General features: G+C 37.5%; 61 protein-coding genes (2 of these 61 running past the window's edge). 37 read left to right on the top strand and 24 right to left on the bottom strand.

The features are described from left to right. The 5 genes from accB to I6U49_RS05400 form a co-directional block, all read left to right on the top strand. Positions 1-445: the 3' portion of an acetyl-CoA carboxylase biotin carboxyl carrier protein gene (gene accB, locus I6U49_RS05380; RefSeq protein WP_193712138.1), read on the top strand. Its footprint begins 65 nt before the window's first position; the window shows 445 of its 510 coding nt (coding positions 66-510); its start codon lies off the left edge, out of view; the stop codon is at positions 443-445. A 54-nt stretch (positions 446-499) separates the two neighbouring features. After that, positions 500-1,846 carry an acetyl-CoA carboxylase biotin carboxylase subunit gene (accC, locus tag I6U49_RS05385; RefSeq protein WP_198627881.1) on the top strand — a complete coding sequence of 449 codons (1,347 nt, stop codon included), beginning with the start codon at positions 500-502 and terminating at the stop codon, positions 1,844-1,846. A gap of 305 nt (positions 1,847-2,151) precedes the next feature. Further along, positions 2,152-3,267 carry an NAD(P)/FAD-dependent oxidoreductase gene (locus I6U49_RS05390; RefSeq protein WP_198627882.1) on the top strand — a complete coding sequence of 372 codons (1,116 nt, stop codon included), beginning with the start codon at positions 2,152-2,154 and terminating at the stop codon, positions 3,265-3,267. Further along, positions 3,264-3,935 (top strand): monofunctional biosynthetic peptidoglycan transglycosylase, encoded by a 672-nt coding sequence (gene mtgA, locus I6U49_RS05395; RefSeq protein WP_198627883.1) that lies wholly within the window; start codon positions 3,264-3,266, stop codon positions 3,933-3,935. Before I6U49_RS05390 ends, mtgA begins: the two co-directional genes overlap by 4 nt. Positions 3,936-4,097: 162 nt before the next feature. Continuing rightward, positions 4,098-4,550, top strand: a complete 453-nt coding sequence (locus I6U49_RS05400) for a GreA/GreB family elongation factor (RefSeq protein WP_232804639.1) — start codon at positions 4,098-4,100, stop codon at positions 4,548-4,550. A gap of 380 nt (positions 4,551-4,930) precedes the next feature. Here the strand turns inward: I6U49_RS05400 and I6U49_RS05405 are convergent, their stop codons facing one another. Together I6U49_RS05405 and I6U49_RS05410 are read right to left on the bottom strand one after the other, a co-directional pair. After that, positions 4,931-5,899, bottom strand: coding sequence for an ABC transporter ATP-binding protein (locus tag I6U49_RS05405; RefSeq protein WP_198627884.1), 969 nt, complete (start codon positions 5,897-5,899; stop codon positions 4,931-4,933). Between the two features lie 54 nt (positions 5,900-5,953). Then, positions 5,954-7,000, bottom strand: a complete 1,047-nt coding sequence (locus tag I6U49_RS05410; protein ID WP_198627885.1) for a ferredoxin--NADP reductase — start codon at positions 6,998-7,000, stop codon at positions 5,954-5,956. A 194-nt stretch (positions 7,001-7,194) separates the two neighbouring features. Here I6U49_RS05410 and I6U49_RS05415 point away from each other — a divergent pair, with 194 nt between their 5' ends. The 18 genes from I6U49_RS05415 (at position 7,195) to I6U49_RS05500 (ending at position 25,023) form a co-directional block, all read left to right on the top strand. Then, positions 7,195-8,676: a DUF5687 family protein gene (locus I6U49_RS05415; protein ID WP_198627886.1), complete on the top strand. Its 1,482-nt coding sequence runs from the start codon at positions 7,195-7,197 to the stop codon at positions 8,674-8,676. 10 nt (positions 8,677-8,686) lie between these two features. Beyond that, on the top strand, positions 8,687-9,415 hold the full coding sequence (locus I6U49_RS05420) for an ABC transporter ATP-binding protein (protein ID WP_198627887.1): 729 nt from the start codon (positions 8,687-8,689) through the stop codon (positions 9,413-9,415). Between the two features lie 87 nt (positions 9,416-9,502). After that, positions 9,503-12,016 carry a type IX secretion system periplasmic lipoprotein PorW/SprE gene (gene porW, locus I6U49_RS05425; RefSeq protein ID WP_232804640.1) on the top strand — a complete coding sequence of 838 codons (2,514 nt, stop codon included), beginning with the start codon at positions 9,503-9,505 and terminating at the stop codon, positions 12,014-12,016. Between the two features lie 20 nt (positions 12,017-12,036). Further along, the gene (locus I6U49_RS05430; RefSeq protein WP_193712125.1) at positions 12,037-12,267 is read left to right on the top strand and encodes an AtpZ/AtpI family protein; all 231 of its coding nucleotides are present in this window, start codon (positions 12,037-12,039) and stop codon (positions 12,265-12,267) included. Continuing rightward, positions 12,257-12,640 (top strand): hypothetical protein, encoded by a 384-nt coding sequence (locus I6U49_RS05435; RefSeq protein WP_193712124.1) that lies wholly within the window; start codon positions 12,257-12,259, stop codon positions 12,638-12,640. Before I6U49_RS05430 ends, I6U49_RS05435 begins: the two co-directional genes overlap by 11 nt. 134 nt (positions 12,641-12,774) lie before the next feature. Beyond that, positions 12,775-13,866 (top strand): F0F1 ATP synthase subunit A, encoded by a 1,092-nt coding sequence (gene atpB / locus I6U49_RS05440; RefSeq protein ID WP_193712123.1) that lies wholly within the window; start codon positions 12,775-12,777, stop codon positions 13,864-13,866. Between the two features lie 24 nt (positions 13,867-13,890). Continuing rightward, on the top strand, positions 13,891-14,115 hold the full coding sequence (atpE, locus tag I6U49_RS05445; RefSeq protein WP_193712122.1) for an ATP synthase F0 subunit C: 225 nt from the start codon (positions 13,891-13,893) through the stop codon (positions 14,113-14,115). A gap of 86 nt (positions 14,116-14,201) precedes the next feature. Further along, positions 14,202-14,696 carry a F0F1 ATP synthase subunit B gene (locus I6U49_RS05450; protein ID WP_193712121.1) on the top strand — a complete coding sequence of 165 codons (495 nt, stop codon included), beginning with the start codon at positions 14,202-14,204 and terminating at the stop codon, positions 14,694-14,696. A 5-nt stretch (positions 14,697-14,701) separates the two neighbouring features. Beyond that, positions 14,702-15,256, top strand: a complete 555-nt coding sequence (gene atpH, locus I6U49_RS05455) for an ATP synthase F1 subunit delta (RefSeq protein WP_198627889.1) — start codon at positions 14,702-14,704, stop codon at positions 15,254-15,256. A gap of 75 nt (positions 15,257-15,331) precedes the next feature. Then, on the top strand, positions 15,332-16,912 hold the full coding sequence (atpA, locus tag I6U49_RS05460) for a F0F1 ATP synthase subunit alpha (protein WP_198627890.1): 1,581 nt from the start codon (positions 15,332-15,334) through the stop codon (positions 16,910-16,912). Positions 16,913-17,031: 119 nt separating this feature from the next. After that, a complete protein-coding gene (atpG, locus tag I6U49_RS05465; protein ID WP_198627891.1) occupies positions 17,032-17,892 on the top strand; it encodes an ATP synthase F1 subunit gamma in 861 nt (286 codons plus the stop codon). Positions 17,893-18,005: 113 nt separating this feature from the next. Then, entirely contained in the window at positions 18,006-18,446 is a 441-nt protein-coding gene (locus I6U49_RS05470) for a hypothetical protein (RefSeq protein WP_198627892.1), read from the top strand. Positions 18,447-18,471: 25 nt separating this feature from the next. Beyond that, positions 18,472-19,923, top strand: a complete 1,452-nt coding sequence (locus I6U49_RS05475) for an oligosaccharide flippase family protein (RefSeq protein WP_198627893.1) — start codon at positions 18,472-18,474, stop codon at positions 19,921-19,923. 2 nt (positions 19,924-19,925) lie between these two features. Then, complete coding sequence (dut, locus tag I6U49_RS05480) at positions 19,926-20,360, top strand: dUTP diphosphatase (protein WP_193712115.1); 435 nt, start codon at positions 19,926-19,928, stop codon at positions 20,358-20,360. 123 nt (positions 20,361-20,483) lie between these two features. After that, positions 20,484-21,500 carry a sugar phosphate nucleotidyltransferase gene (locus I6U49_RS05485; protein WP_198627894.1) on the top strand — a complete coding sequence of 339 codons (1,017 nt, stop codon included), beginning with the start codon at positions 20,484-20,486 and terminating at the stop codon, positions 21,498-21,500. 167 nt (positions 21,501-21,667) lie between these two features. Beyond that, entirely contained in the window at positions 21,668-23,029 is a 1,362-nt protein-coding gene (locus tag I6U49_RS05490) for a tetratricopeptide repeat protein (RefSeq protein ID WP_198627895.1), read from the top strand. Beyond that, a complete protein-coding gene (locus I6U49_RS05495; protein ID WP_198627896.1) occupies positions 23,030-23,800 on the top strand; it encodes a DUF4292 domain-containing protein in 771 nt (256 codons plus the stop codon). Further along, a complete protein-coding gene (locus I6U49_RS05500; RefSeq protein WP_193712111.1) occupies positions 23,800-25,023 on the top strand; it encodes a murein hydrolase activator EnvC family protein in 1,224 nt (407 codons plus the stop codon). The genes I6U49_RS05495 and I6U49_RS05500 overlap by 1 nt, the downstream gene beginning before the upstream one ends. A gap of 124 nt (positions 25,024-25,147) precedes the next feature. On the opposite strand, the gene I6U49_RS05505 is transcribed toward I6U49_RS05500, so the two are convergent. Together I6U49_RS05505 and I6U49_RS05510 are read right to left on the bottom strand one after the other, a co-directional pair. Next, positions 25,148-25,660, bottom strand: a complete 513-nt coding sequence (locus I6U49_RS05505; RefSeq protein ID WP_198627897.1) for an acyl-CoA thioesterase — start codon at positions 25,658-25,660, stop codon at positions 25,148-25,150. A gap of 57 nt (positions 25,661-25,717) precedes the next feature. Next, positions 25,718-26,650: an HU domain-containing protein gene (locus I6U49_RS05510; protein ID WP_193712109.1), complete on the bottom strand. Its 933-nt coding sequence runs from the start codon at positions 26,648-26,650 to the stop codon at positions 25,718-25,720. Positions 26,651-26,748: 98 nt separating this feature from the next. Between I6U49_RS05510 and dprA the strand changes: the two genes are divergently transcribed. Then, a complete protein-coding gene (dprA, locus tag I6U49_RS05515) occupies positions 26,749-27,849 on the top strand; it encodes a DNA-processing protein DprA (RefSeq protein ID WP_198627898.1) in 1,101 nt (366 codons plus the stop codon). Here the strand turns inward: dprA and trpS are convergent. Then, positions 27,846-28,814 carry a tryptophan--tRNA ligase gene (gene trpS / locus I6U49_RS05520; protein ID WP_198627899.1) on the bottom strand — a complete coding sequence of 323 codons (969 nt, stop codon included), beginning with the start codon at positions 28,812-28,814 and terminating at the stop codon, positions 27,846-27,848. The genes dprA and trpS overlap by 4 nt on opposite strands. A gap of 152 nt (positions 28,815-28,966) precedes the next feature. On the opposite strand from trpS, the gene I6U49_RS05525 reads away from it, so the two are divergent. Next, a complete protein-coding gene (locus I6U49_RS05525) occupies positions 28,967-29,638 on the top strand; it encodes a lysophospholipid acyltransferase family protein (RefSeq protein ID WP_317191847.1) in 672 nt (223 codons plus the stop codon). 60 nt (positions 29,639-29,698) lie between these two features. Here the strand turns inward: I6U49_RS05525 and I6U49_RS05530 are convergent, their stop codons facing one another. The 4 genes from I6U49_RS05530 to recA form a co-directional block, all read right to left on the bottom strand. After that, positions 29,699-31,129, bottom strand: a complete 1,431-nt coding sequence (locus I6U49_RS05530; RefSeq protein ID WP_198627901.1) for a hypothetical protein — start codon at positions 31,127-31,129, stop codon at positions 29,699-29,701. Beyond that, positions 31,126-31,668, bottom strand: coding sequence for an RNA polymerase sigma factor (locus I6U49_RS05535; RefSeq protein WP_193712104.1), 543 nt, complete (start codon positions 31,666-31,668; stop codon positions 31,126-31,128). Before I6U49_RS05535 ends, I6U49_RS05530 begins: the two co-directional genes overlap by 4 nt. Positions 31,669-31,683: 15 nt before the next feature. Then, complete coding sequence (locus I6U49_RS05540) at positions 31,684-32,166, bottom strand: hypothetical protein (protein WP_198627902.1); 483 nt, start codon at positions 32,164-32,166, stop codon at positions 31,684-31,686. A gap of 131 nt (positions 32,167-32,297) precedes the next feature. Further along, positions 32,298-33,314, bottom strand: coding sequence for a recombinase RecA (gene recA / locus I6U49_RS05545; RefSeq protein WP_193712102.1), 1,017 nt, complete (start codon positions 33,312-33,314; stop codon positions 32,298-32,300). Between the two features lie 330 nt (positions 33,315-33,644). Here recA and trhO point away from each other — a divergent pair, with 330 nt between their 5' ends. The 6 genes from trhO to I6U49_RS05575 all read left to right on the top strand — a co-directional run bounded on the left by trhO (position 33,645) and on the right by I6U49_RS05575 (position 40,539). Beyond that, positions 33,645-34,676, top strand: coding sequence for an oxygen-dependent tRNA uridine(34) hydroxylase TrhO (gene trhO, locus I6U49_RS05550; protein ID WP_198627903.1), 1,032 nt, complete (start codon positions 33,645-33,647; stop codon positions 34,674-34,676). 208 nt (positions 34,677-34,884) lie between these two features. Further along, the gene (locus tag I6U49_RS05555; protein ID WP_193712100.1) at positions 34,885-36,045 is read left to right on the top strand and encodes a PSP1 domain-containing protein; all 1,161 of its coding nucleotides are present in this window, start codon (positions 34,885-34,887) and stop codon (positions 36,043-36,045) included. Further along, the gene (locus I6U49_RS05560; RefSeq protein WP_193712099.1) at positions 36,038-36,529 is read left to right on the top strand and encodes a gliding motility lipoprotein GldH; all 492 of its coding nucleotides are present in this window, start codon (positions 36,038-36,040) and stop codon (positions 36,527-36,529) included. Before I6U49_RS05555 ends, I6U49_RS05560 begins: the two co-directional genes overlap by 8 nt. Before the next feature lie 12 nt (positions 36,530-36,541). Then, positions 36,542-38,854 carry a penicillin-binding protein 1A gene (locus I6U49_RS05565; RefSeq protein ID WP_198627904.1) on the top strand — a complete coding sequence of 771 codons (2,313 nt, stop codon included), beginning with the start codon at positions 36,542-36,544 and terminating at the stop codon, positions 38,852-38,854. Between the two features lie 202 nt (positions 38,855-39,056). Continuing rightward, positions 39,057-39,758 carry a CoA transferase subunit A gene (locus I6U49_RS05570; RefSeq protein WP_198627905.1) on the top strand — a complete coding sequence of 234 codons (702 nt, stop codon included), beginning with the start codon at positions 39,057-39,059 and terminating at the stop codon, positions 39,756-39,758. A 127-nt stretch (positions 39,759-39,885) separates the two neighbouring features. Continuing rightward, a complete protein-coding gene (locus I6U49_RS05575) occupies positions 39,886-40,539 on the top strand; it encodes a CoA transferase subunit B (RefSeq protein ID WP_193712096.1) in 654 nt (217 codons plus the stop codon). 57 nt (positions 40,540-40,596) lie between these two features. Here I6U49_RS05575 and I6U49_RS05580 read toward each other — a convergent pair whose 3' ends face one another. The 15 genes from I6U49_RS05580 to hemA form a co-directional block, all read right to left on the bottom strand. Beyond that, positions 40,597-40,962, bottom strand: coding sequence for a DUF6616 family protein (locus I6U49_RS05580; protein WP_198627906.1), 366 nt, complete (start codon positions 40,960-40,962; stop codon positions 40,597-40,599). A gap of 108 nt (positions 40,963-41,070) precedes the next feature. Continuing rightward, positions 41,071-41,787, bottom strand: a complete 717-nt coding sequence (locus tag I6U49_RS05585) for a 3'-5' exonuclease (RefSeq protein WP_198627907.1) — start codon at positions 41,785-41,787, stop codon at positions 41,071-41,073. Continuing rightward, positions 41,771-42,925, bottom strand: a complete 1,155-nt coding sequence (locus I6U49_RS05590; RefSeq protein WP_198627908.1) for a serine hydrolase domain-containing protein — start codon at positions 42,923-42,925, stop codon at positions 41,771-41,773. The genes I6U49_RS05585 and I6U49_RS05590 overlap by 17 nt, the downstream gene beginning before the upstream one ends. Before the next feature lie 12 nt (positions 42,926-42,937). Beyond that, the gene (locus I6U49_RS05595; protein WP_198627909.1) at positions 42,938-43,414 is read right to left on the bottom strand and encodes a methylated-DNA--[protein]-cysteine S-methyltransferase; all 477 of its coding nucleotides are present in this window, start codon (positions 43,412-43,414) and stop codon (positions 42,938-42,940) included. Continuing rightward, complete coding sequence (locus tag I6U49_RS05600; protein WP_198627910.1) at positions 43,365-44,492, bottom strand: CNNM domain-containing protein; 1,128 nt, start codon at positions 44,490-44,492, stop codon at positions 43,365-43,367. The genes I6U49_RS05595 and I6U49_RS05600 overlap by 50 nt, the downstream gene beginning before the upstream one ends. 132 nt (positions 44,493-44,624) lie before the next feature. Continuing rightward, positions 44,625-45,104, bottom strand: a complete 480-nt coding sequence (locus tag I6U49_RS05605) for a hypothetical protein (RefSeq protein ID WP_198627911.1) — start codon at positions 45,102-45,104, stop codon at positions 44,625-44,627. A 95-nt stretch (positions 45,105-45,199) separates the two neighbouring features. Then, the gene (locus tag I6U49_RS05610; protein ID WP_193712089.1) at positions 45,200-45,553 is read right to left on the bottom strand and encodes a hypothetical protein; all 354 of its coding nucleotides are present in this window, start codon (positions 45,551-45,553) and stop codon (positions 45,200-45,202) included. A gap of 55 nt (positions 45,554-45,608) precedes the next feature. Continuing rightward, a complete protein-coding gene (gene hemB, locus I6U49_RS05615) occupies positions 45,609-46,598 on the bottom strand; it encodes a porphobilinogen synthase (protein ID WP_198627912.1) in 990 nt (329 codons plus the stop codon). A 46-nt stretch (positions 46,599-46,644) separates the two neighbouring features. Next, on the bottom strand, positions 46,645-46,995 hold the full coding sequence (locus I6U49_RS05620) for a four helix bundle protein (protein ID WP_198627913.1): 351 nt from the start codon (positions 46,993-46,995) through the stop codon (positions 46,645-46,647). 40 nt (positions 46,996-47,035) lie between these two features. Then, complete coding sequence (gene hemF, locus I6U49_RS05625; RefSeq protein WP_198627914.1) at positions 47,036-47,938, bottom strand: oxygen-dependent coproporphyrinogen oxidase; 903 nt, start codon at positions 47,936-47,938, stop codon at positions 47,036-47,038. A gap of 3 nt (positions 47,939-47,941) precedes the next feature. Beyond that, positions 47,942-48,400, bottom strand: coding sequence for a DUF6973 domain-containing protein (locus tag I6U49_RS05630; protein WP_198627915.1), 459 nt, complete (start codon positions 48,398-48,400; stop codon positions 47,942-47,944). 26 nt (positions 48,401-48,426) lie between these two features. Then, positions 48,427-49,455 (bottom strand): uroporphyrinogen decarboxylase, encoded by a 1,029-nt coding sequence (gene hemE, locus I6U49_RS05635; RefSeq protein ID WP_198627916.1) that lies wholly within the window; start codon positions 49,453-49,455, stop codon positions 48,427-48,429. Next, positions 49,452-50,099 (bottom strand): uroporphyrinogen-III synthase, encoded by a 648-nt coding sequence (locus I6U49_RS05640; protein ID WP_198627917.1) that lies wholly within the window; start codon positions 50,097-50,099, stop codon positions 49,452-49,454. The genes hemE and I6U49_RS05640 overlap by 4 nt, the downstream gene beginning before the upstream one ends. A 21-nt stretch (positions 50,100-50,120) precedes the next feature. Beyond that, complete coding sequence (gene hemC, locus I6U49_RS05645; protein ID WP_198627918.1) at positions 50,121-51,041, bottom strand: hydroxymethylbilane synthase; 921 nt, start codon at positions 51,039-51,041, stop codon at positions 50,121-50,123. Then, positions 51,038-52,294, bottom strand: a complete 1,257-nt coding sequence (hemA, locus tag I6U49_RS05650) for a glutamyl-tRNA reductase (RefSeq protein ID WP_198627919.1) — start codon at positions 52,292-52,294, stop codon at positions 51,038-51,040. The genes hemC and hemA overlap by 4 nt, the downstream gene beginning before the upstream one ends. A gap of 201 nt (positions 52,295-52,495) precedes the next feature. Here hemA and I6U49_RS05655 point away from each other — a divergent pair, with 201 nt between their 5' ends. The 6 genes from I6U49_RS05655 to I6U49_RS05680 form a co-directional block, all read left to right on the top strand. Then, positions 52,496-53,395, top strand: a complete 900-nt coding sequence (locus I6U49_RS05655) for an AraC family transcriptional regulator (RefSeq protein ID WP_198627920.1) — start codon at positions 52,496-52,498, stop codon at positions 53,393-53,395. Between the two features lie 2 nt (positions 53,396-53,397). After that, a complete protein-coding gene (locus tag I6U49_RS05660; protein WP_198627921.1) occupies positions 53,398-54,156 on the top strand; it encodes a ThuA domain-containing protein in 759 nt (252 codons plus the stop codon). Positions 54,157-54,245: 89 nt separating this feature from the next. Beyond that, a complete protein-coding gene (hemH, locus tag I6U49_RS05665; RefSeq protein WP_198627922.1) occupies positions 54,246-55,280 on the top strand; it encodes a ferrochelatase in 1,035 nt (344 codons plus the stop codon). Next, the gene (locus tag I6U49_RS05670; RefSeq protein ID WP_198627923.1) at positions 55,280-56,635 is read left to right on the top strand and encodes an MATE family efflux transporter; all 1,356 of its coding nucleotides are present in this window, start codon (positions 55,280-55,282) and stop codon (positions 56,633-56,635) included. The genes hemH and I6U49_RS05670 overlap by 1 nt, the downstream gene beginning before the upstream one ends. Positions 56,636-56,691: 56 nt before the next feature. Further along, entirely contained in the window at positions 56,692-56,967 is a 276-nt protein-coding gene (locus I6U49_RS05675; RefSeq protein ID WP_198627924.1) for a hypothetical protein, read from the top strand. After that, positions 56,957-57,006, top strand: the start of a protein-coding gene (locus I6U49_RS05680; protein ID WP_198627925.1) for a type II toxin-antitoxin system RelE/ParE family toxin. 238 nt of this gene lie beyond the right edge of the window; only the first 50 of its 288 coding nucleotides appear in the window; the start codon lies at positions 56,957-56,959; its stop codon lies beyond the right edge, outside the window. The genes I6U49_RS05675 and I6U49_RS05680 overlap by 11 nt, the downstream gene beginning before the upstream one ends.

Below are 57,006 nucleotides of genomic sequence, written 5' to 3' on the forward strand. Positions count from 1 at the left end.
ACTGGAGACGGGCGATGTGAAAATTACGATTAGAACAGGCTCAGACGAAAAAGAAACTATTGTTCAACAAGTGCCAATGGGTGGCCAAATGCCACAAATGCCTGCGCAAGTACAACCGCAGCAACCACATGCACCGGCACCATCTCAGGAAGAAAGTGCACCACAACAAAAAGAGAGTAAATCGGCTGCAGAAGACGATTCAAAATATATTACGGTAAAATCTCCAATTATTGGAACTTTCTATCGTAAACCTTCTCCAGATAAACCAACCTTTGTAGAAGTTGGAGATTCGGTTAAAGAAGGAGATGTGCTTTGTGTGATTGAAGCTATGAAACTTTTTAATGAGATAGAGAGCGAAGTTTCAGGAAAAATAGTAAAGGTACTGGTAGACGATGCTTCACCGGTAGAATTCGATCAGCCTTTATTCTTAGTAGATCCATCATAAATTACTGCCCATTTAGCTTAAGGCATTTTGTCCTGGGCCAAAAAAACAATAGGTATGTTTAAAAAAATATTGATTGCAAACAGGGGCGAGATCGCTTTACGCGTAATTCGTACCTGTAAAGAAATGGGAATTAGCACAGTGGCGGTTTATTCTACCGCAGATGCTGAAAGCCTTCACGTAAGGTTTGCCGATGAGGCCGTATGTATAGGACCTCCTCCCAGTAATTTATCTTATCTTAAAATCTCAAACATCATAGCTGCGGCAGAAATTACCAATGCCGATGCTATTCACCCCGGTTATGGTTTTCTTTCTGAAAACGCAAAATTTTCAAAAATTTGTGAAGAGCACGATATTAAATTTATAGGTGCTTCTGCCGAAATGATTGGAAAAATGGGGGATAAAGCAACGGCTAAAGCTACTATGAAAGCTGCCGGGGTTCCCTGTGTACCGGGATCGGAAGGGATTATTAAAGATTTTGAGGAATGTAAAAAAATAGCCAAGGAAATTGGTTATCCGGTTATGCTAAAAGCTACTGCAGGTGGTGGTGGTAAAGGTATGCGTGCCGTATGGAAGGAAGAAGACCTGCAAGCTGCATGGGATTCTGCAAGACAGGAATCGGCTGCAGCTTTTGATAATAATGATATGTATATGGAAAAGCTCATTGAAGAGCCTCGCCATATAGAAATTCAGGTAGTTGGAGACAGTAGGGGGAAAGCATGTCACCTTTCTGAAAGGGACTGCTCGGTACAACGCCGTCACCAGAAGTTAACCGAAGAAACACCTTCTCCTTTTATGACCGATAGCCTTCGGGAAAAAATGGGAGAGGCAGCCGTAAGAGCCGCAGAATACATTAAATACGAAGGTGCAGGTACTGTAGAGTTTTTGGTAGATAAACACCGTAATTTCTACTTTATGGAAATGAACACCCGTATACAGGTAGAGCACCCAATTACCGAACAGGTAATAGATTACGATCTTATTAGGGAACAAATCCTGGTTGCAGCGGGAGTTCCAATTTCGGGTAAAGATTATTTCCCAAAATTACACTCTATAGAATGCCGAATTAATGCCGAAGATCCTTATAACGGCTTTAGGCCTTCGCCGGGGAAGATCACAAATCTTCACGCACCCGGTGGCCATGGGGTAAGAATAGATACGCACGTTTATAGTGGGTATATTATTCCGCCAAACTACGATTCTATGATCGCGAAATTGATCACTACCGCCCAAACCAGGGAAGAGGCGATCAATAAAATGAAACGCGCATTAGATGAATTCGTGATAGAAGGTATTAAAACCACAATCCCGTTCCATAGACAACTTATGGACCATCCCGATTATATTGATGGGAATTACACCACTAAGTTTATGGAAGATTTTGAAATGAAATCACTCGAATAAGATTAAGTTTCAGCGTCATTCTGAACTTGTTTCAGAATCTAACATCTGGAATATTTAAGCATAAGACCTCACAGGTTTTCTAAACCTGTGAGGTCTTTTTTTATTAGCATCGCCAAAAGGGCATATTAGCCTGAGGTAGTTTACTTGAACAATTTTCCTTCGTCAGCCTGAATTTATTTCAGAATCTAATATCTTGACAATCTAAATGCGTTAAAAATCCAGAAAAAGATTAAACTATGTCGGCTGGAGTTTTTATGTAGCCTCATTATTTATTTCGTATTTTCATTAAAAATTAACCAAGCCTAATGAACCTTTCTTACTGGGAAACCAAAACCTGGTTTTCAAATATTGATTTTTGCATTGTCGGTAGCGGGATTACGGGCCTAAATTGTGCTCTAAACTTAAAAACGCGATTTCCAAAATCTAAAATCCTTGTTTTAGAACGCGGCATGTTACTAAACGGAGCAAGTACAAAAAATGCCGGTTTTGCCTGTTTTGGAAGTGTCTCTGAAATCCTGGAAGATCTAAATTCCCATTCTGAAGAGGAAGTGCTGCAGCTTATTCAAAAGCGGTTAAAGGGCTTGAATTTGCTTCGGAAGAATTTGGGAGATAAAAACATAGGCTATAAGGAATATGGGGGCTACGAACTTTTTACCAAAGAAGACCAGGCACTTTTTGAAGAATGTACGGCAAAGTTACCTGAGCTCAATAAAATGCTGGAACCGCTGTTTGGAGAGGCTATGTTTAGTATCCAAAAAAATAGCTTCGGATTTAGGGATATTCAGAAAAAAATTATTTTTAATCAGTTTGAAGGTCAGTTAAATACCGGGGGAATGATGGAAACCCTCCTGTATAAAGTTCAAAAGGCCGGTATAAAAATCCTGAATAATGTTAACGTTGAAGAATTCACGGAGGCCAAAAATTCGGTAAAGATTAAAACCGATAAATTAGAATTTTTAGCAAGGAAATTATTGATAGCTACTAATGGTTTTTCAGAGAAATTGGGGATTGCGCAGGTAAAACCGGCACGTGCCCAGGTGTTGATTACCAAACCGATTAAAAATCTGGAAATCAAAGGCACATTTCATTTAGATAAAGGCTATTATTATTTCAGGAATATTGACGATTGCATTCTTTTTGGCGGTGGTAGGAACCTGGACTTTAAGACGGAAGAAACCACCGAAATGGCGCAAACAAAACTTATTCAGCAGAAACTTGAGGAATTACTTAAAAATACTATTTTGCCCGAAACTTCTTTTGAAATTGAACATCGCTGGAGCGGAATTATGGGCATTGGAAAACAGAAAAATCCCATAGTAAAGCAGGTTTCAGAAAACGTTTATTGCGGAGTGCGATTAGGCGGGATGGGCGTTGCCATTGGTAGTTTAGTAGGAAAGGAACTTTCAGAATTGATAATATGATGAAGAAATTTTTCAAATTTATCCTAAAGCTGATAAGCGTTTTACTTCTGTTTTCCATTTTTATGGTCTTGCTATATAAATGGTTCCCGGTGCCCTTTACCCCTTTAATGGCTATTCGGTATTTTGAGAATCCCGAAGAAGAAATTCGGCATACCTGGGTGTCCCGGGAAGATATTTCCCAACACTTACAGTTAGCCGTAATTGCCGGTGAAGATCAAAACTTTGTAAAACATAATGGTTTCGATTTTGAAGCTATAGAAAAGGCCATAGAAGGTAACCAGAAAGGAAAGCGGGTGCGTGGCGCCAGCACAATTTCCCAGCAAACTGCAAAGAATGTGTTTTTATGGCCGGGAAGAAATTGGTTTAGAAAAGGCCTGGAGGTTTATTTTACGTTTTTAATCGAAAATTTTTGGAGCAAAGAACGAATTTTAGAGGTGTACCTGAATAGTATTGAGATGGGGAAAGGAGTTTACGGGGCTGAAGCTGCAGCGAAGCATTGGTTTAATAAATCGGCTGCGAACCTTTCTATTTACGAAGCCGCTGCAATTGCCGCTATTTTGCCTAATCCCAGGGAATATAAGGCAAACCCTGCGAGTAGTTATATAAATGAGAGGAAAAACTGGATTGTGCGGCAAATGCAGAATTATGGAAGATTTCATTTGGAGTAAATTATAAAATAATGTCATTTACCATCAATTTGAACTTGTTTCAGATTCTAATATGTTTGGATTATTAAACACCTAGATTCCCGAAAAGATTCGGAGCAGGCTCTGAAATAAATTCAGGATGACCACTGAAAAAACTATGTATAGCTTTTAGCTAAAAAACTCATGAATTTAATAAAAGAGAAATTATATAAAGCTTGCGAGGCTTATGTGGAAGAACGTATAAAGCGTATTGAAGTTGCTATGGACGGACTTGAAACCGACCTTGAGAACGAAACCAAAAGCAGTGCGGGCGATAAATATGAAACCGGGCGGGAAATGATAAACCTGGAATGGAATAAATTATCGGGACAATTACAGCAATTTAAAAATCTTAGAAATACGCTTAATCTTGCTAAAAGTAGAACTAACAATGGCTCCGCTCAATTGGGGGCTGCGGTAAAGACCAATATGGCCAATTATTTTATAGCGATCCCGGCAGATCGTATTATTGTAGAGGGCGAAGCGTATTTTGCTATAGGTGCTAATTCTCCCATCGCGCAATTATTGCTACATAAAAAAGTTGGAGAAGAAATTACTTTCAACGGAAAAACAGCTAAAATCCTTGAAGTGTTTTAAATTAAAAATGCTTAGCCACGATTACACGAATATTCTATAAAATACCTCCTCTACTTTTAAAGGGAGGGAATAAATAAAGGTGGGGTGACGACACAAAAAAACAATGTGTGATTGCTAAGAAGGTACGACTAAAGCAATCTGCACAAATAGAAACTCTCATTCAGTAGATTACCGCGCTCCTTCGGGCGCTCGTAATGATGATAGTAAAGAAGGAAAAAACAAGAAACAAGATCAAACCCCTCCGATCTGCGGACACCTCTCCTTGAAGAAATGGTGTTTATCCCTGATAATAGGCCTGGTTTTTTGGGCCATAATTTTCTATCTAACGGCTAATTACTACAGTCTATCGACTAGAATTATTCGGTTATTCGTGGCGAAACTTACTTCAATCTAGATTCGATTAATTTTTCTGAAATTTTAAGCTTTATCCTTTTGTCTTTTTTTAATTCCTGTGAATGATTAAAATAGATAGTCTTTCCGTTTAGTTCGGCTTCAATTAACCAGTTTTCACCTTTAAACCAGGATTTTTTTACTGTTGCTTCTATTCCGGAAGTTTTGGAAAGTTTTATTTCTTCCGGGTAAAGAATCACTTTTTTTCGGCTGCTTTCATCTTTAGCCAAATCCTTTAGCATAAGTTCGTTTACATCTCCAAAAAGGGATGCCACATATTTATTTGGTGGGTTTTCATATAAATTCTGCGGAGAATTTTCAGCATAGATTTTTGCATTTTTCAGGACGATAGTTTTGTCGGCGAAAGAAAGTGCATCGGTACTATCGTGGCTGGCCACTATACAGGCGATATTGTGGTCCTTTAGGTAAGCAAAAAGTCTTCGACGTAAATTATTTTTTCTAAAGTGGTCTATATGGCTAAAAGGTTCGTCCAGTAAAAGCAGTTCAGGCTGCTTGGCCAGCGCCCGTGCTAAAGCTACGCGCTGTTGCTGGCCGCCGCTTAAAAGTTTCGCTTTCTTATCGGCTAGCTCGGTCATTTCAACCACTTCCAATAATTCTTTTATACGCTGCTTCTTTTTGTGGGGATATTGGTTGCTAAGGTATTTTCCAATATTATCGGCTACACTTAAAGGAAGCATAAGATCGAAATCCTGGGCTAAATATTTTATAAAAGCCTCTCCGGGCACCAGGTTAAAATTGGGTCCCAATAATTCTTTTTCTTCCCAAAAAATCTCACCATCGGTATGAAGCAGGCCGTAAATAAGTTTAAGCAGCGTACTTTTACCACAGCCGCTTTCTCCAATTACCGAAAGGTTTTCTCCTTTTTCAAGCTTAAAACTTATGTTTTTTAAAACCGGTTCTTCAGCATAGGCAAAAGAGACATTTTTGAGTTTCAGCATAAAATTTATGTATTCTTTACAAGAGTGCTTAGCAAGACTTTCTTGCCTGGTATACTAGACATCGTCGTAATCTACCTTAAGCTTTGGCGTAAGAGGTTGTGCCTGGCAGGTTAAGATTAAACCTTCTTCCACTTCGTCATCGGTTAGAATTTGATTTTTTCGCATTTCGGCCTTTCCTTCGGTGATTCTGGCAATACAACTGCTGCAAATACCACCCTGGCAGGAATAAGGTACGTCTAAATCCTGCTCTAAAGCAGCATCCAGTACCGTATCTTTGGTATCCATAGAAAAGGTGGTTTCCTCGTCATCTACCATAACCGTAAGTTCGGTTTTACCTTCAACATTGGTTTCTATGGCGCCTGTTTCTTCAGTGGTAAATAGTTCGTAAAGAATTTTGTCTTCGGTAATTCCGTTTTGTTTTAAAACTTCACTTACCTGGTTTATCATTTCCTCGGGACCACAAAGGTAAAAAGCATCAAAAGCCTGATCTTTAAATTTGTTCTTTACAACAAAGTTTACCGTGCTGGTTTCTATACGTCCAAAATGGGAATTATCCTCTCTTGTTCGGCTGTATACAAACTCTATAAAAAGCCTGTCGGCAAATTTAGCTTGCAATTCAAGCAGCTCTTTAAAAAAAATGGTTTCTTCCGGAGATTTGTTTCCGTAGGTAAGCACAAACCTACTTTTAGGCTCTTCGCTCAAAACGGTTTTTATAATAGAAAGCACTGGTGTTATCCCGCTTCCGGCAGCAAAGGCTGCATACGTTTTTGCTTCACCGGTAGGTTTTAAAATAAATTTTCCTTCTGGCGGATGAACTTCCAGAATGTCTCCTGCATTGAGTTTGTTATTGGCAATTACAGAGAATTTCCCACCTTCTACCTCTTTTACCGTTACTTTAAACTCTCCCGAATTAGGGGCCGAACAAAGGGAATAAGCACGTCTTATCTCTTCATCACCTACTTTTGTTTTTATGGTAATATACTGGCCTGCATCAAACTTAAATTCCTCTTTTAAGTTTTCCGGAATATTAAAAGACAAGCTTACTGCTTGTGGGGTTTCCCTAACTACTTCTTTTATCTCTAAAGGAAAAAATTTACTCATCAAAAAAATATTTTTTGCAAAAATACAAAGTATGTGAAATTAAAGAGTGTAACAAATGCCTAAATTTCTATACTTGTAAAGTAAGTGATAGGTAAAATATGAATATGAGCTATATTTTGGTCTGGAGATACCTTTAAATTTAATTTAGGCCAATGCTTATTTAATCCCGTTTAGTGGGGAAATTCTTAAAAATTATGTTTCAACGATTTTTGTGGTTAGAGTGGAAGTTTTTTTTTCGTTCTGCCAGTCTTGGGAAGAATATTGGGTTAAAAATCTTCTTAATTTTTCTTGCTTTATATTTTTCGGTGGCATTCTTGGCCTTAGGGATTGGTCTCTACCCATTATTACAGGAAACCTTTCCTAATCAGGACCCTTTACAAATGGTAAATCGGTTTGTTTTACTCTGGCTGGTGTTCGAGCTTGGTTTTAGGTTTATGATTCAAACATTGCCGGTGTTAGATATAAAACCGCTTTTAAATTTACCTATTTCCAGAAGAAAAGCAGTGAACTTTGTGCTGCTTAAGTCTATGTATTCTTTTTTTAACTTTCTGCCCCTATTTATAATTATACCATTCGGGATTTTTTGTATTAACAAAGGCGATTATGGTACCTGGAATATTATAGGATGGATGATAGCCATGATTGCTACCACGCAATGTGTGAATTTTTTAAACTTTCTTATTAAAAAGAAGTTTACTGATAATTTAAAGGCCTTAATTCCCGCAATCTTAGCTGTTGTGATTCTTGGAACATTGGAATATTTTAAAGTCTTCGAGATTAGTTTTTGGTTTGGTAAAATGATGAATTTCCTTGTTTTGAATCCTTATCTTGCTGTTTTGCCTATAGTTATGCTAATTATTCTATATAAATGGAACCAATTAAACCTTGAAAGCAAGTTTTATCTTGATGCAGGTTTAAAAGAAAAACAAAAAGATGCCGATACAAAGAATTTTGAATGGACTAAAAAATTTGGAGTTCTTGCACCTTTTCTTCAATTAGATTTAAAACTTATTTGGAGAAATAAAAGGCCTAAGACCACAATTTATATGTCGTTGCTTTTGTTGGGTTACGGCTTGTTTATTTATCCAGGCGATATGTACGGGCACCCGGCTATGTATGTATTTGTAGGTGTTTTTATGACCGGAATTTTTATGATCAATTTTGGTCAATTTGTGCCTTCCTGGGATGCCTCTTATTACCCCATGATTATGGCGCAAAATATTCCGCTTAAAGATTACCTGTCCTCCAAAGCAATGCTAATTAGTTCCAGTGTGATTGTACTGGCTATTTTAAGCACTCCATATATTTATTTTGGGTGGGATATTTTATTGATAAATATGGTTGCAGCTTTATATAATATTGGTGTGAATGTCCCTATTCTACTTTATTCCGGTTCTTTTAATAAAAAAAGGATAGATCTTGATAAGAGTCCGTTTATGAACTATCAGGGTACAGGAGCCGCTCAATGGATTGTTGGTATTCCTTTAATGTTTTTGCCTGTTTTAATTTTCTGGCTTCTAAACTTTTTTATAAATTTTGAAGCAGGCTTAATTGCTCTTTCTGGTTTGGGACTGTTAGGGCTGCTGTTGCGAGCTAGTTTAATGAAATACATTGCCGGGGTTTATCAAAAAAGAAAATATGCAATGATTAATGGTTTTAAACAAACCGGTGAATAAAATTATAAATATGATAACAGCTACGAATCTTAGTAAAGTTTACGGCGGAACAAAAGTTTTGAACATAGAACATTTAGATATTCCTGAAGGGGAAAGTTTTGGTCTGGTTGGGAATAATGGAGCCGGAAAAACTACCTTTTTCAGCTTACTGCTTGATTTAATCCAGCCTACTGCCGGAAATATTTTTAACCATGAGATCACCGTTAGTCAAAGCGAAGACTGGAAACCTTTTACTGCTTCCTTTATAGATGAAAGTTTTTTGATAGGCTATTTAACCCCCGAAGAATATTTTTATTTCGTGGGTGAATTAAGAGGAGCCAATAAAGCTGATATCGATTCGTTTTTAACGAGTTTTGAAGATTTTTTTCACGGTGAGATTTTAGGCCGAAAAAAATATTTACGCGATCTCTCTAAGGGAAATCAGAAAAAAGTAGGGATTGTAGCTGCTTTAATAGGAAACCCTAAAGTGGTTATTTTAGATGAACCTTTTGCTAATTTAGATCCTACCACCCAAATTCGCTTAAAAAAAATTATTAAAGAACTTACTGAAAATAGAGAGGTTACAGTGTTAATCTCTAGCCATGACCTTATTCATGTAACCGAGGTTTGTGAACGAATAGTAGTTTTGGATAAAGGTGAAGTGGTAAAAGATATTAAAACTTCTGAAGCTACTTTAAGTGAGTTAGAACGCTATTTTTCTGGTGAGGTAGAAGTAACTCAGGCTGAAGAACTATCTTAATTAGGTTTGCATTTATAAAAAGAAGCGTATTTTTGCACACTAAACTTTCTGATTTTTAGTTATAAAGCCATCCAGAACCGGTTGATTTTGAAAATAATTACCAAACTTATTTTGTTTATACTCTTTCTAGGGAGTATTGCGGGCTGTTCCCGAAAAAAGAACACCTTTTTAAACCGAAATTGGCACGCGGTTACTACAGAGTATAATACCCTTTACAATGGTAATATTGGCCTGCAACAGGGGAAAGAAGAGCTTAACCAAAACTATGCCGATAACTATTGGGATATACTGCCCATAGAACGCATGCAAATTGACGAAAATATTGTTTTACCGGACAGTGTTCGAAATCAGAATTTTGGTTATGCTGAAGAAAAGGCTGTAAAAGCTATTCAGCGCCACGCCATGCTTATTGAAGGGAAAGAGAGAAATCCCCAAATCGATGAAGCTTATCTATTATTGGGGAAAGCCAGGTATTTCGATCAGCGTTTTATTCCTGCGCTGGAAGCTTTCAACTATATCTTAAGGCGTTACCCTGCCAGTAACAATATTATTCACGCCCGGGTTTGGCGGGAAAAGACCCATATGCGTCTGGAAAATAATAGACTGGCTATTAATAATCTAAAAAAAGTCTTGGATTTGGAATACCTGGAAGATCAGGATATTGCCGATGCCAGTGCCACTATGGCCCAGGCGTATATCAACCTTAAGCATTTAGATAGTGCGATAGTTCCATTAAGTAACGCCGCAGAGTTTACCGATAAAAACGAAGAAAAGGGCCGCTATTTTTATATTCTCGGCCAACTTTATAATCGTATGGGTGAGCCTGCCAAAGCCAATGCTGCCTTTGATGCGGTTATAGACCTAAACAGAAAATCCCCCAGGGTGTATATGATTAATGCCTATGTGCAAAAAGCACGAAATTTTCAATTGGGGCAGGGAAATAATTATGAATTAAGGGAAATGCTTCGAGACCTGGAGGAAGACCGTGAAAACAGGCCGTATTTAGACAAAATTTATTTTCAAATTGGTGAATATTATAATCGCCTGGACTCTACCGAAACAGCCGTAGAATATTATAAAAAATCCTTGAGGGCACCCGCCAGCGATATTTACCTGCGGTCTATTAATTACGAGATACTGGCAAATATAAATTTCGACAACAGCAAGTATGTATTGGCAAGTAAATATTTTGATAGTACCCTGGCAGAGATGAATCCCAAACTTAGGGAGTTTAGAACTATAAAGAAAAAAAGGGATAATTTAGAAGATGTTATAAAATATGAGGGGATAGCTTATAAAAACGATAGTATATTGCGTTTAAGCCAAATGACATCTGCGGCGCAGTTAGACTATTTTAAAGACTACACCTCCAATTTGCGTACCCGTTTAGAGGCCGATGAGACTGCAAGTATTTTACCAGTAGCTTTGCCAAACATAGCTTCAGGACAACAGCCCAATTCTTCGCGTACATTTTATTTTTATAACGAAACTCGAGTACAACAGGGTAGGCAGGATTTTCTGAATCAATGGGGTGAGAGGCCACTGGCCGACAATTGGCGTTGGGCAGAAGTGAGCTTTGAAAATGAAGATGCTGTAGCAGAAGAAACAGGACTGTCGCAACAGGTTTTGGATAATGATCCAAGATTAGATCCCTATACCTATATTAATCAAATTCCTACAGATTCGGCAGTTTTGGACACTTTAACTCGTGATCGCGACTTTGCCTATTATCAGCTGGGGGTGATTTATAAAGAAAACTTCGGGGAATACCGGATGGCACAGGATAGACTCGAGGCGGTTTTAGAAATGTCTTCAGAAGAGCGTTTTATTTTGCCTGCGATGTATAATTTATACCAGATTTACCAAAACACAGGTCAGGCGTTAAGGGCTGATAAAATGAGGGCTGAAATTGTAACTGATTATCCCGATTCGCGTTACGCGGCCTATATTTTGAATCCTGAAAGCATTCAGGAAGATAAAAATGTTCCTGAAGCGATTTATGCACAGCTGTATCGCGATTTTAAAGCACAGAATTTTGATAAGGTTACTTCTGAATCGAATAGATATATCTCAGAATTTTCCGGAGACGTAATTGTACCCAAATTAGAACTTTTAAAAGCCCAGGCCAGTGGCAGGCTTTTAGGTCTAGATGCCTATAAAAGTGCATTAAATCACGTGGCACTAACCTACCCGCAAAGCGCAGAAGGAAAAAAAGCCCAGGAGATTCTAAATAAAACAATTCCAAAATTAAGCGGCCTGGAGTTTAATGCAGATAGCCTTCAGCAAAATTATAAACTACTTTATAGGTATAAACTTGCAGAAAAAGAAGCTGCCATAGCTTTAGAAGAAAAAATAAAAACAGCCATTTCCGATGTTAATTATAACCATCTTTCGGTTTCTGTAGATGTTTATAGCCCAGAAGAGGTTTTTGTAATGGTTCACGGTCTTAAAGATTTGGAAAGAGCCAAAGGCTTTGCCGAATTACTTCAAATAAATGAAGACTACCTGGTGGAAAAAGAACCAGTTAAAATTTCAACCGAGAATTATAGAGTTGTTCAAATTCAGAAGAATTTGGAAGAATATTCAAAACCAATCAACTAGCATTTTTTCCGGTTTAAAGTATGAAAAAAGATAACCTGAATAAATACATGGTTTTTGTGAATATTGCTTTCCAGATGGGAATCATTATTGCCGGAGGCGTTTTATTGGGGATATGGTTAGATGGTGAGTTCCCCAATAAATATTCTGTATTTACGATTTCATTATCCTTATTAGGGGTTTTTATAGCGCTTTACCAGGTCTATAGGAGTGTAATTAAAATGAGCGAAGAAGACGAAAAATATGAAAAATGATTTACTGGCTTTCTTAAAGCGATTGTTGCCTTTTACTTTGTTTTTGTGGTTAATACAATTTCTTTTACAACAGTATGTTTTAGAGTTAGATTTCTACTACAGTAGTTTTAGTATCTACCTTTTTCATTTTGTGGCCACCTTTCTAATTTATTCAATCCTGGTTTTTGTTTACCGTAATTTTACCGAAAATACCGGTTTTGCTTTTATGGGATTAAGTTTGTTAAAAATGGTGATGGCCGTAATTTTCCTGCTTCCTCTGGTTTTAAGTGGTTTAGATGGCGTATTTAGTAATATTCTTGCGTTTTTTATTCCTTATTTTTTGTTTTTGATCTTTGAGACGCTATATGCGGTGAAACTAATAAACAAAGCTTAAGCTCCTGTTTGTCAGTAATAATGCAAAAAATAACACTTTTGCTAAAATTTTAGTTGGGGTGCTTTCAAATAAAAATTAAAAGTATACCTTTGCACCCGAATTTAGAGCCCATAATTTTAAGCAGAACAGGTACTATGATAGCACATAAATCTTTAAAGATTATAGTGACGTTTACACTAGCCTTAGCCTTACTTCCTTTTAACGCTTTTGCCAAGGATGATTCTCAGGCAGAAGAAAGTAAAAATGATTTTAATCCTACCGATATGATTATGCATCATATTGGCGATGCCCATGGATGGCATTTTTTTGGCGCGGGAGATAGTTCGGTTACTTTGCCCCTTCCCGTAATTCTTTACACTAAAGAAGATGGATTTGTAACCTTTATGTCAAGTGAGTTTCATCACGATACCGAAGGGAAATACGTGGTTGAAAAGGACGGTATGCGTTTTGTGAATTATCATGAAGATATATACAAATTAGATGCGGGTGCAGAAACTGTAGAGTTTGATGAAGAACATAATGTTATAAATGCCAGTAAGCCCTGGGATTTTTCTATTACCAAGAATGTGGCCGCTATGCTTTTAACGGTTATTTTAATGTTGATTTTCTTCTTTGGCCTGGCCGGGCATCATAAAAAGAGTAAAAAGGCTCCTGCCGGTTTCAATAATATTTTAGAAACATTGGTTCTTTTTGTGCGCGATGAAATTGCAAAGCCTCAAATTGGCGATAAGAAGTATATGAAGTTTATGCCGTTTTTGTTAACTGTGTTTTTCTTTATATGGATTACAAACCTTTTAGGTCTCCTGCCTGGTGCAGCTAACGTTACCGGGAATATTGCGGTAACTGTTTCATTAGGGCTTTTTACTCTTGTGTTAATAGTGTTTAACGGGAATAAGGATTTTTGGAAGCATACACTATGGATGCCGGGTATACCAACTTTTGTAAAACCTATCCTGGCGGTTGTAGAATTGCTTGGGCTGCTAATAAAGCCTATTGCATTAATGATTCGTCTATTCGCTAATATTACAGCAGGGCACATTATTATCCTAAGTTTATTAGCCTTGATATTTATATTGGAAAATGCTGGGGTTGCCGGAATTTCGGTTCCCTTCGCACTTTTTATTACAGTACTGGAATTGCTGGTAGCATTCCTTCAAGCGTTTATTTTTACTATGCTGTCGGCCTTGTTTATTGGGGCTGCGGTAGAGGAACATGAACATCATTAATTTTAATTTTTAATTTTTTTTACTATGGAATTATTACACGTAGGTCTTGCAGCTTTAGGAGCTGGATTAGCAGTTATTGGAGCCGCTTATGGCGTTGGTAAAATTGGTGGTTCAGCGATGGACGCTATTGCCCGTCAGCCAGAGGCTTCTGGGAAAATCCAGACTGCAATGATTATTGCTGCTGCACTTGTAGAGGGTGTTGCTCTTTTTGGAGTGGTAGCAGCTTTATTAGGGGTTTTAACTTCCTAATAAGAATTCACAAAACCCATTCGCAACGGTTGGTTGCGAATGGGCTTTTAAAAAATGATGTTAACAGGTATTATAAATAAATAATTATGGATTTAATTACTCCGGAAGTTGGTCTTATTTTTTGGCAAACTATTGTCTTTTTAGTATTGATGTTTATTCTTGCTAAATTCGCCTGGAAGCCAATTCTTGGTGCGGTAAGGACCCGCGAAGAGTCTATTAATGAAGCTCTTGCTTCTGCTGAAGATGCGCGTAAAGAAATGCAAAATCTAAAGGCAGACAATGAGAAATTGTTGCAGGAGGCGCGTGCAGAAAGAGATGAGATTCTTAAGGAAGCACGACAGCTAAAAGAGAAAATGGTTTCTGAGGCTGAGGCAGATGCACAAAGTAAAGCAGATAGTATTGTGGCTAAGGCCAAAGAGAGTATTGAAATAGAGAAGCGTGCAGCTATGGCAGATATTAAAAACCAGGTTGCGACCCTTTCTATAGAAATAGCCGAGAAGGTTATAGGTAAAGAATTAGCCACTGAGGAGAAGCAGCATCAGATGATTGATAAGATGTTGAATGATGCTACCTTAAATTAAGACACATGAAAGGAACCAGGGCAGCACAACGTTACGCTAAGGCGATTTTAGATTTGGCTAAGGAAAAAAATACTACTGAGGGTGTTTTTACCGATATGCAGCAAATTTCTCAAACAATTGCTAAAAGTGAAGATCTTTCGGCTATGCTAAAAAGTCCGGTTGTTAATACAACGGTTAAAAAAGCTAGTTTAAAAGAGATATTTAAGGGCGCAGGAGAGATTACCCAGGGTGTTTTTGATGTGCTTATTGAAAACGGAAGAATTAATATTCTTGACCTGGTAGCGCGAAATTATATACAGCGTTTTAACGAGATGAATCGTTCTCAGGAGGCGGTAGTAACTTCTGCAGTTCCATTAACACCAGAGCTTGAAGATAAGATTTTAGCCAAGGTAAAAGAATTGACAGGTGCCGGCGCAAAAATTAAAAACGTTGTGAATAAGGATATTATTGGAGGTTTTGTTTTAAGAGTTGGTGATTTGCAATATGACGCCAGCGTATCAAGAAACCTTAACAGGTTAAAAAGGGAATTAAAAACAAACGCATATATATCATCTATATAAAATGCCCTTAATGGGCTTTTAAAAAGTTAATAAAAACCGTCACGTAAATATTGTGGCATTTTATCTTAAATAATTATGGCAGAAGTAAATCCTGCTGAAGTATCAGCAATATTAAAGAAACAATTATCAGGTTTTGAAAGCGGAGCCTCTTTAGACGAGGTGGGAACTGTACTTACTGTTGGTGATGGTATCGCTAACGTTTATGGTTTGGCAAACGCACAATACGGAGAATTGGTTCAGTTTGAAAGCGGCCTCGAAGGAATGGTATTAAACCTTGAGGAAGACAATGTAGGTATTGTACTATTAGGCCCTTCTAAAGATGTTAGGGAAGGATCTGTAGTAAAAAGAACCAATAGAATTGCTTCTATAAACGTTGGTGAAGGCATAGTAGGTCGTGTAGTAGACACCTTGGGAGACCCTATAGATGGAAAAGGTGATATTGAAGGAGAAACTTTTCAGATGCCATTAGAGCGTAAAGCGCCGGGAGTAATTTATCGTCAACCGGTAAGTGAACCTATGCAAACAGGAATCAAATCTATCGATGCGATGGTGCCTGTTGGTAGAGGGCAGCGTGAGCTTGTGATTGGTGACCGTCAAACAGGTAAAACTACCGTTTGTATTGATACCATTCTAAACCAAAAAGAATTTTACGATGCAGGGGAACCTGTACACTGTATATATGTTGCTATTGGGCAAAAAGCTTCAACGGTAGCAGGTATCGCAAAAGTACTTGAAGATAAAGGTGCTTTGGCTTATACTACTATTGTAGCGGCAAACGCTTCAGATCCTGCTCCTATGCAGGTATATGCTCCGTTTGCAGGTGCTGCTATTGGTGAGTATTTTAGAGATACCGGTCGTCCGGCCTTAATTATTTATGATGATCTTTCTAAGCAGGCGGTAGCTTACCGTGAGGTATCTTTGCTTTTACGTCGCCCACCGGGACGTGAAGCATACCCTGGAGACGTTTTCTTCTTGCACTCTAGATTGTTAGAGCGTGCTGCAAAGGTTATCAACGACGATGATATTGCAAAAAATATGAACGACCTTCCTGATTCCCTAAAGGGAAAAATAAAAGGAGGTGGCTCTTTAACGGCACTGCCAATTATTGAAACACAGGCAGGTGACGTTTCGGCTTATATCCCAACCAACGTAATTTCGATTACCGATGGACAGATCTTCCTTACTTCAGATTTATTTAACTCTGGGGTTCGTCCTGCAATTGATGTGGGTATTTCTGTATCTCGTGTAGGAGGTTCGGCTCAAATTAAATCGATGAAGAAAGTTGCCGGTACTTTAAAATTAGACCAGGCACAGTATCGTGAATTGGAAGCTTTTGCTAAGTTTGGTTCAGATTTAGATCCTACAACCTTAAGAGTTATTCAAAAAGGTAAGCGTAACGTAGAAATCCTTAAGCAGGCTGAAAACGATCCTTATGCGGTAGAAGACCAGATTGCAATTATTTATGCGGGTTCTAAAAACTTACTAAGAGATGTGCCGGTAGAGAAGGTGAAGGAATTTGAAAAAGATTACCTGGAATATCTTAACGCAAAGCATAGAGATATGCTAGATACACTAAAAGCCGGTAAATTAACCGATGAGGTTACAGATACCCTGGTTGCAGTAGCGAAAGAGCTTTCAGCTAAATATAAGAAATAGTATTGAGTATTGAGCTTGTTGTAGTTAGAAACTTAGGTTCATATTTAAACTTTATATAAATTATAGGTATCGGGTATTTTGTGTAAAATCTAAATACTCGATACTCAATACTAAATAAAATGGCAAACTTAAAAGAATTACGTAGCAGGATTACTTCGGTATCATCAACGATGCAGATTACCAGTGCCATGAAGATGGTGTCGGCAGCAAAGTTGAGCCGGGCTCAGGATGCAATTACGCAAATGAGACCGTATTCTGAAAAATTAACGCAGCTGTTACAAGATTTAAGTGCAACCCTGGATGACGATGCCAGTAGCAAATACGCTGAAGAACGCGAAGTGAAAAACGTGTTAATGGTGGCTATATCTTCAAATAAGGGTCTGGCGGGTGCTTTTAATACCAACATTGTAAAAGCCGTTAAGTATAAAGCCGGTAGCGATTATGATGCTAAAAAGGTAGATCTTTACACCCTGGGTAAAAAGGCAAACGATGTACTTAAAAAAGACTACGGGATTTTTAAAAATAATAATGAGATCTACGACGATCTTTCTTATGAAAATGTATCCGCGATAGCCGAAGAATTAATGCAGTTGTTCTTAGATGAAAAATACGACAAAATTGTATTGGTATACAACCAGTTTAAGAATGCCGCAACCCAAATTGTACAGCACGAACAGTTTTTGCCTATAGAGCAGTTTGAAACTGAAGAAGAAAAGCAACTTGACTATATTTTTGAACCTTCAAAAGATGAAATAGTAAAAGAACTTATCCCTAAATCTCTAAAGATGCAATTGTTTAAAGCATTAAGGGATTCTTTTGCATCTGAACACGGCGCGCGTATGACGGCAATGCACAAAGCAACTGATAACGCAAAAGAGCTGCGTGACGACCTTAAATTGTCTTATAACAAAGCGAGACAAGCTTCTATTACCAACGAAATCCTTGAAATTGTTGGTGGTGCCGAGGCTTTAAATGGATAAGCTTTATATAATATTCCGGAAATACTTCCGTTTTTAAAAACCCGTATGTTAGTACGGGTTTTTTATTTGGTATAGGTTTTGTTTTTGTACTTTTAAACTGCAATATTTCTATTATGAAGAAACTACTATTTTTACTTACCGGTATATTTGCTTTGAGCTTAGTTACAAGCTGTGGCAGCAATAAGGAATTGCAGGAACGTGCTCCTGCACAGTTTCAGGATATTTATTATACAGAGAATGAGAATGGGTTAGATCTCTACATTCCTGTGGCTGTTATCCAGGAAAACAGGGTGAGTATGGATAGTGTCTATTTTAGAGGAATGAAATCTCCATTGGTGCGTGATAGTGAACAAACCAACCTTTTTATAGCCAATTTTAGTACCGGTGCTATGGATATTATGAGTATTGATCCGGCCGAAGAGAACAAAAACAGGCTTCCGCAACGAACTGAGAAAGTTCCTTTTGAGATTCAAGACGATGAAGCTATTCTCGTGTTTACACAAAACAACAAAACAAAATATTACAAGCTAACTGGAATAGAAGCGCAAAACTAAGCCTAAAATCTAATTATTCTTAAGGTTGGGTATTTTTAAAAAACTTTTTCAACAAACATTTATATACGGGCTTGCCACGGTGTTGCCCCGCATGCTCAATGTTTTATTAATTCCGCTTTATACGCACGTTCTACCAAAGGAAGAATACGGCGAGATTTCTATCATCTTCGCCTATTTTGTGTTTTTTAATGTTATCCTGGCTTATGGGATGGAAACAGCGTTTTTTAGGTTTTATAATAAAATGAAAAACAAAAGAGAAGTTTTAAATACTTCCGGCTGGTCCCTGGTAGTGAGTTCCTTAGTGTTTTTTGTCCTGGCCTTTTTGGTAAAGGATTTTATTGCTGAAATGGTGAATATCCCGGTTAAGTATATTCAACTGGTTATTTGGATACTATTTTTGGATGCATTGGTTATTATCCCATTTACCTGGCTTCGTGCTACCGAAAAACCCATGCGTTTCGCAATCATTAAACTTATTAATGTTAGTATAAACCTGGGATTAAACATATTCTTCTTGCTGTTTTTAAAAGACCTGGCTATAGATAATCCGGTTTTTGAGAGCATCTATGTGCCAGATTTCGAGATTAGCTATATTTTCATCTCTAACGTGGTGGCCAGTGCAGTTACGTTATTAATGATGCTACCTTTCTATTTTAAAATAAACTTCAGCTTTAATACCGTTTTATGGAAATCGATGATGTCTTATGCATTTCCGGTTTTAATTGCCGGTCTGGCCTTTTCTGTAAATGAAGTTTTTGATAGAATAATGTTAGATTATTTGCTGCCACAGGATATAGCCAGGGAAGAAATTGGGGCTTATGCTGCCTGCTATAAATTAGCCTTGTTTATGACGCTTTTTGCTACTGCTTTTAGGCTGGGCATAGAACCTTTTTTCTTTAGTCACGCCGAAAATAAAAATGCACCGGAAACTTATGCGATAATCACGAAATATTTTGTGGTTTTTGGAAGCTTTATTCTTATTGCCGTTATCGTCTTTATAGATCTTTTAAAAGAACTTTTAATCCAGAATAGTACTTATTGGGAAGCAATGCATATTGTGCCGCTTATTTTGCTGGCTAATCTTTTCCTTGGAATATATCATAACCTCTCTGTTTGGTATAAGATTACAGATCGCACCCGTTTTGGCGGGTACATCTCGGTAGTTGGTGCTTTATTCACCCTTGCTCTCAATATTATTTTAATCCCCTTTATAAGCTATACGGGTTCTGCGATTGCAACATTGGTGGCTTATGCTGTTATGATGTCGCTTTCTTATTTTTTCGGAAAAAAATATTATCCTATTCCCTACAATCTTAAAAAAATAGGCAGCTATTTAATGCTTTCCGTCCTATTTTCGGTATTTTCATTTTATGTCTTCCGCGGAAATTATTTTGTTGGAATAAGCTTATTATTAATCTTTCTCGGAACCGTATATGTTGCAGAAAGAAAACAATTTATTAAAATCTTACAATCTTAAATATGCAAGTAAAGATCATCAATAAATCGGCACACAAACTGCCGCATTACGAAACTGAAGCTTCGGCAGGAATGGACCTTAGAGCCAATATTTCTGAAGCTGTTACGTTAAAACCATTAGAAAGAACAATCGTTAAAACGGGACTTTTTATAGAGCTTCCGGTAGGTTACGAGGCCCAGGTAAGACCACGAAGTGGCCTGGCCGCTAAAAAAGGGATTACAGTATTGAATGCTCCCGGTACCATAGATGCCGATTATCGCGGTGAAATTGGGGTTATTTTGGTGAATCTTTCTAACGAAGAATTTACAATAGAAAATGGAGAGCGTGTAGCCCAAATGGTAATTGCTAAACACGAACATATTTCCTGGGAAGAGGTAGAAAGCCTGCAAGAAACCACACGTGGTGCCGGCGGATTTGGTAGTACCGGGAATAAATAACACCCGTAGTTCTCACGGGATTTTAAAGGGAGAACTTACTAATTTTTAACCTTCGGGTTAGTTGTGCGAAAAATTAATATAAATATAGATCTTATAAATAATAAGGTCTTAAAAACAAATTAAATGAAAATTATAGTGCCTATGGCGGGTCGTGGTTCAAGACTGCGCCCTCATACCTTAACTATTCCAAAACCTTTAATTCCGGTTGCGGGAAAACCAATTGTACACCGTTTGGTAGAGGATATTGCAAAAGTACTTGACCAACCTATAGATGAGATTGCTTTTATTTTGGGCGATCCCGCTTTCTTTGGTGACGATGTTGTAAAGAGTTTAGAGGAATTAGCTGAAAGTTTAAATGCAAAAGCATCAATTTACCGCCAGGATCAACCTTTGGGAACCGGCCACGCTATTATGAGTGCTAAAGAATCACTTTCCGGTCCTGCAGTGGTTGCTTATGCCGATACTTTGATAAAGGCCGATTTTGAGCTAGATAAAGATGTCGATGCAGTAATTTGGACTAAAAAAGTGGCCAACCCTGAAGCTTTTGGGGTGGTAAACCTTAATGAAAAAAACGAGATTATAGAATTGGTTGAAAAACCAACAGAGTTTGTTAGCGACCAGGCCGTAATAGGTATCTATTATTTTAAAGATATTGCCGTCTTAAAAGAGAAATTGGAAGAGGTTCTTGATGAAAACCTAATGCACGGTGGCGAATACCAAATTAATGATGGTATTAAAAAAATGATGGCCGAAAATAAGGTTTTTAAAACCGGAACCGTAGATGAATGGATGGACTGCGGAAACAAAAATGTTACCGTAGAAACCAATGGTAAAATGCTTAATTTTCTTCACCGGGATGGTGAAAGGTTAATCTCAGACTCTATTAAGATTACTAATTCTGAAATTACCGAGCCTTGTTATATCGGAGAAAATGTAGAGCTGGTGAATGCTAAAATTGGCCCTAATGTTTCCATTGGCGATGGTACCAAAATTATTAACGCTGAAGTGAAGAATAGTCTAATTCAAACTTTTGCTGAAGTGAAAAATGCAAAATTAGATAATGCGATGATAGGTAATTTCGCTAAATTTAATGGAGAATTCACCCAGATTAGTATTGGGGATTATTCCACTTTAGAATAAACTTAATTAAGAGGTTGTTTGAAGAATTTTAAGATCGTCATCCTGAATTTATTTCAGGATCTAATTTATTGTTCGTCAAAACATGTTAGAAGCTGAAACCAGTTCAGCTTGACGAAACCTGATTTTTCAAACAACCTCTTTACTTCAATTTTCCTGAAATTTAATCTATGAAAAAGTATGTCTTTAGTATCGCTATATTTTTGGGAGTCTTAGCTCCATTTCAGGAAAATTTTGCCCAGGAAAAAGACATAAATCAGGATGACCTCGGAAATGTAACCGATGCATTTCAGGAGCAATTCTTCGAGGCTTTAAAACAAAAAGGCATAGAGAACTATGAAAAAGCTTTACTTGCTTTAGAAAAATGCCAAAAGTTGGAACCTGATAATGCGGTTGTATATTTTGAAATGGCCAGGAATTATAATGAATTGGAGGATTTTGATAAGGCTATTCTTAATCTTGAAAAAGCACATCAGTTGGTGCCCGAAAGGGAAGATGTACTCAACCAACTTTACAAAACATATACCAGGGCACAACGCTATGATGCCGCAATAGAAAGCTTACTGAAGCTTCTTAATTTTAACGAAGATTATAAAGAAAAACTTGCCAATATTTATTTATTAAATAAGCAATACGAGCAAGCTCTTGAAACCATAGATGAATTAGACCGGCGGGAAGGCCCCAGCACTTATCGAAACCAACTACGCAGGCAAATTTATGCACGAACCGGCGATACCGGAGCTCAAATAGAGAACCTGGAGAAGGCAATTTCCAATAATCCTAAAAACGAACAAAATTACCTGAACCTTATTTATATCTATAGTGATATTGGTGATGATGAAAAAGCTTATAACACCGCTTTACAGTTGCAGGAGACTAATCCGGGCTCTACTTTGGTGCATTTGGCCCTTTATAAATTTCATCTAAATAGGGAAGAGCCTGAAGAGGCAGTAACTTCAATGAAAATTGTTTTTGAAAGTGAAGAAATTGATGCCGAATCTAAATTTAAGGTACTTAATGATTTTTTAATTTTTGTAGATAATAATCCCGATTATGAAGAAGATTTAATGCAGGTAAGCAAAATGCTTAGTGAGCGTGAAAATGCACCCAAACTCTACGGCCAATTGGGGCAATATTATATGAAACGTGGAGAACTAGAAGATGCATTAAATTTCTTTAAAGCCGGCCTTGCAGCAAATAAAGAAGATTTTCAGTTGGTAAGAAATACAATTTTTCTACAATTAGAGTTGGGAAAATATAAAGAGGCTCAACTTTTGAGTAAAGAAATGTTAGAAGTATTTCCGGCGCAGCCAGTTTTATTTTTATTGCAGGGTATAGCACTAAACAAACTGGAGGCATATAAGGAAGCTGTAGAAATACTTACATTTGGACTGGATTATTTAATAGATAGCCCCAGGATGGAAATAGACTTTTACACACAGTTAAAAATAGCCCATCAAAAATTGGGAGAAGAAAAGAAATCGGTTGAATTTTCAAAGAAAATAGAAACCTTATTAAAAGAAATAGAATAGATGTATAGAAAGATATTGGGACTGGTTTTACTTAGCCTTTTTGTAGTTTCCTGCGGAAGCCGAAAAGGAGTAAAGGGAATTGCCACAAAAAATGCGGAAGCAGCAACAATTATAGAAAGTCATTATAATGCTGAAACCAACTTTAATACACTTACCGGAAGGTTAAAAACTGTTTATCAAAACGAAGATCGTACCCAATCGGTCAACCTAAGCTTTAGAATGGAGAAAGATAAGGCTATTTGGATGAGTGCTTCGGTACTTGGATTTCCGGTAGCCAAGGCTTATATCACTCCATCTCGGGTAAGTTATTACGAAAAGGTGGGGCAAACCTATTTTGATGGTGATTTTCGCTTGCTAAGTGATTTACTGGGTACCCCATTAGATTTTCAGAAACTTCAAAATCTGCTTACAGGCCAGGCAATTTATGATCTTAGGAAAGAAGAATTTGAATTTTCACAAACCGCAAAAGGCTTTCAGTTTATGCCTGCTCAAGACGGATTAATAAAAAAAATGTTCTTATTGAATCCGGGTAATTTTAAAGCTTCTGCCCAGCAACTGGCACAAACAAACGAAAATAAAAGTGTAACGGTAACCTATTCTGATTATCAGAACATAGACGGTAGGGTTTTTCCGGAAGAAATAAGTATCATTGCCAACGAGGCTGGAAATAGTACAAGAATAGAACTTACGTACCGCTCATTGGAATTTGATCGCGGTGAGTTGAGTTTTCCGTTCGATATTCCGTCGGGTTATGAAGAAATTAGTTTATAATGAAGTTTAAGAAGTTTTCTGGATTAATATTCTGTTTTATAGGCTTACTGCTTTCCGCGGGGAATTTGTCGGCTCAAACAACCAGGGAAAGCCTGGAGAAAAAGCGTATTGAACTTAGAAATGAGATTCGTAGAATAAACGAACTAAGAAGCAGTAATAAGCAAAAAGAACGCTCGGTTTTAAGTCAGGTTGAAGATTTAGATCAACAAATAAGAAGTACCGAAAACTTAATAAAAGTAACCAACCAGCAGGCCAACCTGTTAACTAATCAAATAAACGCCAATACCAACAAGATTTCGCGTCTAAGAAAGGAATTGGAGGAGCTTAAGGAAGATTATGCCGGGATGATAGAGAAATCTTATAAAAGTAAATCTTCGCAAAGCAGAATAATGTTCTTGTTGTCTTCAGAAAACTTTTTACAGGCATACAAACGCTTGCAGTATATGAAACAATATACAAACTACCGTAAACAGCAAGGAGATGAAATTAAAGCCAGAACCGAAGAACTGCAGGAGCTTAATGCCAGTTTAGCCAATCAAAAAGAGGCCAAGGAGGCACTTATTGCTGAAAATAGGCAAACAAGGGCGCAACTTGAAAAGAATAAAAAAGCCCAGCAGGATTTGATGCAGAGCATTAGAAGTAGAGAAGGAGAGTTTGCAGCACAGATTAGGCAGAAACAACAAGAAATAAATAAAATAAACGCCCAAATCGAGAAAATGATTCGCGAGTCTATTGCGAAATCTAATGAAGAAAGCGGTTCTAGCGAAAGGGATGTTTACGAATTAACACCGGCTGCCAAAGCGCTTGCTGCCGACTTTGTTAAAAATAAAGGTCGTTTGCCATGGCCGGTAAGATCTGGTGTGGTTACTTCTCGTTTTGGCAGGCAACCACACCCTGTTGTGAAGTCTATTAGTATTAATAATAACGGAGTGAATATAGATACCGATTCCGGTGGAAAAGCCCGTGCTGTATTTAATGGTACCGTTAGTGAAGTGCAGGTGCTAAAAGGTGCCAATAAAGCGGTGATGGTAAGGCACGGAGATTATATTACTATTTACGATAACCTGGAAAACGTATTTGTAAAAAAGGGAGATGTAGTGAATACCGGACAGGAACTTGGTGCTATTGCTACCAGTCGTACCTCGGGTAAAACTACTTTGCATTTTCTCATCTATAAGAATATGCAAAAAATGGATCCGGCAGATTGGATCCTGGAGATGTAATTTAGCTACCCTAAACAGATTCAGTTGATTTCCTGCAAGGCTAGACGTATTGACTAAATTATTATAATAGTGCTATTTAGCTTTTAATGTGAAAGCTTGGGAAATAAATAGACTTATTATATTATTAATTCTCAAATAAAGCCTTGAGTTCTGTAGCTTCGTTAGGCTTCATTTTTCCTGCAAGTACCAGGCTAAGTTGTTTTCTTCGCAAAGCAGCTTCGTAGCGCTTTTTTTCGAGGTCTGTTTCTGGTTCTAAAGGAGGAACAGCTACAGGAGAACCGGTCTCGTCTACAGCTACAAATGTATAGATAGCCTCGTTTGCCTTAGAACGTTTTCCGCTTTCACGATCTTCAACCCAAACATCTATAAAAATTTCCATAGAAGACTTAAAAGCCCTTGAAACAGCAGCCTCTACAGTAACCACACTGCCTAATGGAACAGCTTTGTTAAACGCAACGTGGTTTACCGAGGCGGTAACCACAATACGGCGGCTATGTCTCCTGGCAGCAATACTGGCCGCACGATCCATTCGGGCAAGTAATTCGCCACCAAATAAATTGTTTAGAGGATTGGTTTCACTGGGTAAAACCAAATCGGTTAAAGTAGTTCTGGATTCTTCTGGATGTTTTGCCTGCATTCTACCAATTTTTGGCAAAAATAAGGTGCTTTGGGCAATTTACAACTTAAATAACTATTAAAGTTCCTGTACCAATAACCACGCTGCTTCATTAAAAGCTTTTACCTCGCGAAGCATATTAATGGCATCACGCCTTTTTTCGTGGCTGGCATAAACCACCTGGTGCAAACCATATTTATTTTCGCCAAGTAGATGTGCTTTAAAGCCTTCTTTTCTAAGTTCAGCTACTTTGGTTTTTGCATTTTCCTCTACACGAAATGCCCCGGCTACAATATGATAGCTTCCGGTTTGCTTAGCTACGTTAAAAGTAACGGCCGGTAATGGGGTGTCAATTACAAAGGTGGCTTGTTGTATTTGCTCCTGAAGTTGTTCCTGGGCTTGTTGCTGCTCGGCTATATTATGTTTAGAAACCTGGCTACTGTAAATGTTTAAGCCGGTAAAACCAGAAATTCCCAGGGCAATAAGGCCTATGGCAGCATATTTTAGATAAGCAGGAGTATTTCTGCGTTTTTCGGGAGTAAAAAGTATAGGAGCTTTTTCTTCAAGCTCTTCCACTTGTTTTTTGTAAGTCTCCCGACTAACTGTTGAAGTTTTAAAGCTATCCAGTCCAAAAGAATCGGTTAAGTAATTAACCTGTTCAAAAGGTTCAAACTGAAGTTTGTCTTCAGCATAAAAAAACCGACCAATATTTTCAAGCTCAACCTTAGTGTCTTGCTGAATGGATTTTTCTAACTTCTCAACAAATTCAGCAATCATATTCACGGCAGTAGTGTAAGATACTTTTTGAGCTGAGGCAATATAATTAGCCAAAAGCCCATCGTTCTTTTTTAACTGCGAATTAAAGGAAACCACTTTTTTAGGCGGATAAAAAACCTGGGTTTCTTTGTTTATAAAAGCTGATTCTTTTTGGGATAAAAAAGCCCCAAACCCGGGTAGAATTACGCATTCGTACCTATATAATAAATCCTGGATGTAGTTAGCTATCTTCATTGCCGCAAAAATAAGGTGTTATTTTAATCCTCCTAAAGTTACCCAAAGAAATTTTATTAACAAACCTTTTTTTCTGTAATTTTAAGGAAAACCCAATTATGTCTTCAGAAGAATTATTATATATCCTTGCTTTGCAACATATTCCAAATCTGGGAGATACAACTGCCAAGAAACTAATTGGGCATTTTGGAACTGCTAAAAATGTTTTAAAACAGAGAAAACAAAATTTATTAGAAATTGATGGTATTGGTGCCTACCGTTTAAGTGGGTTTTTTGATGTTACTCACCTAAAAGCAGCCGAAGAAGAGCTTAAATTCATTGAAAAGAACAATATAAAAACACTTTATTTTAAAGACAGCGATTATCCAGACAAATTAAAACACTGTATAGATGGCCCGGTGTTGTTATTTCAAAGAGGAAATATAAACCTTAATAATCAAAAGATTATTAGTGTAGTAGGAACCCGAAAAATCACTCAAAGTGGTGTTGCATTTTGTGAAAAATTTATCGAAGAACTAAGTCCGTTAAATCCTATAATTGTTTCGGGTTTTGCTTATGGGGTAGATATTACAGCGCATAAAGCGGCCGTAGCCAATAGGCTTCAAAATATTGGGTGTTTGGCGCATGGTTTAAATCAAATTTATCCCAAAGTGCATCAAAAATACGTGAGTTCGGTAGAAGAAAATGGAGGCTTTTTTACCGATTTTTGGAGCAGCGACGATTTCGACAGAAATAATTTTTTAAAGCGCAACCGGATAATCGCCGGCCTAAGTGAGGCTACCGTGGTGATAGAAAGTGCCGAAAAAGGCGGTTCGCTGGTTACTGCAGATATTGCGAACTCTTATAACCGGGAAGTATTTGCGGTACCGGGCCGGCCTGCCGATAAATTTAGCAAGGGTTGTAATAACCTTATAAAATCTCAAAAAGCACATTTGTTGAACAGTGCAGCCGATTTGATTTATATGCTTAATTGGAAGCCGGAAGAAGCAATAAAACCGGTGCAAAAACAGATGTTTGTAGAACTTGATGCCGAGGAGAATAATATATTGGATTTTTTGCAAAAAGAAGGGAAAGCCCAGTTAGATAGCATAGCTTTAAACTGTAACTTTCCCTCTTATAAAGCTGCGGGTATTCTAATTAACATGGAATTAAAAGGCGTTGTACGCCCATTACCCGGTAAATTATTTGAATTAATCTAGTAGCCTACTTTGTTTCTTACCCTATGTAATACTTCATTAGCTACATTTCTGGCTTTTTCGGCACCTACTTCCAGGGCTTTGTCTATTTCTTCCAGATTGTTCATGTAATATTCATACTTTTTACGTGGAGTTTCAAATTGCTCTAAAAGTAGTTCGTATAAAGCTTGTTTAGCGTGGCCATAGCCAAATCCGCCGGCTTCATATTTTTTACGCATTTCGGTAACCTGTTCTTCGCTGGCTACTAATTTATAAAGTGTAAAAACATTACAGGTATCGGGGTTTTTAGGTTCCTCTAGAGCAGTGCTATCGGTAGCAATGGCCATAATTTGTTTCCTTAGCTTTTTATCGCTTACAAATAGGTTTATGGTATTATCTTTAGATTTGCTCATCTTGGCACCATCGGTACCCGGTACATATTTTGTGCTTTCCTGAACTTTTGCCTCGGGAATTATAAAAGCTTCTCCCATTTTAGCGTGAAAACGAGAGGCCACGTCACGTGTAATTTCTAAATGTTGAAGCTGGTCTTTTCCTACGGGCACAATTTCGGCATCATAAAGTAATATATCGGCCGCCATTAGCATAGGGTAGGTGAAAAGTCCCGCGTTTACATCTTCCAGCCTATCGGCCTTATCTTTAAAAGAATGTGCCAGGGTTAAACGCTGGTAGGGGAAAAAACAACTTAAATACCAGGAAAGCTCTGCAGTTTGCGGAATATCGCTTTGGCGATAAAAAACTGTTTTTTCAATATCTATACCACAAGCCAGCCAGGTTGCCGCCACAGAGTAGGTGTTGTTTCTTAAAGTTTCGGCATCTTTTATTTGGGTTAGCGAATGCATATCTGCAATAAATATAAAAGAATCGTTATCGGGTTTATTGGCCATTTCTATAGCCGGTAAAATTGCACCCAATAAATTTCCCAAGTGTGGAGTTCCTGTGCTTTGTACTCCTGTAAGAATTCTGGACATCTGCTTTTTGGTTTTTGTGCAAAGGTACTTTTTTTACCGAATTCGTTCGGTTCATTTTAGTACTTTTGGCTGCTATGAGCATTATGCGATCTATACTTATTATTTTATGGCGAATTTGGTTTTATATATTACTTGTAATACCAATTTTGCTAATGTTACCGGTACTTTTGGTGTTTTCTTCGGCTGAGCGATTTTACCCAAAATTTTATTTTTGTGCCCGTATTTGGGCAAAATGTATCTTATATGGAATGGGTTTTTATCCTGAAGTTGAAAGAATGCAGCAACTTGACCCCGGTAAAAATTACATGTTAGTGGCCAATCATACTTCTATGATAGATATTATGATGATGCTCGTGATTATTAAACAGCCCTTCATTTTTGTTGGAAAGAGGGAACTTGCTAAAATTCCTATTTTTGGTTTTTTCTACCGAAAAACCAATATCACCGTAGATAGAAGTTGTGCTAAAAGTAAGCAAGATGTAGTAACCGAAGCGCGCCGAAGATTAGATATGGGAGAGAGCATTTGTATTTTTCCCGAAGGCGGTGTGCCAGACGATATGTCTTTGGTTTTGGATTCCTTTAAAGATGGTGCTTTTAGATTGGCTATAGCCCATAAGATTCCTATAGTGCCCATTACTTTTTATGACAATAAAAAAAGGTTTTCCTATAAGTTCATTTCGGGAGGGCCGGGTAAGCTACGGGTGAAAATCCATAAGTTTATAAGCACCAAAACAATGCAAACCGGCGATAGAAAGATATTGAAGGAACAGACGAGACAAATTATTTTAGACGAGCTTACCAAAGAAACTAAAAAGAAGGAATAAGCTTTTAAAAGTCTTCCATTTAAATTTTTAGAAGAATCTTAAATGCAATAGTTACCCTGTCTAAAAGCTAAAACTAACACCCGAATAAACACCAAAATAAAAGGGTTTCACGCCCGGTGCATCATCAAAAGTTTCTAGCTGATATTTAAATATAGGCTCTACATTCAACTTAAAATTGTCAAAAAGTTTATAATCCAGCCCCACACCTATATTTGTACTAAAGCTCACTTTGTTAATATTCTTAGCTTCTCCAAGCCTTGTGTTTTGGTTATTGGCATTTACCTGTATACTATTTTCATCTAGAAATAAGCTACTTCCGCCGGCAATTATATTAAGTCCTACCTTTTTATCCAGTAAGTTGTATTCTATTTCCAGGGGCACTTCAATAAAACCAAACTGTTGGTTGAGTTCTCCTGGGAAAGATCGACTTAAAGGAGCTAAATCAAATTGACTTTCTGAATTTGGTGAATTTGGCGATCCGCTATGTACACTATTTAATTGAGGATTGTTTTTTTTGTTATCATTAATAATACTTATTGAGCTTGCTGCAACTCCGGGAGAGAATACAATATCCTCAATATTGTAGCTCATGCTAACTTTTGAGATTCCGCTCCTTATCTTTATCTTATCTGAAATAGCGTAGGCCAGGTTCATTCCATAGGCCATACTCACTTCAGAATTGGTTTTGTTTCCTGCAAATTCTGGATCTATCGCGCTGCCACTCCCAATATTATCGTAAAAAACCGGGGCTGCAAAAGTGCTTAAACGAAGTTTCTTTTTTGAAACGGTTGCAATACGCTCTTCGTCTTCTTCAAGCCTTTTTTCTTTTTCCAACTCAGCTAACGCGTTTGGTTCTTCAGGGGAAAACTTCCTATTTTCCCCGCTATTGTTTTCAGCAATAGCTTCTGTAATATCTTTGTCAGCCTGTTTTTCTGGGTTGAATGGGTTGACCTTATTTTTTGGGTCTTTTGAAGATGATTCACTTTCTTCGGCTATGGCCGTTTTATTGTTTTTTTCTTCTGAAGGATTGATTGCAGGTTCTCTATTTTCTTCAGAAGGATAGGTTTTGTCACTGCTGTGGCTTTTTTTAGTATTAGCAGCAATTGCAGTGTTGCTTTGGACAATGTTTTGGTTAACTCTAGTTGAAGTAGATGGTTTCTCCAGGCTACTTAAAAGTTCTGAAGCTATAGTGAAACTGGTATTAGTGTTTATGTTTGGAAAGTTAATGTTGGGCTTTGCTTCTTCTTCTATTTCAAAGACTACCCGGGTTTGGGTAAAATTATTTTGGCTAAAGAAGTATCCACTTAGCATAAGCGCTAAAACTGCGGCAACACCACCAATTTTCATCCATAAAGGAATTATAAATGGTCTTTTCTCATCTTTTTCATTTAATTTTCCGGCAATAGAATTCCATAATTCAGGTTTGGGCTCAGGGTTATAATCCCTAAACTTTTCCTGGTATAGCCGGTCTATATTTTTTCTTTCTTTCATAGCGATTGCACCTTATTGCCGTCTAGATGACTTTCTATTTTTTCTTTTAAAATATTCCTGGCACGGGCAAGGTTAGATTTTGAGCTGCCAACGCTAATGCCAAGCATGTCTGCAATTTCTTTATGTGAAAACCCGTCTAAAGCATACAGGTTAAAAATTTGCCGATACCGTGTAGGAAGTTCCTGAATTTTTTCTAAAAGAAAATCTGTGCTAATTTCTTCATTATCGACCTCTATTTCAGGGTCTTCCAGTAAGTTTTCATTAATAATCTCGAAATACCTATTTTTTCTGTGTTGCTGCAGGCTGGTATTTATTACAATGCGTTTCATCCAGCCCTCGAAAGAACCTTTGTCTTTATACTGCCCTATTTTGTTGAAAATTGTAATAAAGCCGTCCTGCAGGCTGTCTTCGGCCTGTTCATAGCTGTTAGAATATTTAAGGCACAGGCCAAAAAGTTTTCCGGCGTACATGCGGTAAAGCTTTTCCTGTGCCTTAATATCCTTTTTTTTACACTTATTTATGAGTTTTTTTAAACTCACCAACTTAACTATTTGTTATGCGTTAGTATTTTCTTCTGGTGTTTCCGGCTCTGGTTCTCCTACCGGTACATCTATTGTTATGTATTCTGGCTTGTCGTTACTGTCAAAACCTGATAAGAAATTAAAACGGTAAGTAGTGTAATCTTCTGATCTTACTCTAAAGTCTTCAAAAAGTTTTGAGGTTTTGGATAAATTCTCACTTTCTTCAGTACACTCTGTAAGCGCAGGATCGTAAGAAGAAATGGCGCTAATATTATATACATAAATAGAGTCGTTTTCCTCATCTTTTCCCTGATTACCATCAAACGTCACAAATTTATGGCAGGCTGAATTTAAAGTGTAATCTGCATTAATCTCGTAAGTTTCATCCTTTTCAAAATACTCGGGTAAATCTGCATCAGTGATTAGAGCAACATCATAAGCAATACTTGGACCATCGTCTGTATTGCAACTTACCAACACCAATGCACTCACAAATAATAAAATTAATCTTTTCATTTTAATAATTTTGATTTTAAATTGTTTTATTGTCTTATAGATGCTTAGCACCTTAAAAGGTTGCGTTTTGAAATAAAAAAAATCCCTGTAAAAAGGGATTTTTTTGACTTTGCTATTGTTTTAACAAACACCTATGCTTCTTTAGCAATTTTAATGGCGTTTTTTATCTTTTCCTCCAGTTCTTCCATTAAATCTGGATTGTCTTTTAATAGGGTTTTTACCGCGTCACGTCCCTGCCCTAATTTAGTGTCTTCATAACTAAACCAGGAGCCACTTTTCTTTACGATCTCGTAATCTACACCAATGTCTATAATCTCTCCAATTTTAGAAATTCCTTCGCCATACATAATGTCAAACTCTGCCGTTTTAAAAGGTGGGGCAACTTTGTTTTTTACCACTTTTACACGGGTTTTGTTCCCCAAAACATTGCTGCTACTATCTTTTATTTGGGTAGAACGTCTTATATCTAAACGTACCGAAGCGTAGAATTTTAGGGCATTACCACCAGTGGTGGTTTCTGGATTGCCAAACATAACCCCAATTTTCTCCCTTAGTTGGTTAATAAAGATTACTGTACAATTGGTTTTGCTAATTGAGGAAGTTAGTTTTCTAAGTGCCTGAGACATTAAACGGGCATGCAAGCCCATTTTAGAATCGCCCATTTCCCCTTCAATCTCGCTTTTTGGAGTAAGTGCTGCAACCGAGTCTACCACAATAATATCTATGGCACCAGATCGAATTAAATTATCGGCAATTTCTAAGGCCTGTTCTCCGTTATCGGGTTGAGAGATAATTAAGTTTTCTATATCTACTCCAAGTTTTTCTGCATAAAAACGATCAAAAGCATGTTCAGCATCAATAAAGGCGGCAATGCCTCCTTTTTGTTGAGCTTCAGCTATAGCGTGTAAAGTTAAGGTTGTTTTACCCGAAGATTCCGGCCCGTATATTTCAATAACCCTTCCGCGTGGATATCCTCCAATGCCCATGGCTAAATCTAAGCCCAAAGAACCGGTAGAAATAGCATCTATATCTACTACGGCCTGGTCGCTCATCTTCATTACCGTACCCTTTCCGTAGGTTTTGTCCATTTTATCCAGGGTAAGCTTTAATGCTTTTAATTTTGCTTCTTTTTCTTTATCGTTGCTCATAGTTTGAATAATCTGTTTAGAGAGTTGCTAAATTACTATAAGTTTTGTTGCATCACAATTTTATATACATGGCTTTTGAATATTTACTTTTTCCTCCTGGACTTACATGAAAAATAGTGTTTTTTGGTTTAGGTTTTTTTGGCTATATCAGGAATTTTAAAAATAAAATATATTTTTGAAGATTTAACGATGCAAAACCGCGTGTAAAGTTTAAAAATTGAATTAATAACAAAGAAAACTTCAGAAATTGATTTTAATGCATTTTTTCATCCTTAATTTTTAAACGTATCTTTGCAAAAAATTTCTTTAACCTTAACTAATTAGTATAGCATGCAACTGTACAATAAATTAAGTGCTAAAGAGAGAGAAACACTTATAGACGAAGCAGGTGAAGACCGTTTAACGCTCTCTTTTTATGCCTACGCCAAGATTGGCAATCCGCATTTATTTAGAAACCATCTTTTTATTGCCTGGGACAACATGGATGTACTGGGGCGAATTTATGTTGCCCACGAGGGGATTAACGCTCAACTTTCTGTTCCGGCAAAACGTTTTGAAGAATTTAAGGAGTTTATAGACAATATTTATTTTCTTGAAGGCGTGAGGCTTAATATCGCAATAGAACACGATGCTAAGGCCTTTTTAAAACTAAAGGTAAAGGTGCGTAAAAAGATTGTGGCCGACGGTTTAAACGATAGCACCTTTGATGTAACCAACAAAGGAGTACACGTAGATGCCTTAAAGTTCAACGAGCTTATTAGCGATCCTAATACGGTGTTGGTAGATATGCGAAACCATTACGAAAGTGAAATTGGTCATTTTCAGGGGGCCATCACTCCAGATGTAGACACTTTTAGGGATTCTTTGCCAATTATAGAAGATGATCTCAAGGAATATAAGGAGGATAAAAACCTGGTGATGTATTGTACCGGGGGTATTAGGTGTGAAAAAGCCAGTGCCTATTATAAACATAAGGGCTTTAAGAATGTATATCAATTGGAAGGTGGTATTATTGAATATGCCCGCCAGGTTGAAAAGCAAAAACTGGAGAATAAATTTATTGGTAAGAATTTTGTTTTTGATCATCGCCGGGCCGAGCAAATTTCAGGAGAGGTCATTGCAAATTGTCACCAATGCGGAAAGGCTTGCGATACGCACGTAAATTGTGCCAATGAAGCTTGCCATTTACTGTTTATTCAGTGTGAGGAATGTGCCAAAAAAATGAATAATTGTTGCTCTACCAGCTGTATGGAAATTGCAGCTTTGCCTTACGAAGAGCAAAAAGCACTTAGAAAAGGTAAGGGAAATAGCAATAAAATATTCAAAAAAGGGCGTTCTAAAGTTTTAAAATATAAAAGTTAACAAAGCGTTCTAAAAAGAGAGTGCCAATTAATATTGGTATATTTACTCGATAATCGAAATTTAAATGTTTAGAGGATTGCCTCTATTTAAGTGTAAACTTTCGGTTTATAACTCTTGGGATTGTCCCGGGGTTCTTTTTTTAGAAACTCAATATAAACCCAAAAGTCTGCAAATTAATTTTGTAAGGCTTCCAACATATAAACTATTTATGGCTTGTAGCAGTTGCTCAACCAAAGACGGTCAGCCAAAAGGATGTAAAAATAATGGTACCTGTGGTACAGATTCCTGTAATAAACTTTCTGTATTCGATTGGCTTTCAAATATGTCTATGCCCAATGGCGTAGAAGCTTTTAATTGCGTGGAAGTGCGCTTTAAAAACGGAAGAAAACACTTTTTTAAAAATACCGAAAACCTAAGCCTTAGTATGGGAGATGTAGTTGCCACCGAGGCTTCTCCCGGCCATGATGTAGGTATGGTAAGCCTTACCGGAGAACTGGTTAGGGTGCAAATGAAGAAGAAAAAAGTAAAACCCGATAGTGAAGAAGTTTTAAAAATTTACCGAAAAGCTACTCAAAAAGACATAGATGTTTGGGAAGAAGTACGCGAAAGGGAAGAACCCATTAAGAAACGTGCCCGGGAAATTGCCATTAGACTTAATCTAAGTATGAAGATTAGCGATGTTGAATTTCAGGGAGATGCTTCAAAAGCTACTTTTTATTATACGGCCGATGATCGTGTAGATTTCCGTCAGTTAATCAAGGAATTTGCCAGGGAATTCAATACACGTATTGAAATGCGCCAAATTGGTTTAAGGCAGGAAGCAGCCCGTTTGGGTGGAATTGGTTCCTGCGGGCGAGAGCTATGCTGTTCTACCTGGCTAACAGATTTTAGATCGGTAAGTACCTCGGCGGCAAGATACCAGCAATTATCATTAAATCCGCAGAAATTAGCGGGACAATGTGGTAAGTTAAAGTGTTGCCTTAACTACGAGCTCGACTCTTACCTGGAAGCTTTAAAAACATTTCCAAGAACCGATACGAAGCTATTTACCAAAAAAGGAACTGCAGTTTGCCAGAAAATAGATATTTTTCAGGGGGTACTTTGGTATGCTTATGAAGGCGAATGGATGAACTGGCATAAATTAACTGCAGAGCAGGCCAATAAAATAATTGCTGCAAACCGAAAGAAAGAAGATGTTGGTAGCCTGGAGGAATTTGAAGTACAGCTTCAAATGGAAGAAAAACCAGATTTTAATAATGTTGTTGGCCAGGATAGTTTAACACGCTTTGATAAACCCAAAGGCCAGCAAAAAAGAAACAAGTCAAAAAAACGAAGAAAACGTAAAGGAAAACCTTCTAAGAATGCGTAATGCCTGTATATTTTTAATTTTTTTTGGCGCTTTTGCCTTGTTTACTTCCTGTGATAAAAAACGGGTTTACGACGAATATCAGCCTATAACCGGAGGTTGGGAAAAAGATTCTAGCCTTGTTTTTAACCTGGGAGAATTAGACTCGTTACAAACTTATAACCTGTTTATAAATCTTAGGAATAATAAAGATTATAAATACAGCAATTTATTTTTGATTACCGAAATGCGTTTTCCGCAAGGAAAGGTAGTTACCGATACTTTAGAATATGAAATGGCAGCACCAGATGGAACCTGGCTTGGTACGGGTTTTGGTGATGTAAAAGAAAGCAAACTCTGGTATAAAGAGAATGTAAGTTTTACCGAACCCGGAGAATATAAAATTGCCATTAAACAGGCAATGCGTAAAAACGACGAGGTAGAGGGAATAGAAAATTTAGAAGGAATTACCCACGTAGGTTTCAGGATTGAAAAAGACCTGCAATAATATTTTATATACATGGCCGCAACAAAAAAGAAACAGCAAAAGACCAAAACCAGTAAAAGGCCTTATATTATTGGATTTTGGACTTTTTTTGGAATAGGATTTTTAGCTGTAGTTTTAATTTTTTTAATGGCAGGTTGGGGTGCTTTTGGCAAGATGCCCAATTTTGAAGAGCTGGAGAACCCTGAAACTAATCTCGCTACCGAAATTTTCTCTTCAGATGGGGAAACCCTGGGGAAGTATTATAGCGAAAACCGTACGCCTATAAAATATGAAGACCTTCCAGATCATTTAGTGGAAGCCCTTGTTGCCACAGAAGACGAGCGTTTTTATAAACATGCTGGGATAGATGCTAAAGGCACTATAAGAGCAGCAGTCTACCTGGGTACCCGTGGAGGTGCCAGTACCATTACGCAACAGCTTTCTAAATTATTATTTACCGAACAGGTTTCAAATAACCCTTTTGCCAGGATTTTACAAAAAGTAAAAGAATGGATAATCGCTACCCGATTAGAACGCCAGTACACAAAAGAGGAAATTATTACCATGTATTTTAATAAATACGATTTTGTGTATCAGGCTGTTGGGATTCGTTCGGCTTCAAAAATTTACTTTGGTAAAGAAGCTAAAAATCTTAACATAGAAGAATCAGCGGTATTGGTAGCAATGTTAAAGAATGCTGCTTTATACAATCCTGTACGTAGGCCCGAACTGGTAAAACAGCGTCGTAATCAGGTTTTTGTTCAAATGTATAAAAACGGTTATTTGTCTGAGCAAGAAAAAGATTCACTTCAAAAATTACCCTTAAACCTTGATTTTTCCCCTGAGGGCCACGATGAAGGGATGGCAACCTATTTTCGTGTATACCTACAAGGCTTTATGAAAGACTGGATAGAAAAAAATCCAAAACCCGATGATACCGAATATAGCCTGTATCGCGATGGTTTAAAGATTTATACCAGTATAGATTCTAAGATGCAGCAGTATGCCGAAACTGCAGTAGAAAGACATATTTCACATTTGCAGAAGGAATTTGACAGGCAAAATGAGAAAAACAGGACCGCACCTTTTAGAGATTTAAATCAGGAGCAAATTAATAATATTGTGAAAAGTGCTATGCGACGTTCTGTGAGATGGCGCGAAATGAAAGAGCAGGGTAAATCTGAGGAGACCATCCTGGCTTCTTTTGATAAAGAAACCAAAATGCGTGTCTTTTCCTGGGATGGGGTAAAGGATACCATTATGACTCCTAAAGATTCTATTTTTTATTATAAAGGCTTTTTACAGGCAGGTTTAATGTCTATGACACCGCAAACAGGGGAAGTAAAAGCCTGGGTTGGAGGTACTAACTTTAAACATTTTAAATACGACCATGTTAAACAGGGTAAGCGTCAGGTAGGCTCTACCTTTAAGCCTTTTGTGTATGCCACGGCAATAGACCAGCTAAAGCTTTCTCCCTGTGATATAATGCCTAAAAACAGGTTTACTATCGAAGCCGGTAAATATGGAAATGCAAAAGATTGGTCTCCATCAAATGCTAATAGAAAATACGAGGGAATGATTAGTTTAAAGAATGCCCTTGCACAATCTGTAAATACGGTAACCGCCCGGCTTATAGATAGGACCGGACCAGGACCGGTAATAGATTTGATTAAAAAATTAGGCGTAGATACTGAAAACTTTTCTGAAGGTCCGGCAATTGCTTTGGGTACCGAAGACATGAGTCTTTTTGAAATGGTATCGGCATATAGCACTTTTGTAAATGAAGGGGTATATGTGAAACCGGTTATTGTAAACCGAATTGAAGATAAAAACGGAACGGTACTTTATCAACATGTTCCAGAAACCCGCGATGTGCTTAATAAAGAAGCGGCTTATGTAACGGTGAATATTTTAGAAGGAGTTACACAGTACGGTTCAGGGGTTCGTTTACGTGGCACCTATGCCAAAGATTTTGCTCATTACAAACGCGGAGTAACCGGGTATCCATATGATTTTAAAAATCCTATAGCAGGTAAAACCGGGACCACGCAAAACCAAAGTGATGGCTGGTTTATGGGTATGGTACCTAATTTAGTGACCGGAGTTTGGGTGGGTGCTGAAGATAGAGCAGTTCATTTTCCTAGTTTAACCTATGGGCAGGGTGCTACTATGGCATTACCAATTTGGGGGATGTATATGAAAGATCTTTATGCCGATGAGGAACTTGATGTATCAAAAGGTAATTTTCCAAAGCCCGATAATCTGTCTATACAGGTAGATTGTGAAGAATATAATGAGGAAAACCAATCTGAAACCGATAGTATCCCAGATGAACTTGATTTTTAAATCCTCTAGAGGTTTTAATTTTACTTGATTTATCTAACATTTTAAGAAGTATTTTTCGATACATAACTCGTGGTATTCCTCCAGGAGTTTTTGATTATTTATCAAAAATTAAGCGTTATTTATTAGAAAAATATAATCTGCAAGCTTAAAAGCATTGTAACAGCATTTTTATTTTCGTATTTTTCGGTAAAATTAAATACCGATGATTAAAAAAACTGTAGCAAATGTAAAAGATGCTTTGCAGGGAGTAGAAGATGGTATGACGTTTATGCTGGGAGGGTTTGGCCTTAGTGGTATTCCTGAAAATGCCATTTCAGAATTAGTACGTCTTAATGTAAAAAATCTTACCTGTATTTCTAATAATGCCGGGGTAGATGACTTTGGCCTCGGACTTTTACTTCAAAAGAAACAAATAGATAAAATGATTTCTTCCTATGTGGGAGAAAACGATGAGTTTGAGCGCCAAATGCTTAGCGAAGAATTGGAAGTAGAACTTATTCCACAGGGAACATTGGCCGCACGCTGCCAGGCTGCACAACAGGGCTTTCCCGCCATATATACACCCGCAGGTTACGGTACCGAGGTTTCGCAGTTTAAAGAAACCCGCGAATTTGATGGGAAAATGTATGTTTTGGAAAGAGCTTTTAAAGCCAATTTTGCCTTTGTAAAAGCCTGGAAAGGTGATAAAGCCGGGAACCTTATTTTTAAAGGAACCGCACGAAACTTCAATCCTCTAATGTGTGGTGCTGCAAAAATTACGGTTGCCGAGGTAGAAGAATTGGTAGAGCCGGGAGAATTAGATCCAAATCAAATTCATATTCCGGGCATTTTTGTACAACGTATTTTTGAAGGAAAAAATTACGAAAAGCGAATAGAGAAGAGAACGGTGAGAAAAGTGAGTTAAGGGTTAAGGGTTAAAAGTGATTAGTTTTAGGCTTACATTAAGAAACTAATTCTAATTTGAAGCATATCTGTGCACTCTAATTATTAGACCATTAACAAATAACTAATTAACGAATAACTAGTAAAGGATGTTAGACAAAGAAGGAATAGCAAAACGCATAGCCAAAGAGGTAAAAGATGGGTATTATGTGAATTTAGGAATTGGAATTCCTACCCTGGTAGCCAATTTTGTACGCGATGATATAGAAGTAGAGTTTCAAAGTGAAAACGGAATTTTGGGAATGGGCCCTTTTCCTATAGAAGGTGAAGAAGATGCCGATTTGATTAATGCCGGAAAACAAACTATAACAGCCCTTCCCGGAGCAAGTTTTTTCGACTCTGCGATGAGTTTTGGAATGATAAGAGGGCAGCACGTAGATCTAACAATTTTGGGAGCTATGGAAGTGGCCGAAAATGGCGATATTGCCAACTGGAAAATTCCGGGGAAAATGGTAAAAGGCATGGGAGGTGCTATGGACCTTGTTGCCAGTGCCGAAAATATTATCGTGGCAATGATGCATACCAATAAAGCCGGCGCTTCAAAATTGCTTAAAAAATGTAGCCTGCCTTTAACAGGTGTTGCTTGTGTTACAAAAATTGTGACTAATCTTGCGGTTATTGAAGTTACCAAAGATGGCTTTAAGCTCCTGGAACGAGCTCCCGGAGTAAGTGTAGAAGATATTAAAAAAGCTACTGAAGGAAAGTTGCTGGTAGAAGGCGATATTCCTGAAATGGAAATATAAGTAACACCTGTTTTGGAATGTTTAGAATTAAATCTTCCAAAACAGGTGCTAAGTTATTTACGCATCTAAAAAAGAGGTAGACGTTTCTTTTATATTAACAAGAAAATCTATGGCCTCGTCTCTGGCAATAATTTCTCCGCGTGAATTGGCTTGAGAAAAATATTTGTACCAGCCAACACGATCTAAATTTTCCTCCAACATTTTCACTTCCTCCTTAGAAGGCATTTTCCAAACCGTGATATACCTGTAATCACTTCGGTAGGGAGTATGTTCATCATTTCGCGCCCATCCCATATTCTCTACGCCACGGGATTTCATTTCTTTAATGCGCTCTTCCATATTTGTGAATACCTTACGGCGTTCTTCAACAGTGAGTTTTAACCATCTGCGGGTAACGTTCCACATTTCAATATACAAATACATATCTCTAGGTTTTATTGGTTGTACTTAAAGTTAGGAAATATTTGATGGATAATCCTTTAGCTTAGGTTAAAATACTATAGAATATGATTAAACTCATACTTCAAAAAATTATGAAACACTTATAACTTCTGAAGCCTGTAATAAATTTTCCTGGCGCAGCTTTAAAACAACCTGGGCAATAGCAAGTACATCTTTCTCGCAATAATCGACAATACGAGCTATATCTTTTTCAATGTAAAATACATCCCTTACATCGCTACCCGAAATATCATCTTTTGGAGAAGGTATTTTTAATACATTGGTCAATAATTTTAGGGAAGTATAATGTTTATAATCTCCAAACTTCCAGAGTTCTAAAGTATCTAGATGTGGTACTTCCCAGGGCTTTTTTCCGCTTAAATTAAGTTTTGTGGGTAGTGGCAAGTTATGAATTAGCATTCTACGCGCAATAAATGGAAAATCGAATTCTTTCCCATTGTGGGCACAAAGTAGGTGCTGAGGTTTTGAAAAATGCTCTTCTAATAATAACGAAAACTCTTGTAGTAAGTCTCTTTCTTCCCCTTTAAAAGTGGTAAGCCTAAAGGATCTGTTTTTATTTTTAAAATTAAAAAAGCCTACCGAAATACAAACAATTTTTCCAAATTCTGCCCAAATCCCGGCGCGGTCATAAAACTGCTTTGCAGTAAAATCATCTTTGCGTTGGTATTGGGTTTTTGATTCCCAGAGCAATTTTTTTTCTTCATCAAGATCGTTGAAATTTTCAAATTCGGGCACCGTCTCAATATCAAGAAAAAGAATATGCTCCAGTTTAATTTTTTGCAGCATTGTTTAGCATTTTATAAGTCTCATCAATATACTTATAGAAATCGGGTGCGTGCTCTTCATCTTCTTCTTTTTTAATCAGGTTTTCCCCCAATCTTACAATAATCAAATCATCTTCAGGTATTACAATAACATACTGCCCTCGAATACCACGCATATAAAAAATATCTTTGTTTTTATAATCGCTAAGCCAAAAACCATAGCCATATTGCGGGCTATCTTTAAAACGGGGTTTAATAGATTTCTCTACAAAGTCAGGATCCAGAAGCTGTTCTTCGTTCCACATACCCTGGTTTTTATAAAGTTTCCCAAAACGTGCAAAATCCCGGGCATTGGAAGCTATACAGCAATAGGCTTTTTCCATCCCGCTCTCCTCGCTGTCTAATTGCCATAAAGCATCTTGTTGCATTTGCATGGGCTTCCAAAAACTATCGCTTAAATATTGTGAAAGTTTTTCTCCCGTGGCTTTTTCTATAAGCATACCCAGTAAAATAGTGTTTCCGCTAAGGTATTTAAAGCTTTCTCCTGGAGTTTCTGTTACTTCAAGGCGTAATACCAGTTCGCGAATATTTTCATCAAAATAGGCACGGGCAGTCATCCCAAAGGGGTTGTAATAATTTTCGTTCCAATTTAAGCCTGAAGACATGGAGGCTAAATCACCTACTTTTAGCTTAGGTGTAAACTGTGGAAAGAAGTCGGCTACCGGTTGCTCCAAACTTTTTATATACCCGTCTTTAATGGCTTTTCCCAATAATGCAGCAACAATGCTTTTGGCCATAGAAAACGAATTGGTTTTAGAACCTGGCCCATATTCCTGAAAGTATTTTTCGAACCAAATGCTGTCGTTTTTTATAATTAGGAATGCGGCGGTTTCCAGCTCTTCGTTTAGCTCGGCAAGATTTTCTGTAGGGGTAACCGAGTTATAATTTGGGTGTTCTGGCCAGGTGCCTGTTTCGGAGCCGGCTTCAATAAGCCTGTTTTCAAAATGTGGATAATCATCTATAAAAGCTGTATTATGGCCTTGAAAATAGGTGGTTTGAATGCCGCGGAAAATATAACCAAAATCGAATATAATAAGAATTACGATGGCTATGGAAAGGGTGAGAATTACCGAACCAATAATTTTTAAAAATCTAATCATAGGATTAAGGGTTTAGAACATGGAAAGTTGTGAAGAATTATTTTCGTGGTTTAAAAGCCATTGCTTACGTGATAATCCACCTGCATATCCGGTTAGGGAATCGTCACTGCCAATTACGCGATGGCAGGGAATTACTATCCAGAGCGGATTTTTTCCGTTTGCCGAAGCTACTGCCCGTATTGCCTTTTCGTTACCCAGCTTTCTGGAGAGTTCAAGGTAACTACAGGTTTTTCCAAAAGGAATTTCGTTAAGCGCTTTCCAAACTTTTTGCTGAAAAGCAGTGCCTTTGGGGTTAAGCTTTAAGCTGAATTCTTTAAGATCTCCTTTAAAATAATCGTTTAATTCTTGAACTGCCAATTGAAAAAAAGGAGGTATTTCTGTTGAAGTTGGAATTTCTTCATCCAGGATTTGAATTGCCGTTATTCCCGCTTCGTCTCCACTAATGCTGGCCGTTCCCAGCGGAGTTTTCAGAAATATCTGATGTGGCATCTGCGTCTTCCTCATTGTCTTTCCTTTGAATTAACCCAAGGCGTTTTGCTCTTTTTTCCCAGTTTTGGCGTGCCAGCATCTGCATATCTTCAATACTATCACTTTCATCCATAATTTCAAGGCCTAAAAGCGTTTCAATAATATCTTCCATGGTTACCAGGCCAACCGTATTTCCAAATTCATCTACAATCATGGAGATATGCCCTCTTTTTTGAACAAAATTCTCAAAAAGTTCGGGTATTGGGGTGTCTGCCGCACTCATAAAGATTTCTCTTTTTAAAGAGCTTAAAGGCTCTGGCCCCCTATCATCAATCATTTGTTCCAGCACATCATCTTTTAATATGAATCCTGTTACATTGTTGGTTTGGTTCTTATAAACAGGAATCCTGGAGAATTTAAGGTTTTTATGGGTTCTGTGAAACTCTTCTATGCTGGTATCTTCATTTTCAATAATAGCAACAGAATAGGGCGTCATTACATCTTTTGCTTTAACCGATTTAAATACCAGGAGGTTTTTAATAACCGTTGTTTCACTTTCATCAAAAACACCTTCTTCCTCGGCAGCATCTGTAATTGCAGCAAATTCTTCGCGATTCATAGACGAAACATGGGCCGATTTCCCTATTAACTTAGTGGTAAGCATCATAAACCAAAGTATCCCGGTGTATTGCAGCGGGAAGATCATTATTTTAAGGGTTTTTGCCGTGAAATTTCCTAAAGATTGCCAATAGGTTGCACCAATGGTTTTAGGGATTATTTCAGAAAGAATCAAGATAGCCATGGTCATAATTGCAGATACTATTCCCACTGCATTGCCACCATCGCCATAAATTTTTTCTGCCTGTACCCCCACCAAAATAGCACCAACAGTATGGGCAATAGTATTAACAGTTAATATGGCAATTAAGGGTTTGTCTATATCCTGCTTAAAATTTGCCAGAGTTGTAGCGTATGCTTTTCCTTCTTTATTTTTAATTTTTATATAAGAAGGGGTTACACTCAATAAAGCTGCTTCCAGGATAGAACACATAAAAGAAAAGAAGATGGAAAGAACAGCAAATAAAATTAGTAATCCCATATTAGTTTTAAGGCTTGTTTGAAATACTAATTTAAAGATAATTCCTGCAAACAGGTACAAAGAAATGATAAAACATCAAAAACCGCCCCAATAGATAGAAATTGGGGCGTAATAAGAGTTGTTTAGGAGGTTTTAAGCCGAAAGTTTTTCATTAATTATGCGCTGCCACTTCCTCGCAATAACCAAACTTTCTGATGCATTGTTGCGCTCATTTTCATTATTATCTTCATCATAAAAGATAATTTTGGTGAGTTTTTGATGTTTTTTGCTTTCTGAAATGTCTAAACTAACGCTTTTAATTAGTTTGTTGTTTTCAGGAAAAGTGCAAGAGTTTACTGTGCTACTTTTTACTTTAGTAAGGTCTAAAATTTTGTGTTGCATATTATTGGTAGGCTCTACAATAAGCAATTTATTTGCTTTGGTATCTAAGCCAAGTAATAGATTGGCCGAAACCTCAAAAGTGTCTGCGTTCAAGTTGTTTTGAGCACTTATGTTTTTAAGATTTTTTAGCCTGTTTTTTTCTTTGTTGTTTTGTTGCCAAATAAGGTATAGCACCGGCAGCATAAATAATGCTAAAAGGCCAAGGCCAATTAGTGTAGATACGGTATCCATTTTTGTAAAATTTAGGTGATTTTTTATGTGTTTGCTCTGTTATAGAGCCAGATATGATTTACGAAAAAGCTTGAATTTTTCGGAAACCTGTATAATCACCAGAAAAAATGGAAAGGATAAATATATTGTAGGATTAACTGCCTTTGATCTAAATGATTGAAAAATGCTAATTTCCCAATGTAAGGTGGCAGTATTTCTTTTGAAGTTAAAGTAGAAACAAAACTTCCTGAAAAATCTAGGCTATTTTCCTCTGAGGTGCTGTGTTCAGAACTAAGGTTTTCGGCAAATAGAACAGCTTGTTTGTTCTGTTCAGCTTGTAGATAATCGTAATTTCTGGAATCGAGATTCTCATCAGAAAAACCAGAAAAAGCAAAACCCTGCCCTGAAAAGGACATAAATAATATGGCTAATAGCGCATATAAAGTTCTAAAATTTTTCTGGTGTTTCATCTAGCAAAAGTATATAAAAACCGGTTTGTTAATTCCTAAAATTTAGTTATAAATTTTAAGAAATAAGCTTTACTGCATCCCTGACAAAATAACTGGCAATCATTGATGCCCCGGCACGTTTTATAGCGGTTAATTGTTCTAATACTACGGCATCATGGTCTAGCCAACCTTTTTCGGCCGCAGCTTTTATCATTGCATATTCCCCACTTACCTGGTAAACAGCTACCGGAATATCTACTACATTCCTAATGTCTCGAACAATATCTAAATAACATAGGCCGGGTTTTACCATCACAATATCTGCACCTTCCTCAATATCCATAAGGGTTTCTTTAACTGCTTCCTCACGGTTGGCAGGGTCCATTTGATAGCTTTTTTTGTCTTTTGGAATATTCTCGGCATCAACCGGTGCAGAATCCAGAGCATCCCTAAACGGCCCGTAAAAAGCCGATGCATATTTGGCACTGTAACTCATAATTCCGGTTTCATAAAACCCCTTATCTTCCAATAAATTTCGCATTTCCAGAATTCGACCGTCCATCATATCGCTTGGTGCGAGGATATCGGCACCGGCTTTGGCATGAGAGAGTCCCATTTCAGCCAAGATGGCGGTGGTGTCGTCATTACTAATTTTCCCATCGGTAACTACTCCGTCGTGTCCATAAACAGAATAAGGATCCAAAGCAACATCGGTCATAACCAACATCTCAGGGACTGTATTTTTTACGGTTTTTATGGCTCGTTGCATAAGTCCGTTTGCATTTAAAGCTTCTGAGCCAGCATTATCTTTTAGGTTTTCAGGAACCTTTACAAATAGCAAAACCGATTTAATTCCTAAAGCCCATAGCTCTTTTACCTCTTTCTCTAGCAAATCAAGACTAAACCTAAAATAATTGGGCATAGAAGCGATCTCTTCTTTTTTGTTTTTCCCTTCCACCACAAAAAGTGGTGCGATAAAATCGTTTGGACTAATCGCGGTTTCTCTTACAAGACTACGAATAGCCTCATTAGTCCTTAATCTTCTATTTCTTCTTAGTGGATACATTTTTTTGGCTTTAAGCCAATAGCTATAAGCAATTAGCTGTTGGCGTTTAATTTAATTTTTGAATTAAAGAGTTCAGCATTTTTTTAATTTCCTCTACTTGAAAAATTATTGGCTTGCTTTGCGCCTCTGTTATAAAATTAAGATCAACACTTAATAGAATTTGATATTCTAATTCATTGACTGAACCAAATGCAATGTAGAGAAATCTTGCAAAATCTTTGTCGCTTTTCCTTCCACAACCTTCAGCAATATTTGTGGGAATAGAACTGGAAGAATGTTTCATTTGGCTAACCAAACTATAAAGCTCTTCTTGAGGATAATTGGCTAGTATTTGATAAACATCAAGCGTGAGTTTATGAGCTTTTTCCCAAACTGAATAATTTTTATAGTTTCTCATATTTCCCTGCTTAATGCTAAAAGCTAAAGGCTGATAGCTATTAAACCCAATTTCGTGGTTTTTCCAAAACTTTTATTAATTTTTCTTCCTCGCTGCCTGGTTTGGGATGGTGGTTGTAAGTCCATTGTACGTGCGGGGGGAGGCTCATTAAAATACTTTCAATTCTTCCGTTGGTTTTTAATCCGAACAGGGTGCCTTTATCGTGTACTAAATTAAATTCTACGTAGCGTCCGCGTCTTATTTCCTGCCAGTTGCGGTTTGCCTCATTATAGGATAGGTTTTTGCGTTTCTCTACAATTGGAACATAGGCTGCAAGGAAACTATTGCCTACTTCGGTCACAAAATCATACCAGTCTTTAATAGTTTTTTCTTCTGAAGCTTTTAGATAATCAAAAAATAGTCCTCCAATTCCCCGGGCTTCATTTCTATGGGAATTCCAGAAATATTCGTCGCATTTTTTCTTGTATTCGGGATAGAATTCGGGAGAATGTTTGTCGCAAGCTTCTTTTGAAACCTTATGGAAATGCACGGCATCTTCTTCAAACAGGTAATAGGGTGTAAGGTCTTGCCCGCCACCAAACCACTGGTCTAAAACCTTTCCATCTTTATCATACATTTCAAAATAACGCCAATTGGCATGAACGGTAGGTACCATCGGGTTTTTTGGATGTATTACCAGGCTAAGGCCACAAGCAAAAAAATCTACATCTCCCACTTTAAAATATTGTTGCATAGCCGGGGCCAAAGGTCCATGTACCGCCGAAATATTTACACCGCCTTTTTCAAAAACAGCGCCATTTTCTATAACCCGGGTTCTACCGCCACCACCTTCTTCTCGTTCCCAAAGATCCTGGTGAAACCTGGCTTTACCGTCTATTTCTTCTAATTTCCTACAGATTTTATCCTGTAATTTTTCAATGTAATTATAAAATTCCGCTCTCATTTTTCAATCTTCAATATAAACCAGGTTGTTTTTTGTTTTCGCTATTTCTTTAGTTTCAGATACTTTACGGGCGCTTTTCATCTTTTCCTGAAGCAGTGTGATAACTGCTTTAGATGATAAATGAGTTCCCTGAAATATAGCCTGCCCAAACCTGTTATTATGTAAATCCATTGCTTTGGCAAGCTTTTGATTTGGAGAAAGCTTTTCGTGCAAACCCGTAAATTGATCACTCCAAATTCTGGCAGCTTCTACCGATTGAGAAATTCTAAAACATTCCCGGCAAATCAAATAATTCCACAGCGCGTGTCTAAAGGCATTTTCTTTGCCATTTTTATGATGCTCTTTTTGATAAAGTTCATCACAAATCTTTAAGGTTTCAATAGTAGCCCGGTAGGTGGGTAACATATAGCGCGGTTTACTTATAAAAACTTTAAAGACTGCAAGCAGCTCTTTAAAGTTCATATTTTTAATTCGCGCCCAGACTGCCACTAACTGGCTTTATATTCTTTTACCGCTTCTACAAAGGCTTTTGCATTCTCTACCGGGATATCGGGCAAAATACCGTGCCCCAGGTTTACGATATACCTGTCTTTTCCAAATTCATTGATCATTTGGGCCACCATTTTTTTGATCTCTGCCGGTGGGGAATACAACCTTGAAGGGTCAAAATTACCCTGTAAGGTGATTTTGCCTCCGCTTAAATACCGGGCATTTCTGGCACTAATCGTCCAGTCTACACCTAAAGCTGAAGCTCCCGAATTTGCCATTTCATTAAGGGCAAACCAGCAGCCTTTTCCAAATGCTATTACCGGAATATCATCTTTTAAAGCATCAATAATCTGCTGGATGTATTTCCAGGAAAATTCCTGGTAATCTACAGGGCTTAACATACCGCCCCAGGAATCAAAAATTTGTACGGCATCTACACCGGCTTCAACCTTGGCTTTGAGGTAAGCGATCGTTGTATCGGTTATTTTTTGTAGCAATTGATGGGCTGCTATTGGGTTGGTAAAACAAAATTTCTTTGCTATATCAAAGTTTTTAGAACCCTGGCCCTGTACAGCATAACATAAAATTGTCCATGGGGAACCTGCAAAACCAATAAGCGGAACTTCATTATTCAGTTCCTGTTTGGTCATTTTAATAGCATCCATCACGTAACCCAAAGTCTCTTCTATATTGGGAACAATCACCTCTTCTACGGCTTTTGTTGTGCGAATAGGATTGGGTAACCATGGGCCAACGCCCGGTTTCATTTCTACCTCTATGTTCATGGCCTGTGGAACCACCAAAATATCGCTAAATAAAATAGCCGCATCGGTGCCTACCTGGTGTATTGGCATAACCGTAATTTCGGTAGCCAATTCTGGAGTCCTGCAACGAGTAAAGAAGTCGTACTTTTCTTTAAGCTTCATAAAATCTGGAAGGTAACGGCCTGCCTGTCGCATCATCCAAACCGGTGGTCGCTCTACTGTTTCACCTTTTAAAGCCTTTAGGAATAGATCGTTTTTTATCATTTTTTAAAATATTTTACTACCTGTACAATCACATTTTCAATGCTTGGTTTGGTAGCAATTATTATGTTGTTTGTATGTTTTTGGGCTTCTAAAGCAGTAGTATTTCCTATACAAAATGCGGTGATGCCTGAAAGTGTATTTTTTTCGGTAAAACTTTGTACGGCACTTGGACTAAAGAATAGAATTCCATCAAAATTTTGGGAAAATGCCTGTAGATTTAGGCTTGTATTATAGACTTGAATTTCCTGAAATTTAATATTTTCTTGTTGTAGCCTTCCGGGGATTTCGTCCATCCTTTTATTGCCGCAAAAAAACGTAAAAGTTTCTGAAGCATATTTTTTGGCAATAATATTGGCTAAATCTTTACCATAATCTGCAACTTCCTGTATGTGAAAACCATTATCGCTTAAAAGTTCGGCGGTTTTTTCCCCAACACAAAAGCAGTTTTTAAACTTTATTTTCCCCAAAACAGCGTTTACCGAGTTTTTACTGGTAAAAATTACGTTTTCAATTTCTTTTGATGGAAGTTGAGCATTGGTAGGACTTATAAAAATCGCATCATATTCTACTAGGCTTAATCCCGAATTTAGAAACAACTGTTTCTGGGAATTACTGAGTTTTTTTGTGGAGAGAATGCTTTTCATTCCAAATTGTTTAAATAAAAATCAGTCCTGACTATTTATTTCGGCTTTTATTTGCTGCATTAGTTTCGAGCCGCCATTATTTAGAACTTCTTCAGCACAACGCTTTCCTAAATTTTTAAATTCGTTTAAAGCAACCGTTTTTTCTATCCCAATTTTTTGTTTTCCGTCCAGACTAAAAAGAGCAGCTTTAAAATAAATCAGGTCTTTTTCAATGGTAGCTAATGCACCTATTGGAGCGGTACAACCGCCTTCGAGAACCTTTAGAAATTCGCGTTCAACATGTACGCATATTTCAGATTTTTTATGGTTTAATAAAGCAAGGGCTTTTCGTGTAAAGTCATCTTGCTCCATGGCAACTACCAGCATGGCACCCTGTGCCGGGGCCGGAATCATCCAATTTAGATCTATAAAGTTTTCTGGTTTTAAAGCGATACGTTCCAGGCCGGCAGCAGCGAAAATTGCCCCATTCCAGGCATTATCCTCTAATTTCTTCATCCTGGTGTTTACATTGCCGCGTAAGTCTACTACCCGATGTGCCGGGTATTTGTTTAACCATTGAGCTTTTCTTCTTAAACTGCCTGTAGCAATAGTTCCTTCTTTTTCAAGGAAATCAAGACCTTTGTGAACAAGAATATCTTTAGTGTTGGCACGTTTTAAGACCGCAGCCTCCACGATTCCTTTTGGAAGTGCTGTGGGCACATCTTTCATAGAGTGCACAGCAATATCAATATCACCTTTTATCATGGCCACATCCAGGGTTTTGGTAAAAATCCCGGTAATGCCCATTTCGTAAAGTGGTTGATTCAAATTAAGATCTCCCGTAGATTTAACGGGCAAAAGTTGAGTTTTGTGGCCTGCTTTTTCTAATGCATTCTGCACAGTCTTTGCCTGCCAGAGAGCGAGTTCGCTATCCCTGGTGCCAATACGAATTACTTTATTCATTGCGCCTGTTCTTCTAGCTGAAATACTTTCTGGATTAATTCCAGGCTTTCGTTGGTAGTTTCCGAATCTTCTTTTAAATGATTGGCAAAATGCTTCATTATTTTTTGAATAATCCTGTCGCTAACTATTTCAGCTTGTTCATCGTTAAAATCTGATATTTTTTTACGCTGAAAATCGAGCTCGGCATCTTTCATACTTCTAAGCTTTTTCTTTAAAGCTTTTATTGTAGGAGCAAATTTTCTTGTTTCAAGCCATTTATTGAAGTCTGTTTCTACTTCTTTGATAATAACTTCGGCTTCGGGAATAAAACGCTTTCTACGCTCTAAATTTTCATCTGTAATTTTTGAAAGTTCATCCAGGTGCACCAGTTTTACGTTAAGCAAATGTGCTACATCTTCTGAAACGTTCTTTGGAATAGAAAGGTCTAAAACCAATAAATCTTTATTAGAATAGATTAGTTCTTTAGAGATAGTAGGGTTTTGCGCCCCGGTGGCAACAATAAGAATATCTGTATTTCTTATTTCTGCCTGTAAATCGGCATAATCTTTAACGATAAGATTAAATTTCCCGGCAATTTTTTCCGCTTTATCCTTGGTGCGGTTAATTAAGGTTATATGTTCGTTATGGGTATGTTTAATTAGATTTTCGCAGGTGTTTCGTCCTATTTTTCCGGTGCCGAAAAGCAAGATGTTTTTGTCGGTTACATTAGGTACATTTTTCAAAATGTATTGTACCGAGGCAAAAGATACTGAGGTAGCCCCCGTTGAAATTTGAGTTTCGTTTTTAATACGCTTGCTCGCCTGTATTACGGCATTAACCAGTCTTTCTAAAAAGGCATTCACCAAACCAAGTTTTTTGGAACGGGTAAAGGCCAGTTTTAACTGACTAATAATTTCAAAATCCCCCAGGATTTGACTATCCAAACCGGTTCCCACCCTAAACATATGGGAAATGGCCTGTTTGTTTTTATGAACATATGCTACTTTTTCAAACTCTTCTACCGTGCCATGAGTGTGCTCACAGAGTAGCTTTATAAGTTGAAAAGGATGTTCGGCAAATCCATAGATTTCAGTTCGGTTGCAGGTAGAAGTTACCAGAATGGCCTCAATACCTTCAGCATTAGCCTGAAGTAACAAACGTTTTTTTGCTTCTTCATCTAAACTAAAATGTCCTCTTATTTCTGCATCGGCCTTTTTGTAACTAAGACCAATTGTATAAAAATGTTTTCCGCTTGCTATATGATAATCTTTCATGTACCTGTATGGGGTATTCGGTTGCAAAATTAAGCTAATGATAAATCAAAAAGTAACGCTCAAAGTACTTTTTGTATCGCTTTCAGTTATTTTAGTTTTTTTAACTCCTTAAAATATGGTATTTGCTTACATTTGTAGCAATAATAGTCCATTTGGATAGTGCAGTTTAGAACTGTTCTAAATAGTATTAAAATTCAAAATATGGTTTTAGAAGATAAAAATAACGCTGAAAGATTTACAGAGGGTTTGAAGATTGAAGAGGGTTTTTATCTTTTAAAGTTTCAAAATGATACTTCTGATAGCCAAAAAATCATAAGGAATATTGATAGTAGTTTTATTCAGTTCCATTTTAATTTGAAAGGTAATTGTAAGTTTCAGTTTAATAAGGGCAATTACGAGCTCCCGCTTAACGAAGAAAGTTCATTGTTGTTATATAATCCGCAGCAGGATCTTCCGCTTAACCTGGTTTTAGAGCCAAATTCCTGGTTAATTTCGCTAGTGATTTCTATTAAAAAATTTCATTCACTTTTTTCTCAGGAAGCGGGCTATATTACTTTTTTAAGTGCAGAAAATAAAGATAAAAAGTATTATAAAGACGCTCCTATTTCGCCCTCTATGGCCATAGTGCTTAACCAGGTGATGAATTTCAATCTTACCCGCAGTATAAAAAACCTTTACTTTAAGGCTAAGGCTTATGAATTGTTGAGTTTATACTTTAATCGAACAGAAGATCCCGATGTAGAGCAATGCCCTTTTTTAATTGACGAAGAGAATATTATAAAAATAAGAAAAGCCAAAGATATTGTGATTTCCCGAATGGCCGAACCGCCTTCGTTACAGGAATTATCTGATGAAATTGGATTAAGCCTTAAAAAATTAAAAGAAGGTTTCAAGCAAATTTACGGTGATTCTGTTTACAGTTTTCTATTTGATTATAAAATGGAATTTGCAAGAAAGCTTTTGGATAGTGGCGATTATAATGTAAACGAAGTGGGATTAAAGGTGGGCTATAGTACTTCCAGTCATTTTATTGCCGCGTTTAAAAAGAAATTCGGCACAACACCAAAAAAATATATCATGTCACTAACCCCAAACCTGTAAATATGTATAGATTAGGAGTGCTTGTTTTTTTAGGGCTTTTTCTTTTTAATCAACATAACTGTTTTGCACAAGATGCCGGGAATAAAGACAGTAAGGTGCAAAAGCAGGTAATGGTTTTCTATAAAACCGAAGGTTTTTGGCACAAATCTATTCCTGCGGGTTTAGAATTAATTAAGCAGCTCGCATCAGATCACAGTTTTAAAGTAACGACCACTAAAGATGGGAGTGATTTTAATGGGAAAAATTTGGCTGAATTTAATCTTGTGATTTTTCTTAATACCACAGGAAATGTTTTAAATGAAACTGAGCAGGATGCTTTTGAAAAATATATAAAGAAAGGGGGTAATTTCTTCGGAATTCACGCCGCGGCAGATACCGAGTTTGAATGGCCCTGGTTTGGTAATTTAGTAGGTGGATATTTTGCCGGGCACCCTAAGGTACAGGAAGCAGATATTCATGTAAATATGCCCAAGCACCCAACGGTTTCGCATCTGCCAAAGATTTGGACCAGAACAGATGAATGGTATAATTATAAAAATTTAAACCCCGAAATGCAGGTTTTGCTCTATCTTGATGAGAATTCGTATGAAGGTGGTACTAACGGTGATGAACATCCCATTGCCTGGATGAGAAAAACCGGCTACGGTGGAATTTCAATTTATACAGGTTTGGGGCATACTATTCAATCTTATAGCGAACCAGACTTTAAGGAGCATATTTTACAAAGTATTTTGTACATATTAAACGAAGTAAAAAAATAAAATCTCTATAAAGTCATAAGAAAGTGTAATACAATAAAGTTTTATTGCATTTTTAATAAGCTTATTTTTGAGGTTGAAAAAGAAAAATTATGAGTAAAGGCGTATTATTGGTTAACCTGGGGTCTCCAAAAAGCACCGACCCTAAAGACGTAAAAGAATACCTGGACGAATTTTTAATGGATGAGCGGGTTATAGATGTGCCATATTGGGCTCGTACCCTTCTGGTAAGGGGTATTGTGTTAAATACAAGACCTAAAAAATCGGCTGCGGCCTATCAAAAAATATGGTGGGAAGAAGGTTCTCCACTCATTGTATTGTCTGAACGGCTTCAGGAGAAGATAGATAAAAACACCTCGGTGCCAATTGCTTTAGCCATGCGTTATGGAGAACCAAGTATAAAATCCGGGCTTCAGGAATTGCACGATAAAGGGGTAGATGAGGTGTTGCTATTTCCATTATATCCGCAATTTGCAATGGCTACTACAGAAACTATTCTTGTTTTGGCCGAAGAGCTTAGAAAAGAACATTTCCCGGAAATGCAATTTACCACCATGCCACCATTTTATAATCACTCCGATTATATTAGGGTGTTGGCCGAAAGTATTGCCGAAAATCTTAAAGGAAAAGATTTTCAGCATTTATTGTTTTCTTATCACGGGGTGCCAGAGCGGCATATTAGAAAAAGTGACGTTACCAAATCGCATTGTAAGATTGATGGCAGTTGTTGCCAAACGGCTTCGGCAGCGCATCAATTTTGTTATCGCCACCAGTGTTTTGAAACCACCAGGCTGGTTGCCGAATATTTAGAATTAAAAGAAAACTCTTATAGCGTTTCTTTTCAATCCCGTTTAGGTTTCGATCCATGGTTACAGCCTTATACCGATAGAACCATAGAGCGTTTTGGAAAACAGGGAATGAAAAAACTGGCTATTGTTACTCCGGCTTTCGTTTCAGATTGTTTAGAAACCCTGGAAGAAATAGCCATGGAAGGCGAGGAGATATTTCACGAAGTTGGCGGTGAAGAATTTACTGTGGTTCCCTGCTTAAACGATAGAGACGATTGGGTTAAGGTGCTTTCCCGTTGGGTAGATGAATGGGCGCATCAAAAGCCGGTTAACGTATAATGGCTTCGGCAAATTCCACAAATCTTGGAGAGAAACCAATAGCTAAATTACTCGTGCAACAAGCGGCACCGGCTTCTATAGGAATTCTGGTGATGTCGCTAAATATTTTAATCGATACCATATTTGTAGGAAACTGGATTGGTTCTACGGCTATTGCAGCAATAAACGTAGTACTTCCGGTTTCTTTTTTTATTGCCGCCCTGGGTATGGCCATTGGTATTGGGGGATCATCCATAATTAGTCGGGCCCTTGGTGCTAATAATCAAAAAAAGGCCGTAAAAACTTTTGGGAATCAAATTAGCCTTACCTTACTTCTTACCATTAGCCTTGTAATTATAGGGCTTGTTTTTGTAGATTCCCTTATTCCGGTTTTCGGGGGAAAAGGTGATATTTTTGAGCCGGCAAAAATTTATTATACTATCGTGCTTTACGGCGTACCGTTTTTAGCACTTTGCATGATGGGAAATACCGTAATTAGGGCAGAAGGTAAGCCTAAATTTGCGATGATTGCCATGATTATTCCCTCTGTAGGGAATTTGCTCTTAGATTATATCCTTATCAATCAAATGGGGCTTGGAATGTGGGGAGCAGCCTGGGCTTCTACCGCTTCTTACTTTTTTTGCTTTGCCTATGTCTTCTGGTTTTTTATTTCTAAAAATTCGGAGCTTAAAATTAGATTGCCAGATTTTCAACTTCATAAAACTATAATTTCTGAAATAGGCTCGCTGGGATTTGTCACCTTAGCACGGCAGGCTGTAGTTAGTATTATTTATTTACTGATGAATAATATTTTGTTTGATCTTGGTGGGGAAGATTCAGTAGCGATTTATGCTATTATTGGAAGAATGCTCATGTTTGCCCTTTTTCCCGTTTTGGGGGTTACACAGGGTTTTTTGCCCATTGCCGGTTTTAATTATGGCGCTCAAAAATACCACCGGGTAAAGAAAAGTATTAATACTGCAATTTTATATGCCTGTGGCCTGGGATTGTTGGTCTTTGGCGGTATTATGTTATTTGCTGAAGAAATTGTTGGAATCTTTACTCAAAACCCAACGATTATTGCTGCAACCCCAAATGCCATGCGCTGGGTTTTTGCTGCAACACCTATTGTAGCTATTCAATTAATTGGGGCTGCATATTACCAGGCGGTTGGAAAGGCCATTCCTGCTTTATTGCTTACCCTTTCGCGTCAGGGTTTCTTTTTTATCCCGTTAATACTTATTTTACCTGAATATTTCGGTGAAATTGGAGTTTGGATCTCTTTTCCTATTGCCGATTTACTTTCAACGCTACTCACAGCTTATTTCTTAAATAGGGAAATAAGGCTAAAACTAAGGCCCACAACCTCCCAATAATTTTTTCATAGAAAAATTCATAAATCCCTATCTTTGTTGGAAAGGTCTAAAAAACCATGGATAAGAATGCTTTGAAAATAGAACTGATTCAAAAAATCATTGCTTGTGATGATGAAGATTTGCTTTTGAAGATGGTAGCTTTGTTGAAAAATGTAAAACCCGGGGCCAGTGAACCAGGAGAAAACTATGAAGTAGAAAGCCGAAGTAGCCAACTTTCAAAGGAACAATTGAAGGAAATAGATGAGCGGAACAAGGCTTATTTGGAAGGGAACTTGGAAACCGAATCACTGGAAACCTTCAATAAAAAAATTTTTGAAAAATATGGGGTTTAAGCTTAAAATAAGCGTAAAGGCCCGTTTGGATGTTCAGGA

It is taken from the genome of Salegentibacter maritimus (genome assembly GCF_016236915.1).
Lineage (GTDB): Bacteria > Bacteroidota > Bacteroidia > Flavobacteriales > Flavobacteriaceae > Salegentibacter > Salegentibacter maritimus.

Excerpts from the sequence above, each read along its gene's own strand:
- accC (WP_198627881.1), top strand. The coding sequence starts at position 500 with ATGTTTAAAAAAATATTGATTGCAAACAGGGGCGAGATCGCTTTACGC.
- I6U49_RS05390 (WP_198627882.1), top strand. The coding sequence starts at position 2,152 with ATGAACCTTTCTTACTGGGAAACCAAAACCTGGTTTTCAAATATTGAT.
- mtgA (WP_198627883.1), top strand. The coding sequence starts at position 3,264 with ATGATGAAGAAATTTTTCAAATTTATCCTAAAGCTGATAAGCGTTTTA.
- I6U49_RS05400 (WP_232804639.1), top strand. The coding sequence starts at position 4,098 with ATGAATTTAATAAAAGAGAAATTATATAAAGCTTGCGAGGCTTATGTG.
- I6U49_RS05405 (WP_198627884.1), bottom strand. The coding sequence starts at position 5,899 with ATGCTGAAACTCAAAAATGTCTCTTTTGCCTATGCTGAAGAACCGGTT.
- I6U49_RS05410 (WP_198627885.1), bottom strand. The coding sequence starts at position 7,000 with ATGAGTAAATTTTTTCCTTTAGAGATAAAAGAAGTAGTTAGGGAAACC.
- I6U49_RS05415 (WP_198627886.1), top strand. The coding sequence starts at position 7,195 with ATGTTTCAACGATTTTTGTGGTTAGAGTGGAAGTTTTTTTTTCGTTCT.
- I6U49_RS05420 (WP_198627887.1), top strand. The coding sequence starts at position 8,687 with ATGATAACAGCTACGAATCTTAGTAAAGTTTACGGCGGAACAAAAGTT.
- I6U49_RS05430 (WP_193712125.1), top strand. The coding sequence starts at position 12,037 with ATGAAAAAAGATAACCTGAATAAATACATGGTTTTTGTGAATATTGCT.
- I6U49_RS05435 (WP_193712124.1), top strand. The coding sequence starts at position 12,257 with ATGAAAAATGATTTACTGGCTTTCTTAAAGCGATTGTTGCCTTTTACT.
- atpB (WP_193712123.1), top strand. The coding sequence starts at position 12,775 with ATGATAGCACATAAATCTTTAAAGATTATAGTGACGTTTACACTAGCC.
- atpE (WP_193712122.1), top strand. The coding sequence starts at position 13,891 with ATGGAATTATTACACGTAGGTCTTGCAGCTTTAGGAGCTGGATTAGCA.
- I6U49_RS05450 (WP_193712121.1), top strand. The coding sequence starts at position 14,202 with ATGGATTTAATTACTCCGGAAGTTGGTCTTATTTTTTGGCAAACTATT.
- atpH (WP_198627889.1), top strand. The coding sequence starts at position 14,702 with ATGAAAGGAACCAGGGCAGCACAACGTTACGCTAAGGCGATTTTAGAT.
- atpA (WP_198627890.1), top strand. The coding sequence starts at position 15,332 with ATGGCAGAAGTAAATCCTGCTGAAGTATCAGCAATATTAAAGAAACAA.
- atpG (WP_198627891.1), top strand. The coding sequence starts at position 17,032 with ATGGCAAACTTAAAAGAATTACGTAGCAGGATTACTTCGGTATCATCA.
- I6U49_RS05470 (WP_198627892.1), top strand. The coding sequence starts at position 18,006 with ATGAAGAAACTACTATTTTTACTTACCGGTATATTTGCTTTGAGCTTA.
- dut (WP_193712115.1), top strand. The coding sequence starts at position 19,926 with ATGCAAGTAAAGATCATCAATAAATCGGCACACAAACTGCCGCATTAC.
- I6U49_RS05485 (WP_198627894.1), top strand. The coding sequence starts at position 20,484 with ATGAAAATTATAGTGCCTATGGCGGGTCGTGGTTCAAGACTGCGCCCT.
- I6U49_RS05490 (WP_198627895.1), top strand. The coding sequence starts at position 21,668 with ATGAAAAAGTATGTCTTTAGTATCGCTATATTTTTGGGAGTCTTAGCT.
- I6U49_RS05495 (WP_198627896.1), top strand. The coding sequence starts at position 23,030 with ATGTATAGAAAGATATTGGGACTGGTTTTACTTAGCCTTTTTGTAGTT.
- I6U49_RS05500 (WP_193712111.1), top strand. The coding sequence starts at position 23,800 with ATGAAGTTTAAGAAGTTTTCTGGATTAATATTCTGTTTTATAGGCTTA.
- I6U49_RS05505 (WP_198627897.1), bottom strand. The coding sequence starts at position 25,660 with ATGCAGGCAAAACATCCAGAAGAATCCAGAACTACTTTAACCGATTTG.
- I6U49_RS05510 (WP_193712109.1), bottom strand. The coding sequence starts at position 26,650 with ATGAAGATAGCTAACTACATCCAGGATTTATTATATAGGTACGAATGC.
- dprA (WP_198627898.1), top strand. The coding sequence starts at position 26,749 with ATGTCTTCAGAAGAATTATTATATATCCTTGCTTTGCAACATATTCCA.
- trpS (WP_198627899.1), bottom strand. The coding sequence starts at position 28,814 with ATGTCCAGAATTCTTACAGGAGTACAAAGCACAGGAACTCCACACTTG.
- I6U49_RS05525 (WP_317191847.1), top strand. The coding sequence starts at position 28,967 with ATGTTACCGGTACTTTTGGTGTTTTCTTCGGCTGAGCGATTTTACCCA.
- I6U49_RS05530 (WP_198627901.1), bottom strand. The coding sequence starts at position 31,129 with ATGAAAGAAAGAAAAAATATAGACCGGCTATACCAGGAAAAGTTTAGG.
- I6U49_RS05540 (WP_198627902.1), bottom strand. The coding sequence starts at position 32,166 with ATGAAAAGATTAATTTTATTATTTGTGAGTGCATTGGTGTTGGTAAGT.
- recA (WP_193712102.1), bottom strand. The coding sequence starts at position 33,314 with ATGAGCAACGATAAAGAAAAAGAAGCAAAATTAAAAGCATTAAAGCTT.
- trhO (WP_198627903.1), top strand. The coding sequence starts at position 33,645 with ATGCAACTGTACAATAAATTAAGTGCTAAAGAGAGAGAAACACTTATA.
- I6U49_RS05555 (WP_193712100.1), top strand. The coding sequence starts at position 34,885 with ATGGCTTGTAGCAGTTGCTCAACCAAAGACGGTCAGCCAAAAGGATGT.
- I6U49_RS05560 (WP_193712099.1), top strand. The coding sequence starts at position 36,038 with ATGCGTAATGCCTGTATATTTTTAATTTTTTTTGGCGCTTTTGCCTTG.
- I6U49_RS05565 (WP_198627904.1), top strand. The coding sequence starts at position 36,542 with ATGGCCGCAACAAAAAAGAAACAGCAAAAGACCAAAACCAGTAAAAGG.
- I6U49_RS05570 (WP_198627905.1), top strand. The coding sequence starts at position 39,057 with ATGATTAAAAAAACTGTAGCAAATGTAAAAGATGCTTTGCAGGGAGTA.
- I6U49_RS05575 (WP_193712096.1), top strand. The coding sequence starts at position 39,886 with ATGTTAGACAAAGAAGGAATAGCAAAACGCATAGCCAAAGAGGTAAAA.
- I6U49_RS05580 (WP_198627906.1), bottom strand. The coding sequence starts at position 40,962 with ATGTATTTGTATATTGAAATGTGGAACGTTACCCGCAGATGGTTAAAA.
- I6U49_RS05585 (WP_198627907.1), bottom strand. The coding sequence starts at position 41,787 with ATGCTGCAAAAAATTAAACTGGAGCATATTCTTTTTCTTGATATTGAG.
- I6U49_RS05590 (WP_198627908.1), bottom strand. The coding sequence starts at position 42,925 with ATGATTAGATTTTTAAAAATTATTGGTTCGGTAATTCTCACCCTTTCC.
- I6U49_RS05595 (WP_198627909.1), bottom strand. The coding sequence starts at position 43,414 with ATGCCACATCAGATATTTCTGAAAACTCCGCTGGGAACGGCCAGCATT.
- I6U49_RS05600 (WP_198627910.1), bottom strand. The coding sequence starts at position 44,492 with ATGGGATTACTAATTTTATTTGCTGTTCTTTCCATCTTCTTTTCTTTT.
- I6U49_RS05605 (WP_198627911.1), bottom strand. The coding sequence starts at position 45,104 with ATGGATACCGTATCTACACTAATTGGCCTTGGCCTTTTAGCATTATTT.
- I6U49_RS05610 (WP_193712089.1), bottom strand. The coding sequence starts at position 45,553 with ATGAAACACCAGAAAAATTTTAGAACTTTATATGCGCTATTAGCCATA.
- hemB (WP_198627912.1), bottom strand. The coding sequence starts at position 46,598 with ATGTATCCACTAAGAAGAAATAGAAGATTAAGGACTAATGAGGCTATT.
- I6U49_RS05620 (WP_198627913.1), bottom strand. The coding sequence starts at position 46,995 with ATGAGAAACTATAAAAATTATTCAGTTTGGGAAAAAGCTCATAAACTC.
- hemF (WP_198627914.1), bottom strand. The coding sequence starts at position 47,938 with ATGAGAGCGGAATTTTATAATTACATTGAAAAATTACAGGATAAAATC.
- I6U49_RS05630 (WP_198627915.1), bottom strand. The coding sequence starts at position 48,400 with ATGAACTTTAAAGAGCTGCTTGCAGTCTTTAAAGTTTTTATAAGTAAA.
- hemE (WP_198627916.1), bottom strand. The coding sequence starts at position 49,455 with ATGATAAAAAACGATCTATTCCTAAAGGCTTTAAAAGGTGAAACAGTA.
- I6U49_RS05640 (WP_198627917.1), bottom strand. The coding sequence starts at position 50,099 with ATGAAAAGCATTCTCTCCACAAAAAAACTCAGTAATTCCCAGAAACAG.
- hemC (WP_198627918.1), bottom strand. The coding sequence starts at position 51,041 with ATGAATAAAGTAATTCGTATTGGCACCAGGGATAGCGAACTCGCTCTC.
- hemA (WP_198627919.1), bottom strand. The coding sequence starts at position 52,294 with ATGAAAGATTATCATATAGCAAGCGGAAAACATTTTTATACAATTGGT.
- I6U49_RS05655 (WP_198627920.1), top strand. The coding sequence starts at position 52,496 with ATGGTTTTAGAAGATAAAAATAACGCTGAAAGATTTACAGAGGGTTTG.
- I6U49_RS05660 (WP_198627921.1), top strand. The coding sequence starts at position 53,398 with ATGTATAGATTAGGAGTGCTTGTTTTTTTAGGGCTTTTTCTTTTTAAT.
- hemH (WP_198627922.1), top strand. The coding sequence starts at position 54,246 with ATGAGTAAAGGCGTATTATTGGTTAACCTGGGGTCTCCAAAAAGCACC.
- I6U49_RS05670 (WP_198627923.1), top strand. The coding sequence starts at position 55,280 with ATGGCTTCGGCAAATTCCACAAATCTTGGAGAGAAACCAATAGCTAAA.
- I6U49_RS05675 (WP_198627924.1), top strand. The coding sequence starts at position 56,692 with ATGGATAAGAATGCTTTGAAAATAGAACTGATTCAAAAAATCATTGCT.